At 40.7% G+C, this 55,180-nt stretch carries 66 protein-coding genes and 1 pseudogene (1 of these 67 running past the window's edge); 36 read left to right on the plus strand and 31 right to left on the minus strand.

The window, feature by feature from the left end:
- Positions 1-25: 25 nt before the first annotated feature.
- Positions 26-1,618, minus strand: a complete 1,593-nt coding sequence (locus WA1_RS39310) for a photosystem II high light acclimation radical SAM protein (RefSeq protein ID WP_017746090.1) — start codon at positions 1,616-1,618, stop codon at positions 26-28.
- Positions 1,619-2,492: 874 nt separating this feature from the next.
- Here WA1_RS39310 and WA1_RS39315 point away from each other — a divergent pair.
- The 4 genes from WA1_RS39315 to WA1_RS39330 all read left to right on the plus strand — a co-directional run bounded on the left by WA1_RS39315 (position 2,493) and on the right by WA1_RS39330 (position 5,064).
- The gene (locus WA1_RS39315) at positions 2,493-2,888 is read left to right on the plus strand and encodes a DUF1830 domain-containing protein (RefSeq protein WP_017746091.1); all 396 of its coding nucleotides are present in this window, start codon (positions 2,493-2,495) and stop codon (positions 2,886-2,888) included.
- A gap of 186 nt (positions 2,889-3,074) precedes the next feature.
- Positions 3,075-3,536 (plus strand): DUF4079 domain-containing protein, encoded by a 462-nt coding sequence (locus WA1_RS39320; protein ID WP_026134961.1) that lies wholly within the window; start codon positions 3,075-3,077, stop codon positions 3,534-3,536.
- Between the two features lie 109 nt (positions 3,537-3,645).
- The gene (locus WA1_RS39325; RefSeq protein ID WP_017746093.1) at positions 3,646-4,194 is read left to right on the plus strand and encodes a hypothetical protein; all 549 of its coding nucleotides are present in this window, start codon (positions 3,646-3,648) and stop codon (positions 4,192-4,194) included.
- 90 nt (positions 4,195-4,284) lie between these two features.
- Entirely contained in the window at positions 4,285-5,064 is a 780-nt protein-coding gene (locus WA1_RS39330) for an ABC transporter ATP-binding protein (protein ID WP_017746094.1), read from the plus strand.
- A gap of 54 nt (positions 5,065-5,118) precedes the next feature.
- Here the strand turns inward: WA1_RS39330 and WA1_RS39335 are convergent, their stop codons facing one another.
- Positions 5,119-5,880: a response regulator transcription factor gene (locus tag WA1_RS39335; protein ID WP_017746095.1), complete on the minus strand. Its 762-nt coding sequence runs from the start codon at positions 5,878-5,880 to the stop codon at positions 5,119-5,121.
- A 553-nt stretch (positions 5,881-6,433) separates the two neighbouring features.
- On the opposite strand from WA1_RS39335, the gene WA1_RS39340 reads away from it, so the two are divergent.
- Positions 6,434-6,682: a DUF6761 family protein gene (locus tag WA1_RS39340; protein WP_017746096.1), complete on the plus strand. Its 249-nt coding sequence runs from the start codon at positions 6,434-6,436 to the stop codon at positions 6,680-6,682.
- A 347-nt stretch (positions 6,683-7,029) separates the two neighbouring features.
- Here the strand turns inward: WA1_RS39340 and WA1_RS58385 are convergent, their stop codons facing one another.
- The gene (locus tag WA1_RS58385; RefSeq protein ID WP_017746097.1) at positions 7,030-7,182 is read right to left on the minus strand and encodes a hypothetical protein; all 153 of its coding nucleotides are present in this window, start codon (positions 7,180-7,182) and stop codon (positions 7,030-7,032) included.
- A gap of 58 nt (positions 7,183-7,240) precedes the next feature.
- On the opposite strand from WA1_RS58385, the gene WA1_RS39345 reads away from it, so the two are divergent.
- Positions 7,241-8,644, plus strand: coding sequence for an RNA-guided endonuclease InsQ/TnpB family protein (locus WA1_RS39345; RefSeq protein WP_026134962.1), 1,404 nt, complete (start codon positions 7,241-7,243; stop codon positions 8,642-8,644).
- A 28-nt stretch (positions 8,645-8,672) separates the two neighbouring features.
- On the opposite strand, the gene grxD is transcribed toward WA1_RS39345, so the two are convergent.
- The 7 genes from grxD to grxC all read right to left on the minus strand — a co-directional run bounded on the left by grxD (position 8,673) and on the right by grxC (position 12,764).
- Positions 8,673-8,996 (minus strand): Grx4 family monothiol glutaredoxin, encoded by a 324-nt coding sequence (grxD, locus tag WA1_RS39350; protein WP_017746099.1) that lies wholly within the window; start codon positions 8,994-8,996, stop codon positions 8,673-8,675.
- 110 nt (positions 8,997-9,106) lie between these two features.
- On the minus strand, positions 9,107-9,358 hold the full coding sequence (locus WA1_RS39355; RefSeq protein WP_017746100.1) for a BolA family protein: 252 nt from the start codon (positions 9,356-9,358) through the stop codon (positions 9,107-9,109).
- A 159-nt stretch (positions 9,359-9,517) separates the two neighbouring features.
- Positions 9,518-10,126 carry a hypothetical protein gene (locus tag WA1_RS39360; RefSeq protein ID WP_017746101.1) on the minus strand — a complete coding sequence of 203 codons (609 nt, stop codon included), beginning with the start codon at positions 10,124-10,126 and terminating at the stop codon, positions 9,518-9,520.
- Positions 10,127-10,304: 178 nt separating this feature from the next.
- Positions 10,305-11,135 carry a lysophospholipid acyltransferase family protein gene (locus tag WA1_RS39365; protein ID WP_017746102.1) on the minus strand — a complete coding sequence of 277 codons (831 nt, stop codon included), beginning with the start codon at positions 11,133-11,135 and terminating at the stop codon, positions 10,305-10,307.
- Between the two features lie 112 nt (positions 11,136-11,247).
- The gene (tadA, locus tag WA1_RS39370) at positions 11,248-11,733 is read right to left on the minus strand and encodes a tRNA adenosine(34) deaminase TadA (protein ID WP_017746103.1); all 486 of its coding nucleotides are present in this window, start codon (positions 11,731-11,733) and stop codon (positions 11,248-11,250) included.
- A 98-nt stretch (positions 11,734-11,831) separates the two neighbouring features.
- Complete coding sequence (locus tag WA1_RS39375) at positions 11,832-12,368, minus strand: hypothetical protein (RefSeq protein ID WP_017746104.1); 537 nt, start codon at positions 12,366-12,368, stop codon at positions 11,832-11,834.
- A gap of 78 nt (positions 12,369-12,446) precedes the next feature.
- Positions 12,447-12,764, minus strand: a complete 318-nt coding sequence (grxC, locus tag WA1_RS39380) for a glutaredoxin 3 (RefSeq protein ID WP_017746105.1) — start codon at positions 12,762-12,764, stop codon at positions 12,447-12,449.
- Positions 12,765-13,175: 411 nt separating this feature from the next.
- On the opposite strand from grxC, the gene glpX reads away from it, so the two are divergent.
- The 6 genes from glpX to WA1_RS39410 all read left to right on the plus strand — a co-directional run bounded on the left by glpX (position 13,176) and on the right by WA1_RS39410 (position 20,888).
- Positions 13,176-14,213, plus strand: a complete 1,038-nt coding sequence (gene glpX, locus WA1_RS39385; protein ID WP_017746106.1) for a class II fructose-bisphosphatase — start codon at positions 13,176-13,178, stop codon at positions 14,211-14,213.
- A 118-nt stretch (positions 14,214-14,331) separates the two neighbouring features.
- Positions 14,332-15,618 (plus strand): glutamyl-tRNA reductase, encoded by a 1,287-nt coding sequence (locus WA1_RS39390; protein WP_026134963.1) that lies wholly within the window; start codon positions 14,332-14,334, stop codon positions 15,616-15,618.
- Positions 15,619-15,735: 117 nt separating this feature from the next.
- Positions 15,736-18,645, plus strand: coding sequence for a UPF0182 family protein (locus WA1_RS39395; protein WP_017746108.1), 2,910 nt, complete (start codon positions 15,736-15,738; stop codon positions 18,643-18,645).
- A 202-nt stretch (positions 18,646-18,847) separates the two neighbouring features.
- On the plus strand, positions 18,848-19,414 hold the full coding sequence (locus WA1_RS39400; RefSeq protein WP_017746109.1) for a DUF2087 domain-containing protein: 567 nt from the start codon (positions 18,848-18,850) through the stop codon (positions 19,412-19,414).
- A 350-nt stretch (positions 19,415-19,764) separates the two neighbouring features.
- Entirely contained in the window at positions 19,765-20,394 is a 630-nt protein-coding gene (locus WA1_RS39405; protein WP_017746110.1) for a hypothetical protein, read from the plus strand.
- A gap of 281 nt (positions 20,395-20,675) precedes the next feature.
- Positions 20,676-20,888 (plus strand): hypothetical protein, encoded by a 213-nt coding sequence (locus WA1_RS39410; protein ID WP_017746111.1) that lies wholly within the window; start codon positions 20,676-20,678, stop codon positions 20,886-20,888.
- On the opposite strand, the gene WA1_RS39415 is transcribed toward WA1_RS39410, so the two are convergent.
- A complete protein-coding gene (locus WA1_RS39415; protein WP_017746112.1) occupies positions 20,879-21,505 on the minus strand; it encodes a hypothetical protein in 627 nt (208 codons plus the stop codon). The genes WA1_RS39410 and WA1_RS39415 overlap by 10 nt on opposite strands.
- Positions 21,506-21,750: 245 nt before the next feature.
- Here WA1_RS39415 and WA1_RS39420 point away from each other — a divergent pair, with 245 nt between their 5' ends.
- Positions 21,751-22,272 (plus strand): peptidoglycan-binding domain-containing protein, encoded by a 522-nt coding sequence (locus WA1_RS39420; protein ID WP_017746113.1) that lies wholly within the window; start codon positions 21,751-21,753, stop codon positions 22,270-22,272.
- Positions 22,273-22,395: 123 nt separating this feature from the next.
- On the opposite strand, the gene WA1_RS39425 is transcribed toward WA1_RS39420, so the two are convergent.
- From WA1_RS39425 to WA1_RS39440, 4 genes and pseudogenes are all read right to left on the minus strand, one after another.
- Entirely contained in the window at positions 22,396-23,181 is a 786-nt protein-coding gene (locus WA1_RS39425) for an ABC transporter ATP-binding protein (protein WP_017746114.1), read from the minus strand.
- A complete protein-coding gene (locus WA1_RS39430; RefSeq protein WP_017746115.1) occupies positions 23,171-24,301 on the minus strand; it encodes a branched-chain amino acid ABC transporter permease in 1,131 nt (376 codons plus the stop codon). Before WA1_RS39430 ends, WA1_RS39425 begins: the two co-directional genes overlap by 11 nt.
- Before the next feature lie 168 nt (positions 24,302-24,469).
- Positions 24,470-25,615: an RNA-guided endonuclease InsQ/TnpB family protein gene (locus WA1_RS39435; RefSeq protein ID WP_026134964.1), complete on the minus strand. Its 1,146-nt coding sequence runs from the start codon at positions 25,613-25,615 to the stop codon at positions 24,470-24,472.
- Positions 25,616-26,258: pseudogene (locus WA1_RS39440) on the minus strand (IS607 family transposase).
- Positions 26,259-26,444: 186 nt separating this feature from the next.
- On the opposite strand from WA1_RS39440, the gene WA1_RS39445 reads away from it, so the two are divergent.
- The 8 genes from WA1_RS39445 (at position 26,445) to WA1_RS39480 (ending at position 31,069) form a co-directional block, all read left to right on the plus strand.
- Positions 26,445-26,642, plus strand: coding sequence for a hypothetical protein (locus WA1_RS39445; RefSeq protein ID WP_017746116.1), 198 nt, complete (start codon positions 26,445-26,447; stop codon positions 26,640-26,642).
- Between the two features lie 103 nt (positions 26,643-26,745).
- Positions 26,746-26,997, plus strand: coding sequence for a hypothetical protein (locus WA1_RS39450; protein ID WP_017746117.1), 252 nt, complete (start codon positions 26,746-26,748; stop codon positions 26,995-26,997).
- A gap of 106 nt (positions 26,998-27,103) precedes the next feature.
- On the plus strand, positions 27,104-28,690 hold the full coding sequence (locus WA1_RS39455) for a glucose-6-phosphate isomerase (protein WP_017746118.1): 1,587 nt from the start codon (positions 27,104-27,106) through the stop codon (positions 28,688-28,690).
- A 200-nt stretch (positions 28,691-28,890) separates the two neighbouring features.
- Positions 28,891-29,343 (plus strand): cupin domain-containing protein, encoded by a 453-nt coding sequence (locus WA1_RS39460; protein WP_017746119.1) that lies wholly within the window; start codon positions 28,891-28,893, stop codon positions 29,341-29,343.
- 166 nt (positions 29,344-29,509) lie between these two features.
- Positions 29,510-29,830, plus strand: a complete 321-nt coding sequence (locus WA1_RS39465; protein WP_017746120.1) for a hypothetical protein — start codon at positions 29,510-29,512, stop codon at positions 29,828-29,830.
- Positions 29,827-30,189 (plus strand): hypothetical protein, encoded by a 363-nt coding sequence (locus WA1_RS39470; protein WP_017746121.1) that lies wholly within the window; start codon positions 29,827-29,829, stop codon positions 30,187-30,189. The genes WA1_RS39465 and WA1_RS39470 overlap by 4 nt, the downstream gene beginning before the upstream one ends.
- A gap of 200 nt (positions 30,190-30,389) precedes the next feature.
- Entirely contained in the window at positions 30,390-30,710 is a 321-nt protein-coding gene (locus WA1_RS39475; protein WP_017746122.1) for a hypothetical protein, read from the plus strand.
- On the plus strand, positions 30,707-31,069 hold the full coding sequence (locus WA1_RS39480; protein ID WP_026134965.1) for a hypothetical protein: 363 nt from the start codon (positions 30,707-30,709) through the stop codon (positions 31,067-31,069). Before WA1_RS39475 ends, WA1_RS39480 begins: the two co-directional genes overlap by 4 nt.
- 418 nt (positions 31,070-31,487) lie before the next feature.
- Here the strand turns inward: WA1_RS39480 and WA1_RS39485 are convergent, their stop codons facing one another.
- The 4 genes from WA1_RS39485 to WA1_RS58950 all read right to left on the minus strand — a co-directional run bounded on the left by WA1_RS39485 (position 31,488) and on the right by WA1_RS58950 (position 33,356).
- Positions 31,488-32,066, minus strand: coding sequence for a Uma2 family endonuclease (locus WA1_RS39485; protein ID WP_017746125.1), 579 nt, complete (start codon positions 32,064-32,066; stop codon positions 31,488-31,490).
- Between the two features lie 395 nt (positions 32,067-32,461).
- Complete coding sequence (locus WA1_RS39490; RefSeq protein WP_017746126.1) at positions 32,462-32,740, minus strand: hypothetical protein; 279 nt, start codon at positions 32,738-32,740, stop codon at positions 32,462-32,464.
- A 40-nt stretch (positions 32,741-32,780) separates the two neighbouring features.
- Entirely contained in the window at positions 32,781-33,194 is a 414-nt protein-coding gene (locus tag WA1_RS39495; protein WP_017746127.1) for a GNAT family N-acetyltransferase, read from the minus strand.
- Positions 33,195-33,197: 3 nt separating this feature from the next.
- Positions 33,198-33,356, minus strand: a complete 159-nt coding sequence (locus WA1_RS58950) for a hypothetical protein (RefSeq protein ID WP_201789153.1) — start codon at positions 33,354-33,356, stop codon at positions 33,198-33,200.
- A 127-nt stretch (positions 33,357-33,483) separates the two neighbouring features.
- Between WA1_RS58950 and dnaK the strand changes: the two genes are divergently transcribed.
- Both dnaK and WA1_RS39505 read left to right on the plus strand, forming a co-directional pair.
- Positions 33,484-35,004: a molecular chaperone DnaK gene (gene dnaK, locus WA1_RS39500; RefSeq protein ID WP_017746128.1), complete on the plus strand. Its 1,521-nt coding sequence runs from the start codon at positions 33,484-33,486 to the stop codon at positions 35,002-35,004.
- 90 nt (positions 35,005-35,094) lie between these two features.
- Positions 35,095-36,429 (plus strand): LeoA/HP0731 family dynamin-like GTPase, encoded by a 1,335-nt coding sequence (locus tag WA1_RS39505; RefSeq protein WP_148662866.1) that lies wholly within the window; start codon positions 35,095-35,097, stop codon positions 36,427-36,429.
- On the opposite strand, the gene WA1_RS57635 is transcribed toward WA1_RS39505, so the two are convergent.
- The 3 genes from WA1_RS57635 to WA1_RS39515 all read right to left on the minus strand — a co-directional run bounded on the left by WA1_RS57635 (position 36,426) and on the right by WA1_RS39515 (position 37,689).
- The gene (locus WA1_RS57635; RefSeq protein ID WP_017746130.1) at positions 36,426-36,590 is read right to left on the minus strand and encodes a hypothetical protein; all 165 of its coding nucleotides are present in this window, start codon (positions 36,588-36,590) and stop codon (positions 36,426-36,428) included. The two genes, WA1_RS39505 and WA1_RS57635, sit on opposite strands and share 4 nt — an antisense overlap.
- A complete protein-coding gene (locus tag WA1_RS39510; protein ID WP_017746131.1) occupies positions 36,590-36,880 on the minus strand; it encodes an antibiotic biosynthesis monooxygenase family protein in 291 nt (96 codons plus the stop codon). The genes WA1_RS57635 and WA1_RS39510 overlap by 1 nt, the downstream gene beginning before the upstream one ends.
- Before the next feature lie 77 nt (positions 36,881-36,957).
- Positions 36,958-37,689 (minus strand): SDR family oxidoreductase, encoded by a 732-nt coding sequence (locus WA1_RS39515; RefSeq protein WP_017746132.1) that lies wholly within the window; start codon positions 37,687-37,689, stop codon positions 36,958-36,960.
- Positions 37,690-37,806: 117 nt separating this feature from the next.
- Between WA1_RS39515 and WA1_RS39520 the strand changes: the two genes are divergently transcribed.
- Both WA1_RS39520 and WA1_RS39525 read left to right on the plus strand, forming a co-directional pair.
- Complete coding sequence (locus WA1_RS39520; protein ID WP_017746133.1) at positions 37,807-38,133, plus strand: winged helix-turn-helix transcriptional regulator; 327 nt, start codon at positions 37,807-37,809, stop codon at positions 38,131-38,133.
- A gap of 92 nt (positions 38,134-38,225) precedes the next feature.
- Positions 38,226-38,504: a ribbon-helix-helix domain-containing protein gene (locus WA1_RS39525; RefSeq protein WP_017746134.1), complete on the plus strand. Its 279-nt coding sequence runs from the start codon at positions 38,226-38,228 to the stop codon at positions 38,502-38,504.
- A gap of 121 nt (positions 38,505-38,625) precedes the next feature.
- On the opposite strand, the gene WA1_RS39530 is transcribed toward WA1_RS39525, so the two are convergent.
- The 3 genes from WA1_RS39530 to WA1_RS39540 all read right to left on the minus strand — a co-directional run bounded on the left by WA1_RS39530 (position 38,626) and on the right by WA1_RS39540 (position 42,713).
- Positions 38,626-40,083, minus strand: a complete 1,458-nt coding sequence (locus tag WA1_RS39530; protein WP_017746135.1) for a DUF1802 family protein — start codon at positions 40,081-40,083, stop codon at positions 38,626-38,628.
- Positions 40,080-41,999: a P-loop NTPase fold protein gene (locus tag WA1_RS39535; RefSeq protein ID WP_017746136.1), complete on the minus strand. Its 1,920-nt coding sequence runs from the start codon at positions 41,997-41,999 to the stop codon at positions 40,080-40,082. Before WA1_RS39535 ends, WA1_RS39530 begins: the two co-directional genes overlap by 4 nt.
- A gap of 63 nt (positions 42,000-42,062) precedes the next feature.
- Positions 42,063-42,713 (minus strand): hypothetical protein, encoded by a 651-nt coding sequence (locus WA1_RS39540; RefSeq protein WP_017746137.1) that lies wholly within the window; start codon positions 42,711-42,713, stop codon positions 42,063-42,065.
- Between the two features lie 147 nt (positions 42,714-42,860).
- Here WA1_RS39540 and WA1_RS60770 point away from each other — a divergent pair, with 147 nt between their 5' ends.
- The 3 genes from WA1_RS60770 (at position 42,861) to WA1_RS39550 (ending at position 44,397) form a co-directional block, all read left to right on the plus strand.
- Entirely contained in the window at positions 42,861-43,160 is a 300-nt protein-coding gene (locus WA1_RS60770) for a hypothetical protein (protein ID WP_158516756.1), read from the plus strand.
- Positions 43,072-43,563, plus strand: a complete 492-nt coding sequence (locus WA1_RS39545; protein WP_017746138.1) for a hypothetical protein — start codon at positions 43,072-43,074, stop codon at positions 43,561-43,563. Before WA1_RS60770 ends, WA1_RS39545 begins: the two co-directional genes overlap by 89 nt.
- 276 nt (positions 43,564-43,839) lie before the next feature.
- The gene (locus tag WA1_RS39550; RefSeq protein ID WP_017746139.1) at positions 43,840-44,397 is read left to right on the plus strand and encodes a hypothetical protein; all 558 of its coding nucleotides are present in this window, start codon (positions 43,840-43,842) and stop codon (positions 44,395-44,397) included.
- A gap of 183 nt (positions 44,398-44,580) precedes the next feature.
- Here WA1_RS39550 and WA1_RS60775 read toward each other — a convergent pair whose 3' ends face one another.
- Positions 44,581-44,823 carry a hypothetical protein gene (locus WA1_RS60775; RefSeq protein ID WP_272819324.1) on the minus strand — a complete coding sequence of 81 codons (243 nt, stop codon included), beginning with the start codon at positions 44,821-44,823 and terminating at the stop codon, positions 44,581-44,583.
- Between the two features lie 289 nt (positions 44,824-45,112).
- Here WA1_RS60775 and WA1_RS39555 point away from each other — a divergent pair, with 289 nt between their 5' ends.
- The 4 genes from WA1_RS39555 to WA1_RS39570 all read left to right on the plus strand — a co-directional run bounded on the left by WA1_RS39555 (position 45,113) and on the right by WA1_RS39570 (position 47,747).
- Positions 45,113-45,433, plus strand: a complete 321-nt coding sequence (locus WA1_RS39555; protein WP_017746140.1) for a hypothetical protein — start codon at positions 45,113-45,115, stop codon at positions 45,431-45,433.
- Positions 45,430-45,792, plus strand: a complete 363-nt coding sequence (locus WA1_RS39560; RefSeq protein WP_017746141.1) for a hypothetical protein — start codon at positions 45,430-45,432, stop codon at positions 45,790-45,792. Before WA1_RS39555 ends, WA1_RS39560 begins: the two co-directional genes overlap by 4 nt.
- Before the next feature lie 413 nt (positions 45,793-46,205).
- Positions 46,206-46,724, plus strand: coding sequence for a peptidoglycan-binding domain-containing protein (locus WA1_RS39565; RefSeq protein ID WP_017746142.1), 519 nt, complete (start codon positions 46,206-46,208; stop codon positions 46,722-46,724).
- A gap of 159 nt (positions 46,725-46,883) precedes the next feature.
- Entirely contained in the window at positions 46,884-47,747 is an 864-nt protein-coding gene (locus tag WA1_RS39570; RefSeq protein ID WP_017746143.1) for a hypothetical protein, read from the plus strand.
- 162 nt (positions 47,748-47,909) lie between these two features.
- Here WA1_RS39570 and WA1_RS39575 read toward each other — a convergent pair whose 3' ends face one another.
- Positions 47,910-48,563: an isochorismatase family protein gene (locus WA1_RS39575; RefSeq protein WP_017746144.1), complete on the minus strand. Its 654-nt coding sequence runs from the start codon at positions 48,561-48,563 to the stop codon at positions 47,910-47,912.
- Positions 48,564-48,821: 258 nt separating this feature from the next.
- The gene (locus WA1_RS39580; protein ID WP_017746145.1) at positions 48,822-49,721 is read right to left on the minus strand and encodes a helix-turn-helix domain-containing protein; all 900 of its coding nucleotides are present in this window, start codon (positions 49,719-49,721) and stop codon (positions 48,822-48,824) included.
- A 316-nt stretch (positions 49,722-50,037) separates the two neighbouring features.
- Between WA1_RS39580 and WA1_RS39585 the strand changes: the two genes are divergently transcribed.
- On the plus strand, positions 50,038-50,445 hold the full coding sequence (locus tag WA1_RS39585; protein ID WP_017746146.1) for a type II toxin-antitoxin system VapC family toxin: 408 nt from the start codon (positions 50,038-50,040) through the stop codon (positions 50,443-50,445).
- A gap of 157 nt (positions 50,446-50,602) precedes the next feature.
- Here the strand turns inward: WA1_RS39585 and WA1_RS39590 are convergent, their stop codons facing one another.
- Entirely contained in the window at positions 50,603-51,433 is an 831-nt protein-coding gene (locus tag WA1_RS39590; RefSeq protein ID WP_017746147.1) for an IS200/IS605 family accessory protein TnpB-related protein, read from the minus strand.
- A gap of 203 nt (positions 51,434-51,636) precedes the next feature.
- Between WA1_RS39590 and WA1_RS39595 the strand changes: the two genes are divergently transcribed.
- A complete protein-coding gene (locus WA1_RS39595) occupies positions 51,637-52,026 on the plus strand; it encodes a tetratricopeptide repeat protein (RefSeq protein ID WP_017746148.1) in 390 nt (129 codons plus the stop codon).
- Between the two features lie 198 nt (positions 52,027-52,224).
- Here the strand turns inward: WA1_RS39595 and WA1_RS39600 are convergent, their stop codons facing one another.
- On the minus strand, positions 52,225-52,992 hold the full coding sequence (locus WA1_RS39600) for a nucleotidyl transferase AbiEii/AbiGii toxin family protein (protein WP_017746149.1): 768 nt from the start codon (positions 52,990-52,992) through the stop codon (positions 52,225-52,227).
- Positions 52,989-53,225: a hypothetical protein gene (locus WA1_RS39605; protein WP_017746150.1), complete on the minus strand. Its 237-nt coding sequence runs from the start codon at positions 53,223-53,225 to the stop codon at positions 52,989-52,991. The genes WA1_RS39600 and WA1_RS39605 overlap by 4 nt, the downstream gene beginning before the upstream one ends.
- A 561-nt stretch (positions 53,226-53,786) precedes the next feature.
- On the opposite strand from WA1_RS39605, the gene WA1_RS39610 reads away from it, so the two are divergent.
- Together WA1_RS39610 and WA1_RS39615 are read left to right on the plus strand one after the other, a co-directional pair.
- The gene (locus WA1_RS39610) at positions 53,787-54,980 is read left to right on the plus strand and encodes a tyrosine-type recombinase/integrase (protein ID WP_017746151.1); all 1,194 of its coding nucleotides are present in this window, start codon (positions 53,787-53,789) and stop codon (positions 54,978-54,980) included.
- Positions 54,981-55,097: 117 nt separating this feature from the next.
- Positions 55,098-55,180, plus strand: partial view of a DNA primase family protein gene (locus WA1_RS39615; protein WP_272819325.1) — the 5' end (the start) only. The gene runs 889 nt beyond the window's last position; 83 of the gene's 972 nt are visible here — the first part of the coding sequence; its start codon is at positions 55,098-55,100; its stop codon lies beyond the right edge, outside the window.

Below are 55,180 nucleotides of genomic sequence, written 5' to 3' on the forward strand. Positions count from 1 at the left end.
CCATCTCCCCCTCCCCCCCTCTTCTTTAAGAGATACCAACAAGTTGTTTTTCTTTACTCTCAACGGGTGCGGAAAGTGCTTCTTCTAAATCGGCACAACCGAACCGTTCTTCTAAAATTTTCATGACTTCTCGTCCAAAATCATTTGGATTGCGTTGCCATGCTTCCAAACAAACCTTACCAAAGAAGGAACCAAGAGGTTCGGGATTCCACAGAACTTTTCGGAAATTCCATGGCATGAGACTCATGGGATTCCAGCCGTGTTTGATGATTCCCTCTTTAAAGCCATAGTCTTCTAGATGAGTGTGGGGTTGTAACCCAATGAAGAAGATAGCAGGTTCGACTTTATCAGCACCAAAAATTCTTTCCAGTTCCCGATGGTAAGCGATGGTTTGGCGAATTGTTTCCGGGCGTTCATCAATAACGTTAAAGGAGTAGTTGACGGAAACTAAGTCATTGAATCCTGCTGCTTTTAAGTCGCGGCAGTTTTGCAAGACTATTCGCAAGTTGTAACCCATCCGCATTTTGCGAACAAGTTCCTGAGATCCACTGGTAATACCAATTTCAAAGTAGTTCATTCCAGTTTTCACCATCAACTCAGACACTTTTGGTGTCAAGTTGTCAGCGCGGATGTATGCCGCCCAATGAATATCCGTCATGCCAGAATCAACGATTTTCTGTAGGAGTTCCTCAGCATCGTCTATAAATTTCCTAGCCGGGATAAATTGAGCATCTGTAAACCAGAAGTTACGTATACCGCGATTGTAAAGTTGGCGCATCTCAGCCACTACTTCAGTGGCTGGGTTAATGCGAACCTGTTTCCCTTCGACAACGGTGTAAACACAATAGCAGCAGTTGTGAGGACAACCGCGTTTGGTTTGTACGCCGATGTAAAAGTCAGCTTCTTGGAGATAGTAACTGAACTCTGGCCAAATACTTTCTATATAGTCGTAGTTACAAGCCGTTTTCTCCAATGGAGTGGGTTGTTCGTGGATCAGACGCGGGCGTGGTTGTGTCTCTCCCACCACATAACACCTTTCATCTTGAAAATCTCTGCCACTTAAAAGTTTTTCGAGCAGAGTTTCGCCCTCTCCTACAGAGACAATTGTTCCATTGGGCAGGCTTGTTCTCAGCTGTTCGTAAAATACACTGACTGCACCGCCGCCAACTATTAGGCGAGTGTCTTGATTGTAATGTCGAGCGCGGTTTAATCCACGCTTGATGAGATCTAAGTTACGCCACAGTTCCGTATAATAACTGACAAGCATCCGCAAGCTGCCTAATGCCCCATGCAATTTTAGTAAGGGGTTCTTTGAATAAAAGAATTCAAAGGAATACTGCAATGGGTTACCACCACGCCCACCGACAGGAGCATAAATTTGGATATCTCTCCAAGAAAATACGAGCAGCGTTGGTTTAAATTCGTCAATACAGCGATCTAGGGCAGTGGCATAATCTATGGGTGGCACTGTTCCTAAATCAAAAATTCTCTGCTCGACGCTGGGGAACAGCTTGTGGACGTGGTCTGAAAGATAGACAACCCCAATAGGAAATATAGGGTTACAAGGAAGGCGGACGTAAAGAATTCGATTTTTCATCACAGATGTCTTGACTGCCATTTTACCTTTGTTCGGGGAGACCGCACTAGTAATAACTGGTTTTATATGAGTTTTGTTATTTTTTGTATCTTCTCTCTAATTTTACTTGACATTTTCACTCTTCTTTTCAGATTTTTTCAAGGTTTTGCATTTAGAGGGGTTAGGGAAGAGTGATTCTCAGACTTTCTAGTGAAATTTTTTACTGGGACGACAGGAATCCTGTTTGATTTTTGAAATTTATGTATTACTTAGTAGTACGTAGGTAGGGCTAAAGCTCAGCACATCTCCTATTTGGTTGGCTTTACCCGGATTTTTCACAAAGATTTAAACGGCTTACCCAAAATGCTTATGGCACTTAGATTTGAGCTAAAATACCTCGTCAACATATTGAAATAATTCGTCGTACTGCGTCTAAAACCACAAACTCTATACAGGATAAGGGTTTTGGGAATAGCGACGCAACGCTTGTGAGAAATCCGGGTTTAGCCTTACCTACAGAACTAAAATTTTTTAGGAATGATTTAGGATTGCAATACCTCACAGATAGATGAAATGAAAAAACATTTTCGTATCTTTACAATAACATTTCATCTGATTAGAGAAATGAAAGAGCCACAAAGGTTGCTTGTAAAGTTCAGCTATAAAACCAACAATTAGAGGATTACTATATTTAGTTTTTAAGAGGTACGGAGATCGTATTTGCTTGCGTATAGTGTAGAATTGCATAAAAGGCATAAATTTTTACAAATTTTTCATATCTCCGACATACCTTAAGGTAGAAATCTTGTGTAAAAGTTCATATGGTAGTCGGAGTTACAGCTTATGGGGATCAATCAGTGTTAGCTTTATATGATGTAATATAAAATAGTGGCGTAAATAAAGCTCCTTAGCAGTTATGGCTCAAATACTAGATCCTCTACCATCCGAGCAATCGGCTATACTTTTCTGCTGCTACGTGAATGCCACAAGTAAAATACAAGTGGCACGCATATCAAACATTCCTAATTGGTATTTTGAAAGGGTTGTTTTTCCCGGACAACGGTTAGTGTTTGAAGCACCTAGAGAAGCTCAACTAGAGATTCATACGGGTATGATGGCTAGTGCAATTTTATCGGATAGAATGCCGTGCAATCGCCTTGTCATTAGTGAAGCTAGCAATTATGAGTTAGCAGCGAACTCTCAGTCAGAAATAGATCCTTTTCATAAAAAACCAATTGTTCAACCAATTCATACAAAAACCGGAGATTCTATAAAATCCTTAAACGTCGCTGGTTTAGTATCCGTTGATTAAGAAAACAAATTTGCTTAGTTTGAGGGTTGCTGTACTCAGCAGCCCTTTTATTTTAGGGAGTAGGGAGTGGGGAGTGGGGAGTAGGGAGAAAGAAGAAAAATTAAAAATTGCATTACACCTTTTACTTGTTCTTCTCCATTCTCCACTTTCTACTCCCCACTCCCCATTCCCCATTCCCCATTAAATATGGATCTACCTTCTTTTGTCTGGTTGTGGAAAATAGCGGCATGGTCCATGGGCTTGTCGTTGCTGGCGTATGTGCTGCTAGCATTTACGGGAGTTTGGATGTTTTTTAGCAGAACATCGGAACGTCTTCCTTTTATATTTCAGGGTTCTACAGACAATACGGATACACGTACTCTTCACTTGCTGATCGGCAGTTGTATGGTAAGTTTAGTACTGCTGCTGCTACTGATTGGCATTGTTGGGACTCTCGGTCACTTCGGTTCTTTGGGTCATTCTCCACATCTCTATGCTGGAGCGATCGTAGTTTTGCTTGTTTTACTTTCCGCAGGAAGCGCTTTGCTGATTAATACCAAACGTCCTTGGGCTAAGCGCGTCCATGTTGGAACCAACATCGTTCTATTCTTTGCTTTGATCTGGGTGTCGCTGACAGGATGGAATGTAGTACAAAAGTATTTGCCCTAGTGAATGTCGGTCTTGGGTTGCTTTATGGAAGCAGCAAGTACCCGATCGCGAAAGCAATCGTTTTTAGTTAGTGTGGGATCAGGAGTGTAATACTAACCCAAATCTAAAAATGGAATCATCCTCTACTTTTCGACTCTCGCCTTTAATTAGAATCACTCTTTTATCTTTATACGTAGCACTGACTACACCATTGCCGTTCTTAGCACAAGTCACAGATGCGCCTGTACCACCTGCACTGCTGTGGGTAGGCATTGCTATCGGGTTGATAGCCTTATATGCAGCATTAAGTGAACGTGTAATTGTGGATGACCAAGGAATTCAAGTTACTTATCCTAAATGGGTACCGCGTTTTTTTCGCACAGGATGGTCTCTACCTTGGTCAGAGGTTAAAAGCTTAAAACCCCGTACCACAGGACAAGGCGGGCTAGTTTACTATTTTCTCTCTCAGGATGGTAAAGCATACTTATTACCAATGCGGATTGTAGGATTTGCCCGTTTAGTTCAAATTGTCCAAGAAAAAACGGGGATAGACACATCAGATGTCTATCCTTTGGCTCAACCTTGGATGTATTTGATTTTATTAGGATTTACATTGCTGCTGCTATTAGTTGATGTCTGGACGATTACTACAGCTGTTGCTGGAGTGGGCATAAAATAAGCATCACGCAAAGACGCCAAGGTAAGCTTAGCGCCTTGGCGTAATATAATATACATAAGGTTAAAATTGGAAACTCAGCAAGACTCGCAAATGGGACAACATACTCCCAAAGCACTACTGCGCTTAGAACAAGTCAGCTTGTTTGCTAGTTTGAAAACTCAAAAGAAAGGCGAACAGTTAGGATACCCCATACTACAGGATATTTCTTTTGAGGTATTTGAGGGCGATCGCATAGCTATTACTGGACCTTCTGGTGCAGGCAAAACTTATTTGTTACGTGTGTTAAACCGTTTAAGCGAATATTCAAATGGCAACATCTATCTAGAGAACCAAGAGTATCGTCAAATTCCCATATTGCAGCTTCGTTCATCAGTCACATTGCTACCTCAAGAATCCAAACTCTTGGGGATGACAGTGAGAGAAGCTTTGGTGTATCCCTTAGTTTTACGAGGCTTACCCAAACAGACCATTCAACAACGTGTAACCCACTGGATAGAAAAGTTACACATTCCAGATGATTGGTTGGGACGGGCTGAGGTACAACTTTCCGCAGGACAAAAACAACTCGTAGCAATTGCCCGTGCTTTAGTTATTCAACCAAAAATCTTGTTACTAGACGAACCAACATCAGCCCTAGATGCTGCGACGGCAGAACAGTTAATGCAAGTTCTGTGCCAGCTTGCTCAAAACCAGCAAACAACAGTTCTCATGGTCAATCACCAACTAGATATATGCCAGAAGTTTTGTACTTGCTTGTTATATTTACAGCAAGGTCGCTTAATCAGCAATCAAAAAGAACCTCATATAAATTGGGCTGATGTCAAAGAGAATTTAACAAAAGCCAAAGCTCAAGATGAGTTTGAATTTTAGTCATTTGTCATTTGTCATTTGTCACTAATTCAACTAACAACTAACCACTAACAACTAACCACTAACCGTTGAACGTTGATTGCTAAATCTTTCTTTGGGTATTTTTGTTGTTGATTGTGGATTGTTAGCGTTAAGAACTTCCAGGTTAAATCTATAACCAACATTACGGATAGTTTGAATTAAACTTGGTTGGCGTGGATCTAATTCCACTTTTTTCCTCAAGGATAAAACGTGTGTATCAATAGTGCGGGGGTTATCGATAGCATCGGGCCAAGCACGACGTAAAAGTTCTGACCGACTTAAAGGCACTCCTCCAGCTTGCGCTAAAACATAAAGCAAACTAAATTCTTGTGGTGTTAGGTCAATGAACTCACCTTGGTAACGAACTCGACGCTGTACCAGGTCGATTTGCAAAGCACCATAATCGAGATAAGCAGGTGCAACAGGTGTGCGTTTTCGACGAATGAGCGCCTCCACTCTTGCTAAAAACTCCTGCATCCCAAAAGGTTTACTAAGATAATCATCTGCCCCTGCTTTTAACCCAGCAACTATGTCAGCCTCATTACTTCGAGCAGATAGCATGAGAATCAGAGGCTGCTGCTGACGGTGCAACCAACGACAAAATTCAATGCCATCGCCATCAGGTAAATCGGCATCAAGGATGACTAGTGTTGGCTGATTGCTTAAAAATACTTCCCTAGCTTGATATATACTTGCAGCTTGATGCACCCGATAGTCCAGTTGTTGCAAGTGCCAGCCTAGCAATGACCTCAGATGGGGATTTCCCTCAACGATTTCAATACAAACCGAACCCACGGTGGCAAGACCCCTTTGTATGTATGACCTTCAAGGTAACAAAGCAGATGTCCTAGGTTTTGTAACCCTTGTTACTTCAATCGCTATTAGCTTCAAATTTACCAATACTTATACGGGCAAGGTGTTTAATCAATGCTTGTCTTAAGCCAAATTAGTAATATTCTTAAATTTTTGTTAGACTTATCAAAACTACTTTTTGTTTAATAGCCTGCTATGGATAGAGTGCTGCTTACCGATCCTGCGATCGCGCCAAATAGCAAAAATTTACCTGTATTTTACGGTGGCAGCAACTTTAATGTACTGACAAATTAGTGTACTCTACCCCCTAACAAGAGTTATGGCATTGTTCCCTTGAATTATAACAATAACTTACCAGTCTACCCTATTCCCTGATTTATGGAATAGGATCTAAATAATTTCTAGCTAGCTCTTGGGGTTTCCCCAAAGAGGAAGATATCAACACCTATTCGCCCATGCAAAACTAGACGTGAGACTTCACATCTGGGCTTAGATCGACTACAATTTTTTTTCCAAACAGATTTCAACAGCCGTTATGCTCCAAGACACACAAACCATCCGCTATTACCAAAGACTAACCGACGCCTTCGTCGAGTTATGGAATCGCGGTTATCGCATGGATGATATGCGGATGTATTTGGATGGCTATCTAGCCGCGCTGCGTCACGGTAATGCCATTGAACCGTATCTGATTCATCGCTTAGAGGAGGAAGCCAGCCGCTACTTACACGATGTTTCAAACTTTACAATGACACAAACACAACCCCAACACGATTACCACTAATACATAGTGCAGGTATTAGTAGTAATATCAAATCACCGCAGATAATTATAGCATATTATCTGCTTTATTACCACGTCACAGTCAATAAAAATTTTGGAGATAATTTTTTAGATAAATCTATCCCCTCAGCAAACTTTGGTTTTGAAAATCGGCTGAGGGGATTTTAGATTTTGGATTGAGGATTAAGGAGATAAGTACATAATATATTCGATCTTCATCTCCCTTGTCCCCAATTGGTGGGCTTTAGCTCTACCTACGCCTAATCCCTATTCCCAACTACCAAAACAGAACGGGAGCGTAAGAGCCTCCCACTTTTAAGGGGAGGATGAAACGCGACTCGCAGGACTTTAGTCCGCAGTGTCTCTTCCCTGGGAAAGAACAAGACTATCAATCCACTCCTCAATCAAAGCAGTAACAGTCTTGTCTTTTTGAGCAGCATATAAAAGAAGTTTATGTTTTCGTCTGTCTGAGAGCCTAATTTGCAATGAATTATTTTTCATAAATGCAGATACAATGTCTTTGCATTTATGCTAGCTTATAATTAGGAGGTGATAAAAGTTGTACAAAACAATTCAAGTGAGATTAAACGTATCCGAGGAAGTCATGGCTTTCTTGGTTCATCAAGGTCATGCGGCAAACAGTTTAATAAACAGTGCTCACTATGAGATACGTCAGAGACATTATGCTGAATGCCCAAGAGTTGAGTTCTTCGACAAAGACGACTTTTATCGTACTAGTCTGAAAATCAAAACGGTAAAAGATGCAGGATACGCAACTCTTTGCGCTCTCATGAAAGATAATCCCCACTATCAACAACTAGGTGGACAGTGCGCTCAACAAACCTTAAAATCTGTTGCCGAACAATACGTAAGTTATAACGGACTGTTAAGTAGTTGGGCTAAGGGCGAAGTCAGTAAGCCATCAATGCCAACTTATCGGAAATCAGGAGGTCTTTCAGGGTTTACATATCCAGTGCAAGCTGTGACTTTGGATATTGAAACAGGGATGTGTCGCATACCAATTTCTAGGGAGTTAAATGCATTTGTTAAAGATGAATTGGGACTTAAGGAAATTTGGATTAACGGTGCAATTGGCTTTAATCCATCACAGTTAGTAGAAGTCCGAATACTGCCGAGAAATAATAATTGGTATGCAGAATACGTTTACCAGTCAGGAAATGATGGAGCAATTTGCAGTTTAGACTTAGATTGTAAAAGTGCAATTGGAATCGACCCCGGCACAGCTAGAAATTGGTTAACCTGTGTAACCACAGAAGGAAAAAGTTTTATTATTGATGTCCACAAGATCAAGGCAAGTAATCAGTGGTACAACAAACAAGTCGCAACTATTAAAGAGGGAAAACCTCAAGGTTTTTGGAATGACGAGTTAGCCCGGATAACAGAAAAACGTAACTGTCAAATGCGAGACGCTGTGAATAAGGCAGCCAGATTTATTATAAATTACTGCTTGAACTACAAAATAGGCAATGTTGTATTTGGTTGGAATACTAGACACAAAGATGGTTCTGACATGGGAAAACGCAACAACCAGAACCACGTTCAAATACCAACAGCTAAACTGAAAGAGCGAATTCAACAACTTTGTGAGGAGAATGGAATACAGTTCCATGAAACTGAGGAATCTTACACTTCTAAGAGTTCATTTTTGGATAATGACGTGCTGCCAAAGTATGGTGAAAAACCCAAGGAATGGAAGCCGTCGGGCATTAGAAATGGACGCATTTATAAAACGGCAAATGGCGCAATTGTCAATGCAGATGCTCAAGCAGCCGCCAATATTTTAAAAAAAGTAGCTATACAGCTAGGTTTCAGCCTAGTCAAGATAGTTAGGGAAGTTTTGACCCTTCCAAAGCGCTATGACTTGTTCAGGAATCTGAAAAACAGTTATAGAAAAAGAAGTTGCTATGGGAGACTTTTAGTCCCCGTAGCAACGACTGCTTAGAATCCCCCTTCTTCAGACGGGGGAGAGGTCAAGATGCCAATGCGACTTCTACCATTTGCTGCAACTCGCCTTTTTGGTAGAGTTCAAGTAAGATGTCCGAACCACCCACAAACTCACCATTAATATAAACCTGAGGAATTGTAGGCCAATTAGAGTATTCCTTAATACCTTGGCGAATATCGCCATCGTCAAGTACATTAATTGTTTCAAAAGGAACACCTAATGTATTCAGTATTTGAACAACATTGTTGGAGAAGCCACACATGGGCATGAGTTTGGTTCCTTTCATGAACACCAAAATTTTGTTCTGCTCTAATAAATTATCAAGTCGCTCTTTGAGTTCTGGAGTCATTGTCTTTGTACTTATCCTAAATATTGGGGTTAACTAATGGTGTTGTCCTTTGTCCTTCGTCATTTGTCCTTTGTCCCAAACACAAATGACAAATGACAAATGACAAATGACTAATGACTATTTTGCCAACTATCCGGAGTATAGGTTTTGAGTGCTAGGGCGTGGATAGCTTCAGTAGACATAGCCTGTCGTACTGCACTGTAAACTAACTGGTGTTGTTGCACCAGTCCCTTACCTGCAAACTGCGATGACACGACTGTGACTTGATAATGGTCACCGCCTCCAGTCAAGTCTTGCACTTGAACTACGGCATCTGGCAGTTCAGCCTTAATCATTTCCTCAACTTGCTGCGGACTAATCATCGCAATACCTGAGAACCTTACTTTATTTAGTATGATAAAACTTTAATCAAAATATAGTTTAATAAGCACGACAAACCGATATAACAGATAAGTTGTCCGGGATAGACCTTGAAGAACTTATCTGCTAGATCCGCTACAACATCCGTGGTGGGAATTCGATTATTTTTTGGCTGGGGAAGAGGTAGAAGAGGTTGCACCACCACCTTGCGCTGGAGTATCCACAAAACCCAACTCTAATAACTGTTGATAAGCTTTTTTGCCTAAATCTCGTGTGGGGTTTTGACTTTTAACGATTTGAATCAGTAACGGTACAGCTAACTCCGGTTTATTTTGTGCTCTATGTACGAGTGCAAGCTGGTAGGTTGCTTCATCTCGCATTTGAGCTGTTTCCAGTGCCTTTTTGCGCTGAGCGTCAGCAACTCTGTTGTCAATTCCTGAGAAGCTAGAGTTCAAATCCTGATAAAAATTGGATAGCTGATTAAAAACGATTCTGGCTTCTTGGAGTTTCTTCGCTGCTGCGTCGTAGTTTTGAGAAGAGACGGCATTACTTGCCTCCGTCATCAAACGCTTTCCTCCGTCAATGCTTAATAAGCTGTTATTTTGCCCTGTTGGACGAAGGTTATTGGGATCGTTGGGATCGATTGGCTGGACTTGGTTGGATCTCCCTGGAAGTTCTACTTGAGCAGCAACGGGTGATAGCAGGCAAAAAGCTAGCACCCCCGCTAGAGAAGTGAGGCGAATTAAAGGAACATTGAGAAAAAATTTCATGGGGTAAAGTGGAGTACTAACTCAATAAAATACTTATTGAAACTTCGGGTATCTTAACTCTGTTTTGTACTTTCACAAAGTAAAGCTATATCTTAAGTCTCTCTGATTTAGACTAAAAAACAATAAAATCAAGTTCCCCTCGTACCAGTACTACCATTTACCAGTCTTCTATCAGCCATTAGCCATTAGCAATTTCCGCAAATGCGTGTTGGGTAAGTTCTGCTTCATGATGGTTTAGTTTTTGAAGTGCCTTTGTTAAATCCGTTGTGAGGCGTTTGGCTTCTTGTTTGACTGATTCTTTCGTATAATTTGCTACTTCTATCGGACAACCAATGCGAACAGTCGCATCTGTACCCCAAGTTGGATAAGGTTGGCTATATTGGATGGTTATAGGTACAATTTTGACACCAAGACCGCGTTCGCTCTTAGCGCAAGCTGTACCCAGCTTATCGCCTTTGGCGCAAGCCGTACCCGGCTTATCGCTAGATTCAGCACTTAAAGCCAAACGAGAAATCCCTGGCTTTAGGGAGTGAACCTTCTCATCGCGGAAGATACCGCCTTCTGGAAAAATCACTAGAGCTTCTCCATCTCGAAGAAGCTCTACTCCATGACGTAGAGTAGAGATTGATGGACGTTGAGGATCGACAGGAAAACCGCCCATACGGCGAACAAACCAACCCTGGAGACCTTGGCACTCCGTAATGGTGACCATGAAGCGTAAATCTCGACCTGTGACGCAACGACCTGCGACATAAGGTATAAGTAGAGCATCCCACCGCGCCCGATGGGTAGGAGCAAGGATAACAGGACCTGTTTTAGGAAGATTTTCTTGTCCGGTAATTTTAATCCGTCCAAAGAAAAGTGGGATGAGAAAATGCCGTCCTAGTAAATACATGAGTGGGCTTAGCCAATGACAAACCCGAGAGGTAGTAGAATGAGCCACATTAGGGTTTGCTGGCATAGTAGCTATATTACGGGATGAATCGCAGGAAGACTGTTGCTCAATCATGACGGTGGCTGCTAACTGTTAGGTAAAATGCGCTCAAAACTCTTATTAGATACACCGTAGATTTTCTTTCGTGACTTTAGTAGTACCAATTGGACAGTTTCGCCTCTGTCCTTTAGTTAGAAACTTGTCGCCGATTAGCAAACCAAGCTTGCAATTGTTGACGACAACTAGATTCTAGAACACCTCCAATAACGCGCAGTCGGTGATTGGAAGCAGCACTATCGGGTATGTTACTAACAGTACGAATTGCCCCAGTTTTTGGATCGTCAACTCCGTAAACTAAAAGACCCACACGCGCCTGCACGATCGCACCGGCACACATAGGACAAGGTTCTAAAGTCACGTACAGAGTACATTGGTTAAGACGCCAAGTTTGTAACTTTTGGGATGCTTCCCTAATAGCAACAATTTCTGCATGAGCTGTCGGGTCTTTGTCACGCTCCTTTCTGTTCTCACCTTCTGCAATTAAATTTCCTGATGAATTAATAATAACAGCACCTACTGGGATTTCATCTGCATCACCTGCTACCTGTGCAAGGTCTAGAGCGCGACTCATCCATTTTTGATGTGCCAGATAATCTAAATGTTTAATTAACATTTTGGTTAGGAGTTAGTGGATAGTGAATAGTAGTTAGTGAGTGGTTAATTGTTCTACTAACTACTCACTGGTCACTGGTCACTGGTCACTGGTCACTGCTAACCATTAACCAAATTAAACTCAAACTTTCCTACTTGGCGATTATTGACAAAAACTTCTATAGTGTGCTTTCCAGGAGGATCGCCCGGTGACACAGTCCACGTATTTCCAATAACACCGTCTTTTGTATAGACGGTACGTTGTGTTGTTGCTTGTGTTTTGTCTTCTGATACTGAAAATTCAGATCTTGCAGGAGTCCCCCCCCAAGTTTGTGCTGCTTTTGGCAATCGATAAACCTCACGCCACGTCACTTGACCTTCATAGCCCTTCAGTTGAATGCGCCATCCATAAGCAGTTTCATTTTTTAATGGCACTTTGTTAGTAGGCGTGAAAGAAACTTTGTAATCCTGCGGGTTGACCTTGACAACGCCAAATTCTGCTTTAGCAACAGCCAACTTGGAAGTGGAATTAGATTGGGTGTCTTGTTTAATTGCCTGCTGTGTTCCAGTGAAAATTTGAGAAGGATCTTCAGCACAGGCTGGTATCAAAAGCGCTGCTGCGACGAAGACTGCAATTTTTAAGACTTTTACTTGCATAATTTTTCTTCTCTGGTACTCACCTGTATACACGTCTGTAATTATACGTATATCATAGATTATCAAAATTTCTTTGTCTTATGATGTCACCGATTGAGCGAGCAGAATATCCAATTGTCCCCTAGTATCCAATTCATGAACGTCATCACAACCACCAACGTGTTGGTTGTTAATAAAAATTTGTGGTACTGTGCGGCGTCCGTTAGAACGTTCTGCCATTTTTGCTCTAGCGGTTTCATCTCCATCAATTTTGTATTCGCTGAAGTTTACACCTTTCCACCACAAAAGCAATTTGGCACGGATACAATACGGACAGGTTTGCCAGGTATATATTTCTACATTGGCTTTAATGGATTCTGGATGGCGACCTAAGAGAGAATTAATAAAATTTACCATTTTCGTTATTTAACTGTTTTTTATGTATGGTACCACCAGTGACCAGTGACCAGTGACCAGTGACCAGTGAACAGCGAACAGTGAACAGTTAAAAATATTACATTAACTATAAAAGATTTAGCTTTAATATAATGCATGGATTGGCTTCAATTGCACTACATAATATCAGTTTATAACTGATGATAAATCTTAAGGTTACTAAATAATAGTACTTAGAAAATTTAAGAATTTAACATATAAAAAATACAACTAACCACTAACCACTAACCACTAACTCTTCCTTAGACGCAAAACTTAACATAGACGTAAGTTGATACTATTTTCCACAGGTATCCGCCGTTTGGTAGACTTGAAATCTGAAATAGGTTTCACAGAACAACGTAATACCAAGCAATTGAGAGGGCAGAGTTTGTGGAAAATACACTTGGGTTAGAAATTATTGAGGTTGTTGAGCAAGCCGCCATTGCCTCCTCCCGTTGGATGGGGAAAGGTGAGAAGAACACTGCTGACCAAGTGGCTGTAGAAGCTATGCGGGAACGGATGAATAAGATTTATATGCGCGGTCGCATCGTGATTGGTGAAGGCGAACGCGATGAAGCTCCCATGCTTTACATTGGTGAAGAAGTTGGTATCTGTACTCGTGAGGATGCTAAAGATTTTTGCAACCCCGATGAATTAATTGAAATTGACATTGCTGTTGACCCCTGCGAAGGCACTAACCTAGTTGCTTACGGTCAAAACGGCTCAATGGCAGTGTTGGCAATTTCTGAAAAAGGCGGTTTATTTGCTGCACCTGACTTCTATATGAAGAAGTTAGCAGCGCCACCTCAAGCTCGCGGTCATGTTGATATTAACAAGTCTGCCACTCAGAACCTCAAAATTCTATCCGAGTGCCTAGAGCGTTCCATAGAGGAATTGGTAGTGGTAGTGATGGATCGTCCCCGCCACAAGGAACTCATTGAAGAAATCCGTCAAGCAGGGTCTAGAGTAAGGCTAATTAGCGATGGGGACGTTTCTGCAGCCATTTCCTGCGCCTTCGCTGGTACTAACATTCATGCACTCATGGGTATTGGTGCTGCGCCTGAAGGTGTTATTTCCGCAGCTGCGTTACGTTGTTTGGGTGGGCATTTCCAAGGACAACTGATTTACGATCCAGAAGTCGTAAAAACTGGTTTGATTGGAGAAAGCAGAGAAGGTAACATTGCACGACTCAAGGAAATGGGTATTACAGACCCAGATCGCTCTTACAATGCTGATGAATTGGCTTCTGGTCAAACCGTGCTGTTTGCTGCTTGCGGTATTACCCCAGGAACCCTCATGGATGGTGTTCGCTTCTTCCACGGTGGCGCTAGAACTCAAAGCTTGGTTATTTCCAGCCAGTCCCGCACCGCCCGGTTTGTCGATACAATCCATTTGTTTGACGAGCCAAAAACTTTGCAATTGAGATAGTTATTAGCTAATGGTTAGTCGTTAGTGGTTAGTGGTTAGTAGAAAATTCTATTAACTACTAACCACTAACCACTAACCACTATCAAACATAACAAAAAGCACATAAAAAATGACAACTATGCATATAGCAGTAGTGGGGTTAAGCCATAAAACAGCCCCTGTTGAAGTTCGGGAAAAGTTGAGTATTCCAGAACCACAAATTGAAAGCGCAACCGGGCAGTTGCTAAACTATCCCCATATTGAAGAAGTCGCAATACTAAGCACTTGTAATCGTCTGGAAATCTATATCGTTACCCAAGAAACAGAACAGGGTATTCGTGAGGTGACTCAATTTCTCTCCGAACATAGCAAATTGCTGGTACCTTCTTTGCGTCAACATTTGTTTGTCTTGCTGCATCAAGATGCTGTGATGCATATACTGCGTGTTGCGGCTGGATTGGATAGCCTCGTTCTTGGAGAAGGTCAAATTCTGGCTCAGGTGAAGAATACTCACAAACTAGGACAGCAATATCAGAGTATTAAAACAATTTTGAATCGATTATTCAAACAAGCCCTTACCGCAGGTAAGCGAGTTCGTAGCGAAACGAGTATTGGTACGGGCGCAGTTTCAATTAGTTCGGCTGCTGTTGAATTGGCACAAATGAAGTTGGACAACTTAGCAGCTTGTCAAGTGGCAATTCTTGGCGCTGGTAAAATGTCACGGTTGCTGGTACAACACTTAATATCTAAAGGGACTGATAGAATTTGTATTTTAAATCGCTCTCTCGGACGTGCTGAGGAATTGGCAAAGCAGTTCCCTGAAGAATCTATCAGAACTTGCTTGCTTACGGAAATGACTGCAGTCATTTCCGAATGCGATTTGGTGTTTACAAGTACATCAGCAACGGAACCCATTCTTGACCGTGCTAAGTTAGAAATGGTTTTAGAACCTAATCGTTGTTTGATGCTGATTGATATTTCTGTACCTCGCAATGTCCATGCAAATGTCAATGAAATGACAAACGTACAGGCGTTTAATGTGGATGATTTAAAGGCAGTTGTAGCACAAAACCAAGAAAGTCGCCGCAGAATGGCTCAAGAAGCGGAGGGATTGTTGGAACAAGAAGCAGAAGCTTTTGATGTTTGGTGGCGATCACTCGAAACAGTAACAACTATCAGTTGTTTGCGTGATAAAATAGAGACTATTCGCGAACAAGAGTTAGAGAAAGCTTTATCGAGATTGGGTTCAGAATTCGCTGAGAAACATCAAGAGGTGATTGAAGCTTTAACGCGAGGTATTGTTAACAAAATTTTACACGATCCAATGGTACAGTTACGAGCACAACAAGATGTTGAGGCAAGACGACGCTGTATGCAAACTTTGCAAATGCTGTTTAATTTGGATGTAGAAGAATTGTTTAGCTAAAAGTTGTTAGTTGATAGTTGATAGTGGTTAGTTGATAGTTGATAGTTGATAGTTGTGATAATGATCGTAAAACCGCTAACTACTAACCACTAACCACTAACCACTAACCAAAATCATATGAATCATATTTTTAAACCGATTGTTTTTCTGTTGGGATTGTGGCTGTGTTTTGATTTAGTATGCCATTTAACAGCAGAAATTTTGTGGTTTGGTGAGGTTAGATATTTCAGAGAATTTTGGGTGCGTTTGGCAACTCAACTCGGTTTGTGGGCGATCGCTTTCTTCTCTTCAATTAGTTTTTTACTTGGCAATTTAACCGTAGCCTCTCGTCTAAAATATTCTCATGAAAAACCGGGAGTCATTGTAAAAACTTTCTCCTCTTCCTCCCCTCCCCCTCTCTCCCCCGCTTCCACTCTCCCCCTACGCTTTTTATTGCCACTGGTTATAATCTTGAGCGTGGTAGTAGGGTCGATACTGATTTTTTACAGTCAAAGGGTTTTGGATTTTTGGCAACCACATATTAAATTGCCCAGTACTCCCCTGCAATTGTCACCTTGGTTAAAGCAGATAGCACAGCAATTTAGTATCCAGCAATTATCTGTTCCACCTATACAATTGGGATTGCTGCTCGTTTTAACAATTGCAGTTCTATGGCATAACGAGTTTTGGTTAAGAGCAATTGCTGTACTTATAAGTTTATTATTAGGGTTCCTTTTATCGGGACAGTGGGATAAGGTTTTACTGTCTTTTCATCTCGTCCGTTTTAACCGTGTCGAACCGTTATTTCAGCAGGATATTAGTTTTTATGTATTCTCGCTTCCTATTTGGGAACTGTTAGTCTTTTGGCTTTTGGGATTGTTTCTTTTTAGCTTAGCTGCAGTTGCTTTAACTTACCTTTGTTCGGGAAATAGCCTCAGTGAAGGTCAGTTTCGTGGGTTTTCTGTATCGCAACGACTCCATTTAAATGCTTTAAGTAGCTTGTTTATGTTCGGGATTGCTTTATATTACTGGTTGGAGCGGTACAAGCTTTTGTATTCGACTCGTGGTGTCAACTACGGGGCAAGCTACACTGATGTTAAGGTACTGTTGCCGATAAATACGGGGTTAAGTCTTTTGGCAGTTGCGATCGCAGTTTATTTTATGATACGAGCGATCGTTTTGTCAAAGACAACAAAAGCGCATTTCAATCCTATTCCCTACCCGATTCATCTCATCTACGCGTTAGGATTGTATGTTCTTGTGGTAGCAATTTCTGGAGAAATTTTGCCATCAGCCATACAACGGTTGGCAGTTCAACCAAATGAGCTAATCCGCGAACGTCCCTATATTGAGCGTACTATAGCCCTGACGCGAGAAGGATTTAATTTAAACACTGTAGAAGCAAAAACTTTCGATCCGCGAGGTCAACTCACAACGACTGATTTGCAAGAAAACAATCTCACAATTCGCAATATTCGTCTTTGGGATACGCGTCCTCTTTTAGAGAGTAACCGCCAGTTGCAACAAATCCGACCTTACTACAAGTTTCCTGGTGCTGATATTGACCGCTACACTCTCAAGCGAGATACGACAACTGAAAAGCAACAGACAATCATAGCAGCGAGGGAACTAGATTATAGCAATGTTCCCCAACAAGCACAAACCTGGGTAAACAAACATCTCATCTACACTCATGGCTATGGTTTTACACTCAGTCCTGTGAATCTTGTCAGTGCAGGTGGATTGCCTTATTACTACGTCAAAGATATTGGGGTTGATGAAACAGGGAACCAAGGTTCGTTACAGATATCGAGTGAATCAATTCGGGCTAGCCTTCCGGTCGGACAACCGCGCATTTATTATGGTGAAATTACTGACACTTATGTGATGACTGGGACAAGAACTCAAGAGTTAGACTATCCCAGTGGTAATGATAATGTGTACAACGTTTATGATGGACGTGGAGGTATTGGAATCAGTCAAATGTGGCAACGCTTGCTATTTGCCGAATATTTGAAAGATTGGCAGATGCTGCTGACGAATAATTTTACCCCGCAAACAAAGCTATTGTTTCGCCGTAACATCAAAAAACGCGTACAAGCCATTGCTCCTTTTTTACGTTATGACAGAGACCCTTATCTAGTTGCGGCTGATGGGGGAGGAACAACTAGCAAAGGCAAAGAAACCGATCTGTACTGGATTTTGGATGCTTATACAATAAGCGATCGCTACCCTTATTCCGATCCGGGGAAAAATCAATTTAATTACATTCGCAATTCGGTCAAAGTCGTTATTGATGCCTACAACGGTTCTGTTAACTTTTTTGTGGCCGATCCAACAGACCCAATTATCAACGCTTTCAAAGCCATCTTCCCTGGCTTATTAAAACCGTTAGATGCAATGCCGATAACCCTTCGCAATCACATCCGCTATCCTGTTGACCTTTTCAACACTCAATCAGAACGATTGCTAACTTATCACATGACCGATCCCCAAGTATTCTACAATCGAGAAGACCTGTGGCAAATTCCCAACGAAATTTACGGTAGCAAACCGCAACAGGTAGAACCTTACTATCTCATTACAGCACTGCCGCAAGCAGAATCAGAAGAATTTATCTTACTGCTACCCTTCAAACCCACACAAAGGGCAAATCTGATTGCTTGGTTGGCGGCGCGTTCAGATGGGAAGGAATATGGCAAGTTATTGCTTTACGAATTTCCCAAGCAGCAGTTAGTTTACGGAATCGAACAAATTGAAGCTTTGATCAATCAAGACCCCGTCATTTCTCAGCAAATTTCCCTATGGAACCGTGAGGGTTCAAGGGCAATTCAAGGAAATTTATTGGTGATTCCCATTGAGCAATCTTTGCTTTACGTTGAGCCTCTATATTTAGAGGCAGAACAAAATAGTTTGCCAACGTTTGTTAGAGTGATTGTCGCTTATAACAACCGAATAGTGATGGCAGAAACTTTAGAACAAGCACTTGCTGCTATCTTTAAGCCAGATCGACCCACAACACCTGCGATTGTGCGTCCTGTACAGTGACCAACGACCAGTGACCGCTCGATAATTCGTGGCGAAATGTAAAGAACTACTTAAGAAAACTAAATATTCTTAGTAATTCGTAACAGAATTAACTTAACTCAAAAATCCTTAAGACAAGCTTTGTGCTGAGTCAAAGGAAAACAGCACCTTTACTTTGATGAAAAACTAATTAGATTTGCGTCTAATAACAGTATAACAAAAGATGAACAATGAGCAGTTTCAAATTCTGCTGCGCTTTTTGAAGGCGTTGGCAGATGAAAGCCGACTCAAAATTTTGGGTATCCTCGCGAATCAAGAGTGTAGTGTTGAAGAATTGGCGGTGCTCCTACAACTGAAGGAGCCAACCGTGTCACATCATCTTGCAAAACTGAAAGAGCTCAACTTAGTGACAATGCGTCCGGAGGGAAATGCTCATTTGTATCAGTTGAACAATCAAGCCTTGCAAAATATTGGCAAGGAGATTGCTAAGCCAGAGACAATAGCCTCTCTTGTTGAAGATGTGGATACCGAAGCATGGGAAAGCAAAGTTCTTAGCATATATATAGAAGGCGATCGCCTCAAAGAAATTCCCACAAGTCGTAAAAAACGCTTAGTCATTTTAAAGTGGTTGGCAAGCAAATTTGAGATAGGAGTGAATTACTCCGAAAAGACTATGAATCAAATTCTTCAGCACTACCATCCTGACTGCGCCACTTTACGCAGGGAATTAGTTGGTCACCAGTTAATGCAAAGAGAGAATGAAGTTTACCGCCGTTTTGTAGAAGAATAATAAAGTAGACCCTTCCATACTTACGTATGGAACAATACGGTTCAGATAAGACCAAAACCCTTATCAGAATTATCTGAATGACAATGTAGAGACGCGCCATGGCGCGTCTTTACACATCACTCTATAAAAATTTACAAATTCTTTGTGTAATTCATCAAAAATACACAAACAGATTGTCACTTAAATTGACAAACTATGGATTGAGAAGCTCAGTAGAAACCACATATCAATGTATTTGCTGCATTCAAAAAATTCTAGTTTTTAAGTGCAGCAGAAGGTTAAAGTTTTTAAAGGGTGCAGTTGTTCGGTGACCTAAGTAGTAGTCAAACAGGATACCAGCAGGTTTTTCTATGCTCAAAAAAATCATACTGCCTACCATTGTCATATCTGGTACGCTCTTTGCGTCATTTTTGTTGCTTTTAGCTATACAAGGGTCAAAACCAGTCAAAATCCAAGTAGAGGGTCAAGAAATTTACTATGGTGAACTGAAGGATGTTGTTTCTCCTGGAGTAGGAGCAGCATTTAGTTTAGGGTTGGGACTCGCGGGTGCATTAATGGTGGGATTGCAACACTCAGTACGTCAATCTTCCGAGTTGGAGAAAACGGTGGTCAACCTCCAACATCTGATAACAGAGAAAGATTCTCAAATTAAAGCTCTTCAACTTTCACCAGCTAATCCAATGCTTTCTAGATTGGGTTGGTTTCTAGATGAAGAAAGCCAGACTCCAACAAAAGCGCCTAGTGAAGCGACCACAGTCATCTATGACAGACAAGCTGCATCACCCGTTGCTCCTGAAAGTAAAGAGGGAGTGACTGCTACACGGGAAAGGACTCAACCATTAGTGATTACTCATTCAACTCATGAGACTCAGCCTGTAACAGTGAATCAGTTATCAGTCCAAACGGCTATTTCTGCATTTCCTTCAGCTCAATCGGCTTTGGGGTTAATACACAAAGGTAATAAGGCGTCTGTCAGTTGAGGTTTCATGACCCTCACCGCTTCTAAAAACCTACGCATATCTAGGAATAAATCCGTAAATATGGGCAAGTCCAACTCCACGGTATAAGTTTGCTCAATTAGAAGCGCATTAGAGCTTGGTTCCCTTGCCCCGTGGCTCAGGTTCCTTGACCACTAATTCCCAGTTAGAGATACCGTTAAAGTAGGTACGAGACTTAAAGTGTATATTGATTTGTTTTGAGTGGTTCACAAGCCCCAGAACGAGCTTTTTAACCTTCATGGTTAACTAGGCGTTACTGTCGGATGTGTTTAGCCACCACGAATACAGTATCACAGAATATCTCAGCAATTCTACAGGATTTGCCCAGATATGCAGAGTTTTTAGTGAACAGCAGTCAACCCCCAACCCCCTCTCCCACTGGGCGAGGGGGCTTTTTAGTTGCTGACCGATCGCTGGTCACTGATCGCTGGTTACTGGTCACTGCTCACTGGTTACTGGTCACTGCTCACTGGTAGCAATAACCAATTTGGTCTTGATTCTCTATCCATCCCGTCTCTCCTTCAGGAAAATCATATCTTGCTGGCATTGGAGTTTTGTAAAGGTCAATTTCTATCCAGATTAAATCTCTATTCCTATAAGAACTAACACTGCCATCTTGTCTTAATCTCACCATTACCATTTGTCCGCTTCTAACAGTTGCAATTGGTGTATAGTTCTTATCAGGTTCAGGATAAACTTCATATTGTTCGTTTTCTATCCCTCTGATTCTCCTGCAAGATATGGCAATAGGTTGCTTCCTATTACCAGGGTCTTTGGATGAATCACAAAAATCCAGTACTTTTGTTTGGATATATCCGTATTTTTCTGATTCTGGTTCCAAGACTGCAATAAGTTGAAGACCTTTTCGAGGGGATTCTTGTAGCAAGACTCGACCGCCTTTATAAACGGTGCCAATTTGCTGTGATGTTGTTGTGCGCTGTGTAAACAGAGGAGTATCTGTTGTTGTAGAACGACACCCAAATTCAGGAGGTGAATCTATCTGTTTGGGGCTAGCTTCTACCTGAGTCAATGAAGTGGAACTCCAAAGGATGGAAACAATGAGAATAATTTTTGAAGCTTTATGAGAAATCATAACCTGTGAATTTGGTAGTGCCTCGAAAATTTTGGATAATCTTAGTTAAATTTTCTTTCAATGGCAATGTCAATAGGTAACATTTTTGTCATTGGTCACTGGTCACTGGTCACTGGTTAGCACGACTGAACCTGAAAAAAATCACCCTCGAAGGTACTCTTTTCTATCTGTGTTGCTTGTAGGGAACTCTGAAGTCTGTTTTATAAGTCTTAAAAAATCTCCTTCACATAAAAAACCTTCTACTTATGCCTGCTATCATTCAGTACCCTACTCAGCAACCCACTTTACAGTTTGGTGCCTTCGGTCAAATTGTTAAAAAAATGCAGAAAGCTTTGAACCAAAGACTCGTTCCATTGGACACTGTATCAGCTTATCCCATGTCAGTTTCCACAACAGGCTACTTTGACCGACAAACTCAAAATGCTGTGAAGTATTTGCAGTGTCTTGCTTTTTTAACTGTGGATGGAATTGTAGGAGAACAAACGTGGAATTATCTGTATAAAGGAGCTGATAGCTTACCAGAACTCAATGTCGGCAGTCATGGACGTATAGTGAAAGCAGTTCAAGAAGCACTCAAAGCAGGTGGCTATTATTATGGAACTGTCGATGGTGTTTTTGAGGTGAAAACTGAGAACGCAGTTCGGGCATTTCAAGCAGAGCATTATTTGGTTAGTAATGGCATAATTGAATCACGAACTTGGCGCGTGTTGAGTAAGCTTGAAGTTCATGCTTGTCGCTGTAACATTAATGCGTTTAGCAGTCAATAGCACAAATATTGTAGAGACTGAGCATAACTAGTCTCTACAAAGAAATCAGGTTTTTGGAATTGCAATTTTGCTGGTCTTCCAATCCAAAATCCAAAATCCAAAATCCAAAATCCAAAATTTCTTTTAAGCCGATTTGCCCAAGTAAGCTTCTAAAACTTTTGAATTGTTTTGAATTTCCTCTGGTGTGCCATCAGCGAGATTTTTCCCTTCTGCAAGCACCCAAACCCGATCGCACAAGGACATGATGACATCCATGTTATGCTCAATAATGAGAAATGTCATGCCCGCCTCGTTCCAAGAATGGATGCGATCGCAAATTTCATCAATCAATCTAGGATTGACTCCGGCGGCTGGTTCATCTAGCAAAATTAACTTGGGATTGGTCATCAGTGCTCTTCCCATTTCTAGCAGCTTGCGCTGTCCTCCAGACAAACTCCCTGCGTAGTTCTGTGCTTTTTGTGCCAACCCCACAGATTCTAAAAGAAGCATAGCTCTTTCTTTGAGAACATTTTGTTCTTGAGCAATTTTGTGTTGTTGGAATTGCACTTGCCAGAAATTTTCGCCCGTTTGTTTTTGCGCTGCTAATAGCATATTTTCCAGCACTGACAATCGCGACAGTGTTCTGGCTACCTGAAAAGTTCGTACCATACCAGCACAGGCAATTTGATATGGCTGCAAGTGGTGAATGGGTTCTCCATCAAAAATCACCCGTCCTTTATCTGGGCGGATAAAGTTTGAGAGTAAGTTAAATAAAGTTGTTTTGCCAGCACCGTTAGGACCAATTAAGCCAGTGATACCACCAGTGGCTACGTGAATTTCCGCATTATCGACTGCTCGAATACCGCCAAAACTTTTACAAAGCCCAGTGGCTGATAGTAATGAAATTTGGGATGGCTCTTTATTTACCAAGGGTAAGTTCCTCCTTTTTCCCTAAGATACCTTGAGGACGCCAAATCATCAGTACCATCAAAAGTAGACCGATAATCATGATACGAAGCGCACTCAATTGGTCTGAATTTAGGGGGATAATTCTATCTAAATTGCGCGTACCTTCATAGTAAATAAAGTAAATGACCGCGCCAAGGATGGTGCCAAGATTATTACCAGAACCGCCAAGAATAACCATAATCCACGCGTTAAAAGTTTCTTGCGGTTCAAAATTATTGGGGTAAATTGCAGCAAGTTGCCATGCAATAAAAGCACCGGAAATTCCTGCGATCGCACCTCCTAACATGAGGGATTGGACTTTATACCAGAAAACGTTTTTTCCCAGTGCTTTGGGAATCTCTTCATCTTCGCGGATGGCTTTGAGGATGCGACCCCAAGGCGATCGCACTAAAATTTCCAACCGCCAGAATACAACAGCTAAAACTATAAGTGATAGCAGCATCAGACCTGCTTTTGGGTCGTAATCATACAATTTTATAACACCAGAAATATAAATGGATACTATTAACAGTAATAAGAAAATTCCTATGATGAGACGCGAGATGAATTCTGGTTTTTTAACTGTTCTTTGATTTGAATCGGGATGTGTAATTTGAGAAGCGCGAATCCAGCGCCATAACTGCCATAAACTGATAGCAGCGAGCAGGGTTAACAGCGCAATCATCAAAAGTTTGATAAATAGGTTGGGTGCAAGAGTTGCTAGAGGAATGGGATAACTTTGTACGCCAAAAGCACCCGGTCTCCATTGGTCGCCCACAGGTAAATCCTGGTTATTGACCACCAATCGAATCAGTTCGCCAACACCAATAGTCACAATTGCCAGGTAATCTTCCCGCAACCGCAGCGTTGAGAAACCGATGATTAATCCCAACAGCGCAGCCACAAAAGATCCAATCAGCGCTGAGAGGATAATGGGGATACCCTTAAGGGTTAACAGTATAGTGGTGTAAGCGCCTAGTGTCATAAAGGCGACATGACCAAAGTTAATCAAACCTGTAATACCCCACTGTAAGTTCAGTCCCAAACTGAACAAAGCAAATATTGACGTGGAAATTGTCAGAAAAATTAGGTATTCTGCCATAGGAAGTGATTGAAGATTGGGGATTGATTATTTTACCGTTATAAAAGACTTACCCAAAGTTACCCAAGGCTAGACATTTTTCGTCATTGGTCTAGCTGAACTTTGATGCTTAATTCCTGCTTCACTCTGGCGGTGTCGGCACGCAACCAGTCCACAGGCTCACACTGCCTAACTAGCAGCAACGGACGAATAGTTTCTCAGGTTGATGGCGGCGTTTAAATCTCGATTCAAACTAACACCACATTCACAGTTGAATACTCTGTCTTTCAAGGAAAGTTCTTTTTTAACTGTTCCACAATTGGAGCACGTCTTAGAACTAGGAAACCATCTATCAGCAATTACAAGTTTAGAACCATATAGCTCGCACTTGTAAGTTAACTGTCTACGAAACTCAAAGAATCCCATGTCTTGAATACTTGCTGCTAGTTTGTGGTTAGCCATCATGCCAGACACATTTAAGTCCTCAATAACTATTACGCCGTGGTTTTTAGCTAATAGTGTAGTCAACTTGTGTAATGTATCTTTTCGGATGTTGGCAATTTGGGAATGCAGTCTAGCTACTTGCACATTCGCTTTTTTCCAGTTAGCTGAACCTTTAACTTTATGGCGCTTCAACCATTGCATTCGGGATAACTTGTCTTTGTATTGCTTGTAGGATTTGGCTCCTTCAATAATCTCTCCTGTAGACAATGTTGCCAAGTTCAAAACACCAAGGTCAACGCCTACAATACTGTCTGAAGTCGATTCTTCTTGTTCCACGTCAAATCTGAATGATATAAACCATTTGTCAGCTTCACGACTGATTGTCACCGACTTTGGTTGAAATTGAGGTGAAGGAACTTTATTGGGAGACTTTTTCTTTTTTCGAGGACAATGCGTTGGCAGACACTCGTAAGTTTTTAGGACTCCAAGTTTAGGAACTTGAATTTTATGGCTTCCAAGTATCTTGACAGCGCCTTCCAAAGTAAAATTATCGTGCTGTCCCTTCTTTTTGAACTGTGGAACTCCTTTCTTTTTTTCAAAACAATACTTCCAGGCAATTCTCAACGCTCTCAGAGCTTCTTGCGGTGTAGACTTAGAACATTCGTAATACCAAAGGCATTCAGGTTTTACTAATGCGACTAACCATTTATGTAAGTCAATGGCAGTCGGAAACTTGATTTTCTCTGTGGGATTTGCTTTGTTCCAATCAAGGATTTGCTTGGTTAATCCTAATCCCCAGTTCCATGCATGACGTGCCACACCACAATGTTTTAGTAACTCTGTTCGCTGTTGGTTATTTAATTTCAATTCTGTCTTAAAACCTAACAGCATTTACTTCACTCCATTTACAACTTGAGTCATACCATCAATTAATTTCTGGTTTTTCTTGCTACGTGAACCATCAAGACGTGCTGAAAATACAGTAATAAGTTCAATCATGTCTTGGACTAACTCTTGCTCAAATGTGACTTCTTCATTGGTTTTATTAATCATGACCACTTCAGTCTCAAACTCTTCACACATAGCAAATACAAGCTCAGCACCAAATCTTAACAACCTATCTTTGTGAGTCAGTACTAATCTGGCTACATCTCCTTGCACCCCGGCGTTTGAGAAGTCTTTGAAGACCTTTTTTTTGGTAGTTCAGACCGCTTCCTAAGTCTTGAATGGTTTCAAACTGCCAACCATTAGCACTGCTGAAAGCTTCTAAAACTTGCGCTTGACGAACTAAATCTTCTTTCTGGTCATGGCTTGAAACACGAGCATAGTTAATGGTTATACGTTCATCTAGTTGCTTTAAATCTCTAGGCGTAATGCGCTTAATATCAGCCAGAAAAAACCTTCTTTGACCTGTAGGCGAACGTTCACTCTTTATCTTTCCTGAGTCAGCCCAACGTCTCAAGGTCTTTGTGGAGACGCCTAATTCTTTTGATGCATCTCCAATACTAATCGTCACTTCTGATGTACTCTCCATATCGATTCCACTGATATAGACTACCCCTCTATAGTTCCCCATTCCGGAAAGAATGTCAATGGTTGTCCAAAGATTTGGTTACAGTTCGTCCCCCTATTCCCCACTCCCTACTCCCTACTCCCCAATTTGTTAAGCATTGCCATTGTTATGGGAACACTATAATGGACTGTGGTTGGGGTGAAACATATGAATTTACTGCGGATTAGGATACATCATTTAATTGAGCAGTTAGCTGATGAGGATTTGGAGAGCTTTTGGAGTTCGGTTCACGCAATGCATTGTGACTTTTATATGTTTAAAGCTATACAAGAAGTCAAGCGATCGCAGCAACCTTGGGATACTCTAACCCATGAAGAAGCGTTGCGACTGTTGATTTTTTCATAAAATGTCATGACCAGTGACCAGTGACCAGTGACCAGTGACCAGTGACCAATGACCAATGACCAATGACCAATGACAAATGACAAGTGAGTAATGATTTGTGAGAATGGAAGTGCGCTATGCGAGGTCTTTTTTAAAAGATCTTAAGAGTTTAGAACCTGCGGCGTACCAGCGGGTCTATGATTTTGTTTTTATTGAATTTGCTACAAAAGGGATGCTGCACTGTTTGCCAGAGATGCGACAGATTGACGGCGAGGGGATTTTTTACCGTTTTACTGTAGATGATTATTTGATAGGATTAGAGGTTAAAGGGGAAATTGTCAAGTTCCTAAGGGTCATACCTATGCCAGATGTTTAAGCCTATAAAGTTGAGCCAACACTTAAAACTGTATAAGAGAGACCGAGGAACGAGAGCACCTTGGCTTAAACTTGTTTGTGAAAATCACTTTACTTGAGATTTCTCTATGGACGCTACGGCACTTTGGCAGCGATACCAGCAATGGTTGTATTTCCATGAAGGATTAGGCTTGTACTTAGATGTTAGCCGGATGCGCTTTGACGATGCCTTCATCGAGAAGTTACAGCCGAAGTTTGAAAAAGCTTTTGCGGATATGGCGGAACTTGAGAAGGGTGCGATCGCCAATCCAGATGAAGACCGGATGGTTGGGCATTATTGGCTGAGAAATCCGGATTTAGCCCCTTATCCAGAGCTAACCCAAGAAATTGTAGATACAATCGAGCAAATCGAGGATTTTGCTGAGAAAATCCACACAGGTGGAATTCATCCCCCAAAAGCTCCCCGCTTCACCGATATTATCTCTATTGGCATAGGTGGTTCTGCCTTAGGTCCTGAATTCGTTGCAGAAGCCTTAGCCCCAGACTTCCCACCACTGGCAATTCACTTTATTGATAATGCCGATCCAGCAGGAATTGACCGCATCTTAACTCAAGTCAGAAATCGTCTAGCTAGTACATTGGTGCTAGTAATTTCCAAATCTGGGGGAACTCCAGAACCCCGCAACGGCATGCTCGAAGTCAAAAAAGCTTACGCCGGACAAAATTTGGACTTTACCCAGTATGCGATCGCCATCACCATGCCAGGGAGTAAGCTAGACGAACAAGCAAAATCCGAAAACTGGCTGGCTAGATTCCCCATGTTTGACTGGGTAGGAGGACGAACTTCTGAAATGTCGGCGGTAGGGCTTGTACCAGCAGCATTGCAAGGAATTGATATTCAAACAATGCTAGAGGGTGCAAAAGAGATGGACGATGCTACCCGAGTTCCCGATTTGAAAAAGAATCCAGCTGCATTGTTAGCATTGTCTTGGTACGTTGCTGGCAATGGACGCGGAGAAAAAGACATGGTTGTTCTACCTTATAAGGACAGCTTGCTTTTATTCAGTCGCTACTTGCAACAGCTAGTGATGGAATCCTTGGGTAAAGAAAAGGACTTGGAAGGAAATATCGTCCACCAAGGTATAGCAGTTTATGGTAACAAAGGTTCCACCGACCAACACGCCTATGTTCAACAGTTGCGTGACGGTGTACCAAACTTCTTTGTTACGTTTATTGAAGTTTTGGAAGACCGCAAAGGTTCATCTCCAGAATTAGAACCCGGAATCACAGCAGGCGATTACTTATCTGGTTTCCTCCAAGGAACTCGCCAAGCACTGCATGAAAACCAGAGGGATTCGATTACAATCACCATTCCTCAAGTTAATGCGCGTACAGTGGGTGCGTTGATTGCGTTATACGATCGCGCTGTTGGTTATTATGCTAGCTTAGTTGGCATTAACGCCTATCATCAACCAGGGGTAGAAGCTGGTAAAAAAGCAGCTGCTACAATTCTTGAATTGCAAAAACGAGTTGTGGAAGTCCTGCAAAACGAAAAAGCAGCCCTTTCTGTAGAAGAAATAGCACGATTAGCAGGTGCATCCGACCAAGTTGAAGCCATTTACAAGATTTTGCGGCATTTACACATGAACCAGCGTGGTGTAGTGCTAGAAGGTAACCTTGGTGAACCTAGTAGTTTAAAAGTTTCTCTCGCCTAGTACTTGACTACATTAATTGCGCTCGGTTACTAGAACCCTGACTTCTTGAAGAAGTCGGGGTTCTAAACTATCATTCACTGACATTGGAAGCATTACATATCACATCTTGTGCATTTTTTGTTGCCAAAGTCACATTTTTTTAATGTAGAGCATCTAAGATTGAAGGTAAAGTTTCAATCTTAGATGCTCTTTTAGGATATATGAGTAAATACCGGGGGATAGAAATCCGCAAACTGGAATCCAGCAAAGGCGGAATGGTGGAGTTTTTTACAGCACAAGCCAGTGATGAAACTATGCTGGTACAGGTTCCACCCAATACAATAGATGATTTATTTGTTCATAAAACACATACTGACCAGCTACTAGTAGTAAAAGGGAAGTTTGTCATTGTCAGTTTGCTTAACAAGCAGTATCAGTATATTCCTTTAAGTGAAGACCATCCTGTTATAGTTGTCATTCCACCAGGTGTTTTACATGGAGCAATAAATTTAAGTTCGGAACCTGTTGTTTTGGTGAATGCTTTATTGCGTCACAAGCCACCTATTGAACGAGATTATGTTCCGCAAAAGCGACCCTTTTCTTATGATTTGGAAGCAGCAAAAGCAGCGTTGAGAAACTTAGAGGAGAGGAAACAAGTAGGTAGTTTGGTGTAAATTGCCCTCACCCCCAACCCCCTCTCCCATTGGGAGAGGGGGCTTTTTAAGCTTTCTTCGTAGTAAGGCGGGCGAGGACGCCAACCCCACTTATAGTTTGGTTATTGGTAGGTTTGCAAGTTTTTAAAGTAGTATTAGAATACTACTCTAAAATGAATTTAACACTATGAGTGAAACAACATCACAAAAACCTGCACGTCGTCGAGGAAGAATATTTCCTGAAATTACCATACTACCAGAGGAACTAGCTAAGCGGAAGGCAGAAGATGAAGTATTTTATCAACGGTGCTGGTCAATTTTTGAGCGAGTACGTTCCGAACTCATAGAGCACTACTCTGGCTGGTACATAGCTGTTGAGCCAGATAGCGGTGATTATTTCATTGATGAAGATAAAGAAACTGCTACCAAGAAAGCTCGTCAGAAGCATCCAAACTCTGTTCATTTTATGTTCTGCCTAAATGAAACTGGAGCTACAGGCAGAATATGATTCAAGGTATGTTTGGTGAACAAGGACAACTATTTTTTGAAATTGAATTGCTTACTACAGATGGTTTGAATTTGCCTGTGGATGTCATGTTGGACACTGGTTTCACAGGCTTTCTAGCAATTAACAAACAAGATTTGGATAGCCTTGATTGGTCTTTTCTACGTAAAGAAAAAATGCAACCTGCAAAGGGAGAATCAAGGTTTGATATTTACGTAGGCAAAGTACTATTAGATGGACAAGAATATGAAGTTCCTGTTTGTGCAGGTGAAGAACTGACAGAAGTTTTATTGGGTTCAGAGTGGCTAAAGATTCTACCGTTAACGGCTAATTATCAAGCAGGAATACTGACTTTGGGATAAAGAAAGGTAATGCATCTACTTGTTCGTTAACAGTAAGATAGATTTTGTTAACTCTGCGATCGCAGGAATGAACCACAGTAGATGCAGAGGTAAAAAGAATGATAACTAGGGTTAGGGTTAAACCGCTCCGAGCAGTATTGGAAGTCTTGTTGATTTTTTAAGTTACTATTAGAATGGTACTCTAAAATCAATTTAACATTATGAGTGAACCAACATCACAACAACCCGCACGTCGTCGAGGAAGATTATTCCCAGAACGGACTTTATCTCCAGAAGAACTAGCCAGACAGAAAGCGGAACGAGAAGTATTTCATAAACGTTGTCGGGCAATTTTTGAAAGAGTACGTCCCGAACTGATTGATAAATACTATGACTGGTACATAGCTGTTGAACCAGATAGTGGAGATTATTTTATAGATCGAGATAAAGAAGTAGCAAGCCTGAAAGCACGCCAAAAGTACCCAAATGCTATCCACTGTATGTTTTGCTTAAATGAAGTTGGAGCTACTGGCAGAATATGATGCAGGGGACATTTGGTAACAAAGGAGAGCTATTTTTTGAAATTGAATTAATTACTGCTGATGGATTAAATTTGCCTGTGGATGTTATGTTAGATACTGGTTTCACTGGCTTTATTGCTATTAACAAACAGGATATAGACGCTCTTGAATGGGGTTTTATTCGTGAGGAAGAAATGCGAACAGCACAGGGAGAAACCCTTTTTGACATTTATTTTGGTAAAGTGCTGTTAGATGGACAAGAGTATGAAATACCTGTTTTTGTAGGTGAAAAACTGACAGAAGTTTTGTTGGGTTCAGAGTGGCTAAAGATTCTACCGTTAACGGCTAATTATCAAGCGGGAATACTGACGTTGGGATAAAGAAAGGCAATGCATCTACTTGTTCGCTAACAGTCAGAGAAATTTTGTTAATGCGATCGTAGGAATAGATATTTTTACTATAAATATACTTTGCCAAAGCGCGATCGTGTAATATGCAATTTATTATTATGATAGTAAATTGGGCTAAGAAACAAAATCCAACTATTTTTAGGTTTGGTTAAGTTTCGCTATCGCTCTACCCAACCTACGGGACTTTTTGTATCAACCCTAACTCAACAGATCAGCTGTGTCGAGAAATTTTTGAGCAAGTACGTTCTAAATTGATTGAGCAACACTATGGTTGGTATATTGCAATTGAGCCAAAGAGTGGTGACTATTTTATTGATTTCAATAAAATGCGAGCACATCAAAAAGCACTTCACAAATACCCCAATGGCGACCACTTTGTATAATGTATCTACGCTTGAAATTCCACCTTGTTGTAAACATCTGCTAAGGAAATCTCAAACGGAATTGAAGTGAAACTTATACTTTCATCTTCTTCGTCATATTCACAAAGCGACCATCGTTTCTTTGCGGTTTTAGAATATTGTTCAATATAAATTCGAGTTTGGTCAACTAAAATATATTCAACAAATGAAGGAATAGTCCTATAAGCTTCAAATTTTCCTTTTTGATCGTAACCTTTTGTTGAATCAGATAAAACTTCAATAATTACTGAAGGGTTAGTTACTGTATCGGTGCGCTGATTAAAATATTCCGGTGCATCTGCTATTACCATCACATCTGGGTAAGTGTAAATTCTCTTTTGCTGTATCCACAAGCGCACATCACCCATGAAAATTCGATAATTCTCTCTCTTAAAAGCAAAATTTAATCCAGTACTGAAGTTCAGTGCTATTTGATTGTGATTAGTTGTTCCACCCGCCATAGGAATGATTAAACCGTCAATATACTCACTCTTGTACTCGGCAGTTTCTTCTCGTTGTAAATATTCTTCGGGCGAGTAGTATCGCTGTTCTTGGTAGGTTTGCATAGCTTTTCAAGACATTTTTACTATAAGAGTATTTTGCCAAAGCGCGATCGCGTCATATGCAATTTATTATTATGATAGTAAATTGGGCTAAGAAACAAAACCCAACTGGGTTTAAATTTGGTTGAGTTTCGCTATCGATCTACCCAACCTACGAAATTTTTTGTGTTAACCCTAACTCCACAGCATTGTAATATGACTGAAACAACATCGCAAAAACCTGCACGTCGTCGAGTCAGAATATTTCCCAATATTACCTTCTCCTCTCTTTAGCCTTGACAAAAAATATATCTTTTATCAATTGTTTTATGAGACTAGCTCTCTAGATCGTTCAATCTTACCTATTTCTTCCACGAATTAAGGATTCGTAGCTTGAATTTAACATATTTAATAAGCTTCTAAGCAGATTGAGGAGGCTGATATTTTTTTACTACCCGCTCTCTCAATTGCTCTTGGAAACTACGGGCAGTTTCTTCGATTTCTTCTTGTGATAGCACATCTTCAAGTCGTTCGGACAAAAGTTCTAACAATTTCCTATGATCGATATAACAATTTGTGCTGGCAAGAAACTCTCCTAAATTTGCACCCCAATCAAAACCCGCGCCAATGTCGCAGTTTGCCTCTTCTTCAATTTGTGCCATTGCTCTTGCGTGTTCTTCACTAATCTTAAATTCCATAACCTCTCTCCTATTATGTCATTAATTATACTATTGCTACTTAAAAATCTACTTCATCTAACAAGGATGGACGACGACTATACCACTCAAAATAAGTCAAATTCTCCTTTGCCTCATCTCTACCACAATCATTCATATTCATCTTTCGATAAAAAGGGTCTGCATCCGGTAATGCATGAAGTCCCACTAATCCACCATATCCCAGTTCTTCACTGCGAAATCGAGCAAATTGCAGTAGCGTACTTCCAATTGATCGATACTTAACCGGCTTTTGTAGTGTAGGGCGATTCCACGGAGCCGTCGCTAATGAGTGAACATAGACAATTTGCCGATTTTCGTCAAACCAAGAGCGATGTCCACAAGTTTCAATCAGCATTAAGCCTTGAGTCATTTGTTCATACTCAATGACAAATCCTTCATATCTGACACTAGATAAATACACTCGGTTCTTCATTTCTCAGTCCCAAAACCGAGCCTCTGCGGTTGAAGCCCGCAATCGTTCTTTCCAAAAAGTTCCAAAATCATCCAAGTGCTTTTGCGTTAAGGTTACGAGCAGTGCTGAAACTACTCGCTCCTCTCGTACACAGATAATCGGGACTTCATATCGAACAGACACTCCTCACCTCATCAAGACACATCTCTTAAGCAACCCTACGTAGCAGTGTTGAAATTCATTGCTACTCGGACTATAAGGTAGTTGCGATTATCGGTACGTCTCGCAAAAGTAAAAGCGATCGCAACGCTTGTTAGAACCATCTTGGATTATAGTAGCTTACACTTACGGAGGTGCTTGCCTTGTCGGACAAGCTGCAAAGCGGCAAGCCATCACAAACCCTCAAAACACCTTTGACTCGGTTATGCGCTTTATTGGTCGAAAGTATGATGAAGTTACCGAGCAGGCTAAAGAAGTCTCCTATAAGGTTTTGCGGGATACTCAGGGCAAGGTAAAGATTAACTGTCCAGTTTTAGGTCAGCAATTTACACCGGAAGAAATCTTAGCTCAGATTTTGCGTAAGTTAGCAGATGATGCTACCCAATATCTAGATGCACAAGTTACCCAAATTGTACTTACAGTTCCAGCTTACTTTAATGAGATACAACGTCACGCTGTCAAAGAAGCTAGTCGTTTTGCTGGGTTGGAGGTGTTACGGATTATCCCTAACCCCACAGCAGCAGCAATGGCTTATGGTCGAGACAAAGAAAATGATGAAACTATTGTAGTTTTTGACCTAGGCGGCGGTCACCTGAGTGTTTCAATTTTAGAAATTGGGAGTGGAGTCTTTGAAGTTTTGTCCTATTCCGGAGATACTCAACTGGGGGGAAATGACTTTGACCAAAAAATCATTGACTGGGTTGCTCAAGAATTTAAACACCTTGATGGTAAAGCTCTTCGTTATTACAAACAAGCTTGGCAGAGATTAAGAGAAGCAGCAGAAAAAGCAAAAATTGAACTTTCCAGTACCACACAAACGACTATTGATTTGCCTTGGATGACGAATACAACATCTGCTTTCAGAAATATACATCTAAAGGTAACGTTGACCCGACAAAAGTTTGAGCAGTTTTGCGCTGATTTAGTTAACCGCTGCCGTGTAAGCGTGGAAAATGCTCTTAGAGATTCCCACCTAGACAAAAGTGACATTGATAAAGTGATTTTAGTAGGAGGGTCTACCCGTATTCCTGCTGTTCAACAATTCTTGCAGCAGTTTTTTGCTAAAGAACCTAAGCAGGGATTAAATATTGATGAATTGGTAGCTCTTGGAGCATCTGTAGAAGCTGGAGTTTTAGCTGGAAATATTACAGGTATTCTCTTACTTGATGCGACACCACTATCTTTGGGAATTGAAATTAAGGGTGGTGTAATGTGCAAAATTCTTCCCCGCAACACCACTACTCCTACTAAAAAATCAGAAGTTTTTTCGACTGCTACTGATGGGCAAACCTCTGTAGAGATCCATGTGCTTCAAGGAGAAGCAGAACTAGCTAGCAATAACAATAGCTTAGGTATTTTACGCTTGGATGGTATTTCCCCATCTCTTCAGGGAGTAGCGCAAATTGAGGTGATTTTTGACATTGATGCAAATGGAGTACTAACTGTCATTGCTAAGGACAAAAACACTGGAAAAGAACAATCTATAACCATTGCTGAAGCTTTTGCTTCATCTCAAGAGCATCAAAAGTATAAGGGAAGCCTAGCTTTAGGGATGCTTGACGTTGTTAGTATGGTTAGTACAATTGCAAATGTATGTAATCCCTTCTCATAATTGCCTACAGTATGAATACCAACTCATAACGTTTTCGCAGTTTATCTGATAGAAATTGAAAAGTTAGCCTACGAACTGGGCTATTGCTGGATGATGATGCTTGTCGTCAATAAGATGTCTGATGGTGCAGGAGAAGAAGAGGAATTAATTACTAACTATCGCCATAGTATAGCATCAGCACTTGAGCCTTACAGTCTTGATGAATTTTCACTTTGTTTTATCGATGCCAAAGATTACTGTGAGGGAGTAGACGAGAAAGATGAATTTTTAACTGAAATTAGTCGCTTCCAAACTTTAATCGACTCACTCAACTCTTTTGTACAGCGTCGTGATTTCTTTGCTCGTTTCGATACACTAGTCCGAATTGCCGTAAGTTATGTTGATGAAGCTCAATTGAGCTTGACACGGGACTCTAACAAAGACTCCGCTTTCTTTGAATTACTTAACCGTCTCTCGCGTACAGTACGGCAAGAACGCGATCGCCTCCGAACAAAAGTTCGAGGAATTGCGCTACGGTTATCAGCAGCCATCGCAAATGAGGGCATAGTTCTAGCCAGGGCAGTAGGAAGTAATGTAGATATTGAAGCTTTGGCGAAACAAGCTGAAAGTAATGTGCAAAATTTCTGTGAAAAAGTAAAAGTAGAAATGGAAGAGGCTGTTAAGGAAGCCGTAGAATTGCTTCAAGAAGAAGTTAAAAAGGTGCTTAACAGTGATTTAGCTCAAGCTTTTGTTGCTCGTTTGGAACTAAACCAAACAGTCTCTGCTCAAAATGTAGATTCTAGCGTAGAAGTAAACCAAACAGTCTCTGCCCGAAATGTAGAGTCGGACGTAGATGTGGAACGATTAAGGGAGCAAGTAAAGATGCTCCAAGATATTGGTGAGCAAGTAGGGGTTGGGATAACTAAATTAGCGACAAAAACAGGAGCAAAATCTACAGAGCAAGTGTTTTTACGTGCAACTAACGCAGCAGGAAGTGTTATGCATAAGGGTGTTTATACTGTTGGAAAGTTTTTAGGCTTTAACTTCAAGCCTTGGCAGGCAGTAAATATTGCTAAAGGCATAGGTAACGTTGCCAAGTTTCTTGGTCCTATTCTGTCGGTAGGTATGTTAGCAATGGACGTGTATGCCAAGGAACAAGAAGAAGAACAAGATAAGAAATTGGCTGATGCACGACGCGAAATTACGAGCCAGTTTATCGCAGTAGCAAAAGACATTGAAAGTCAGATTGAAGTGCAACTTAGAGAAGTTGAAGCACAAATTTATAGAGAAATTGAAAAGCGAATTACCTCAGCGCGTCAAAACGAAGAAGAAGCGATCGCCTCTTCAAACCAATGGGTAGGAGAAATTGCGGCACTCCGTAAAGAATTTTCTCAAATGCTGTGTGAAATAAATAACTCAAGCGATGTAAGCAAGCTACTTGACTAAGCACCTTCTCCACCAATAACATAATGCAGTCGAATGCCGTTGACCTGCACTCTAGCATGACAAAAGGTTTTGAAGAACATTGCAGCATCAAAGGACGCGTGGGGATCGATCGCCAATGGTGCGATCAATGCCGGAGTACGAACTTGTTGCTCAGCCTTCATTAGTATGTTACCTCAACGGTGTAAAGTGCTGGGTTAGCTTCGATTGGTAGGTGTTTCTCGCCCGGTTCGTGCTGTGCTAATGCTGCATGATAGGCTTCTGGGCTTTCCCAATGGGCGATATTAATGAACTGAAATTTTCCATTCGGATCAAGACAACGATGTAGCTTGGTATCAATAAAGCCTGGTGCTTGTTGCATATATACAGCCGTTTCGTGCCAGGTTTTAAGAAATGTTTCTTCCATATCCTTGGATACGACAAAAGCATTAATGAGGACAACTGGTGATGTCATTAGGAGATCTCCTTGGGTTCAGCTTTGATAAGTTTATAGGTGATGAAATCTTTATCTGTAAAGGTTTACTTTATCCTTCAAACAATGCCGCCATTTGCCCGAATATGCTGTCCCGTTATCCAGCGTGCGTCCTCTGAAACCAGCATAGCGACTACATCAGCAATATCAGCTGGCTGTCCAAGCCGCGCAAGTGGTGTTTGTGCAATCAACTGCTCGACCTGTGCTTGCTCCAAGACCAAACCGTCGGTGCCTGTTACTCCCGGAGACACAGTATTCACAGTAATTCCACGAACACCCAGTTCTTTTGCTAGTCCTGCACTAAATTGCTCGATCGCTGCCTTACTACCCGCATAGGCACCTCCTGCTGGAATCGCCATTACTGTACCACTAGTAGAAATACTGATAATCCGACCTCCATCTGCCATATGCTTTGCTGCTTCTTGGAGAGCAAAGTAAACGCCTCTGGTGATATCAAACATACTATTATATTCTTCTTCGGTCATCTCAGCAGTGGGTTTGAAAATATTTGTGCCAGCAGCATTGTTTACCAGTATGTCTAACTTGCCGAAACGATCTAGTGTTTTTTGGAAGAGGCTGCGAACGTCTTCAATTTCTCTAACGTTGACTTGTACAGCAATCGCCTCTGAACCACTTGCCTTGATAGCTGAAACAACTTCCTCCGCCTTATCCTGACGTCCAGCGTAGGTGACGACCACTTTTGCTCCATCGCGTCCTAAACGTTCAGCGATCGCTCTTCCAATCCCGCGTGATGAACCCGTGACAATAGCAACTTTTCCTTGCAGTAACATAGCATTTGCTGCCCAATAGCAGATGATGGTTAAACAATTTCCAAGATATACTGCTACTGATTTTTTTGGAAGTACTTACTTTTTTGTAAGCACTCATGAATCCTTAAGGAGGCACAGATGCCAGAACAGACCGAAGGCACCGTGTTTGTGCAAACCACGCTTAAAGTTTTGGGTGGTAAGTGGAAGATTTTAATTTTGTGGCACTTGAAAGATCAACCAAGACGTTTCAGTGAACTCAAGCGTTTGATGCCTGAAATCACAGAGAAAATGCTAATACAACAACTTCGCGAACTGGAAAAAGATGAGATTGTGAATCGAAACGTTTATTCAGATGTGCCTCCTAAAGTTGAGTATTCGTTCACTGATTACGGTAGAAGTCTCGAATCGGTTTTAAGCGCACTCTGCAACTGGGGTGAGGAACATTTCAAACGGCTTAATCGGTAGTTACTGTAAACACCTTACGTCTTCGTCATCGCACACAAAAACATAATGAAGAGCAATATAGTAAAATGCAGAAAAAACAAAGGTACTAGCCAATGAATATTTCTCTAAATCCTGAACAGGAGGAATTCATAAAAACCCAACTTGAAAAAGGTAATTATACCAATGCTTCTGAGGTGATTAGTGCGGCTTTTAAACTATTAGAAGAAAATGTTCGACACCAAGAAAAGTTGCATCATAAAAATAATGAAAATCATATGGTACTAAATGATTTGGATGATACTATCATACAATATTTTCTGAAAATCAGTGAATTTGCGCTGAATGGATATTGGCTTGATAAAGAGGAAGACGAAGCTTGGAAAAACCTATAGAACACTTAACCAAGGGAGATGTAATTGTAATTAATTATCCTTTTTTGGATGGTTAAAATAGCACAAAAAGACCTGCTTTAATTGTCTCTAAGTGTGGTAGCAATTTTAGCATCGGTTAGAGTTAAGCTATTGGTAAATCTCGCAGGAAGTAAAAGCGATCGCTTTTCCAATCACTGCCTTTTATTCTTCCTAAGTACCCTGTTAATGGTGAGGAAAGTTCAAGCAAAATTTCGTGCATTTCTTCACGGCTTAAGCTTTGAGGTGGGCTGGAGTAACCATAAGCTCCAAAGAGAGTTGCAACCTCAACATTGTTATCACCCGTGTTTTCTTGGTGTTTTTTGACAAGTTGTACGAGATGCAATCGCAATTGAATCTGTTTTTGAACTTTTTGAATATACTCGTCTATTTTATAGTCAATTTGTCCGGAATCTAAATATTTCTTTAATTCAAATAAGTCAATAGCACCAGGATATTTTGCCTTTAACTCTACTAGCTTTTGTAATGTCATAGCATTAATAATACTTACTTTCCATTCCTGAGAAGCTTTTAAGGTATCTTTAGAAGGATTGCCTGGACCAATGATTAATTTAGCCGAGTCAAGAAATACGTGTCTTCCTAAATGCATCCCACCTAGCTTGATTAATTCTTCAACAGTACGACTGGGAATTAACCTACCCGCCTTACACTCGCATACAAGAGGATAGGGGTGTGAACAAAATAGATCTAAACCTCCTGCACCTCCCTTGTATTCATTTTCAACTTGAAAACCTAAGAATGTAAGACTACGGCGTGCTACGTTTTCAAAATCTGTACCAGCTTGGTAATTAGTTTTTTTCTCCTCTTGCTCTATACTGCGATCGCCTAATGCAGCAATGTCGTTTATCCAAGTTAAATCTGGATTCTTTTGTTGAGTATCCTCTTCACTAGCCCAACCTAACAATACTCTGACTTCTTTGTCTAACTGTTTAGCAGCTGGGTTAGTAAGAGCAAGGGAGGCTAACGCACCCTGCAATTCCTCTAATTCAGGATGTTGCGGTGGTTGAAGTTTCTCTAGTTGCTGTTTGCGGAGGGCAAAGATGCGATCGCTCAATACAGGTAAGGTATCAGAAACCTTTAAGGAATATGGTAAACCTATGAACTGACTACCTTGAGGATGTACAGGTATTTCAACTGATTGATGCAACAAATAAACCCGTAAATGAGCAAGAAATATATGTTTGTGTTGCAGCAACATTTGCTCCAATACCTTTGCAGTCCAGACAGTTAACTGTGACAAAGCCTCTAAGGACTCAAAATTATTCAGGATTTGACAAAATTCACATTTAGCCCATGCTTTAATTCCCACTTTTTCAGAATCTAGCTGAGCTATACTGGTTTGAGCAATTCGCAAGAAAGTTGAGCGGTAGCGCTGTTCTTGAGGTAACGAATTGACTGAGGTAATAGATGGACACAGAGCAAACGATCGCCCTGGATGAATAAATGTCCGAGGCATGGCTATAATCATTCGCCCTTGCAGTAAAGCCTCAATATCTGGAGCAGCTAGAAGTAGGGCTGTATCAATCAAAATAGAATTACTCATAGCCCTAGTTTCATGAATAAATTATCGACCATAATGTTTACATCTTGAGTTTGCTCTGTAATATTTATGTTTTGTTGAATTTTCCCTGTAATACAGTCTTCCTCAACTAAACCACTAGGAATTTTTCCCGATGGAACGCTCAAAATTTCCTTGATTATATAGTTATTAGCAACTATTTTAGTCTGATGTATAAATTGGGTAATTTCTTGTTCATTTACTTCATAATCTTTCCTAGATTTCCAAAGAAATAATATTGCCAGTAAAGGCTTAATATCCTCAATTGTTAATTTTACAAATTCTCCACCTAGCTCTTTAGAAAGAAGTTGATCCAAATAAGTTTTTCCTTGTGTTTTTGGATTAATTTCCTTAGAACGGATTAGGCAACCACGGGTCATATCAAATTTTTTGTAATCAATTAATCTTTTTAATCCTGCGCTCACAAATCTTGCACTAGAATCTTGAATGACTGACACTACTATTTTGACTATCTTTCCATTTTCTTTACCATAAATTTTGAAATGTAGATAAGGTTGATCTGTAGTTTTCAGTTTTAGCTCTTCAATGTCTTCAATTTTTATTTTTTCTATAGTTTCACCCTTAATTGCTATTAATCCAAAATATATAGCATCAGCAATAAGACTGCTATCATCAAAATAATTGTCTATTGTCTGCTCAAGAATTTTTAGTTCTTTATTAAAAGCTATTTCAACCTCATGTAGTGGTTTTTTAGGTAATTTCGGTGGGTCATTACCTGGTATTTTCCAGTTTTCAGCACACCATTGTAAAACTCGTCTTACTATAGGTTTTTCTTTGCCTATTTCTCGCAGTTCACCTTCATAAAAGGGATATACCTGATGAATTGGAGTCAGACCTTTGTTATCATAAAAATCTTTCAACCAGTAGGAAACGAGAGTGATTACATCATCGCTATTAAGATGTTTTAAATCAAATGTTTTCTCCCCAATTCTGTCAATAACTGCCTCTGCATGCGGTACAACTTTAACTTGATGTGTCCAAGTTTCAGCGTACATATTCAGGATTAACACGCCACGTTTAATTTTGCTATAGAGGTCTTTGGCTAAAAGAGCAACAACCTGTGCTCTCGTAAAACCTTGCTCGTTACAATTTAAACTTTCTAATTCATCAAAACTGATAACGATAGTTCTATAATCACCAATTAAGTCTAGTATTTGACATACACTCTGGAAAGCTTCAGTTTCTTTATCTTCTTGGCTACTATTTGGCAAACCCATGGCATCAGCTTGTGACTGAGCTAAATCTCTTCCAGCAAGCCAATTAATTGCAAATGAAACTTTATCTGAACAAAGTGTCCACAGAATAGCTTGGAGCAAATAAGGATTTTCAATATTTGATTTCAATTTTAGTAGCTTAGCAGTTAACTCATCAACTATCTTGGGTTTTTGAGCCAAAACTACAGGAAAACGCTTAATTAAATCTTGTGGTGTATGGTTTGAGTTGTATACTTCATTAAGTAAAGCAGTTGCCAGTTCTTGCCACTGCATCACACCTTGAGTCCCAGTCTGTTTCAAACTGGATGTCAAAGTATTTAGAAATTTAGAATTAATTTTGTTCAAATCACCATAGTCTACCTCGCTCATATAAACGAAGAAACACTCGCCTTCTGATTGAAGCTGATGCCGAATCCGACCAATTAAGTGGCTTTTTCCCAGCCCTTTCTCAGCTTTGATGGTGATTCCAATAACCGAGCGCTTTCCTGCACGAATTTGCTTGATTGCTTGAAAAATGGAATCAGAAGCATGAGCGTTAATCGAAGGAACATCAGGAAAGCTTTGATTCCAAATATCATGGTTTCTGACTACTAACGATCTATCAAAGGGATTGTAATTATCAATAGCCTTATTAAGGTCTGTAATTGAAGAGTGAGAACTAGTCATGATTGTTTATTTATGTCAAAAATGTAAGTAAAGAAAAGAAAGAAATTTAAAAACACTAGCTAACTAAGTGTGTAGTGTTAGACGTTTAGCGTAGCAACGTAATCCATTAACTTTAGTTGTGATTGAATCTTCTATCTTGTCTGGAGCACTGTCTTCTACACTTCCGCCTTGTAACTGCAAAATATCATTAGCTTGCATTTCCAATATCCACTCGTTAAAATGCTCGCGACTGATACAATCGCCTATCTCTCTCCTTATCCTGTAAATTGGAACTAAATCATCTAGGTTGTAATCTCTGTTCAATTGCTCGTAAACTTTTAGTGTTACTAGCTTAAACTCGTCGTAAGATGCGATCGCTTCGCCAACATTAGTCAATGCAGCTTGAGAACTAACCACACTATTGGTTTGACTTATCCACTTCAGTAGTGCATTCGCTGTCCAAGTTCCGACAATAGTTCCTTCAAATTTGAAATTCGGGCTTTTTAGACTTTCACCCAAAACCTCTAAACCTTTGGGAGATACTAAAGTGAAGCCTGATTTCGAGATAGCGATCGCACCCTGTTGTTGCAATTCGTTAAACACACCCTGATAATCTGCTACTTTCTTCTTTTTTGATACAATACGCTTTGTAAGGTTGCGTGTCTTCACTTCTTGCTTTGCTCCACCTAAATCCCACAATGCGAGAAGGAGACGAGTAGTTGCTTGAGTTTCCATAAGTTGTAAGCTTTTTGACTCTAAATCAATGATTATCTTCGCCAGACCCAGTATAGTTTTGACTTAAAGCTTTTCACTGTTGGGGAAATACTGAAAAATCTCAAGTAATTTCTTACCTATTACCTGAAGTTACTTACGTACAATTCTATGTATCTCCTGTGGACTAATGCAGCTTCTTTCAAAGGCAAGATGAATCTCTTAAGAAATTACATCATCATTGCACTCATACTGTTTACCTGTGCTGTTGTAGATGGAGCGGCAATTGTTCTTTCACTATGCCATTGGAAGCAGCAGGAATTCAACACTGTTGTTGCAACAGCAGGGCATCTAGCAAATGCAGGACAATTGAAAAAACACTATGAACATAAATTTCTCAGGGCGCAAACTCACTTCTTTTCCAGTTGCTGTTTTTCTTTCGGCATTGTTAACAGTCCCAGTTCTCAGTAGCTGCGGTGGTGGAAGCCCTCAAAGTAGTGCGCCACCTGTTGATGATACCGTTAACGGTAGAAATGTGAATTATCCGGGTTCAGCAAACCCACCACAAGAAGCAAGAAGAGGATTATCAACGGGACAGAAAGTAGCAATTCTGGCGGGTGCAGCTGCTCTTTACTACCTCTACAACCAGCGCAAGAATGCACAGGGAACAGGACCCCAAGGCAAGTACTATCTATCTAAAAACGGGCGTGTTTACTACCGTGATGCTCAAAATCGCGCTCATTGGGTAACACCTCCATCTGAAGGAATTCGAGTTCCGGCGTCTGAGGCAGAACGTTATCAGGATTTTCAAGGTTACAACGGACGCAGTACGGGTCGCACTTTAACTGACGTAGTTCCACAGGAAGTTTATTAGGAAATTTTCAACAAGTAAATTCTTCTTCTTGTGGGGTGGGCGTCCTCGCCCGCCTGGTTTATAGGATGGGCTAGAAGTCTGTACCACAAGACAATAACTAGTTGATAAGACGGGCTGGAAGCCCGTACCACAAGACAATAACTAGTTATAAGACGGGCGAGGACGCCCGTACCACAAGACAATAACTAGTTTATAAGACGGGCGAGGACGCCCATACCACAAGACAAAAAGATCAAAGCAAAATAAACCACAGAAAAGAAAAGGAGATAAGTCATCATGGTAGAAGACTTTTTACGAAGAGCAAAGGATTTGTTTGTTGGATCGGATGAAGATAACCGTCAAGTACGTCCTGCTAATGAAGACCCATACGGCGATCCTGCTGACCAAGAATATTATGGAAATAGTCCAGTAAATCAAGACCCCTACGAGCAATATGGCAACGCTATCCCAGCAAGCCAAGACCCTTACGGTGACCCGGCTGACCAAGAGTATTACGGCAACGCTATCCCAGCAAGTCAAGACCCATATGGCGATCCGGCTGATGTCTACGGGCAGTATGGCAACGCTATCCCAGCAAGTCAAGATCCTTACGGTGACCCGGCTGATGTTTACGGGCAGTATGGTAATGTGATTCCAGCAAGCCAAGACCCTTACGGTGACCCGGCTGACCAAGAGTATTACGGCAGTCCTATCCCAGCTAGTCAAGATCCTTATGGCGATCCGGCTGATGTTTACGGGCAGTATGGTAATGTCATTCCAGCTAGTCAAGACCCTTATGGCGACCCTGCGGATCAAGAATATTATGGCGACCAACGGGATCGGAACTCCCGTTAATTATTAACACACAAGTGAAGAGAGGTTATTAAAAAGCCTCCTCTCCCAACGGAAGATGGGGTTGGGAGTGAGGGTTTTCTCATCCTCAGTAGTAAAATTTTTTCCTTAGGGGCTGCCAAATCCCCGACTTCTTGAAGAAGTCGGGGATCTAGTTAATCTAGAAATTACCCTTGTGGGTACTTATCAGGAATACGGATTTCTCAACAGACTCCTTGAAGTATTGATTAAGCATTCTTCAAGGAGGTTGATGAATTTAGCAGGTATTATTAGCCATATTGATTTGTAAGTATCACAGTATGGAAGTGACAAATATTGCTGATTCTCCTTATACTCACTCTTGTACTCGGCAATTTCTTCTCGTTGTAAATATTCTTCGGGCGAGTAGTATCGCTGTTCTTGGTAGGTTTGCATAGCTTGTAAAGACATTTTTACCGAAAATAAGGAAGGAGGAAGAAGAAAGGACCGAAGTTGGAAAGAATTTTCCGTCTGCTCTTTCTCTCTTCCTCCTTCCTAAGGTAGAAGCCCCTCAATTTATTGATGGAAAAGTAAGATTTTGTTCTTGCCATTTCAAATCCCCTCAATTTATTGATGGGGATACAACTTCGGTCTTCCCTCTTCCTTCTTACGAGCGTTAATATAAAAGTATTTTGCTCTAGCGCGATCGCGTCATCTGCAATTTATTATATAGTAAGTAATTCTAAATGCATTGAACACTATGAGTGAACCAACATCACAAAAACCTGCACGTCGTCGAGGAAGAATATTTCCAGAAATTACTATATCTCCAGAAGAACTTGCCAGACATAAAGCTGAAGGAGAAGCATTTAGTCAACGCTGTTGGGGAATTTTTGAGAGACTCAAGCCAAAAATAATCGATAAATACTATGGCTGGTACATTGCTATCGAACCAGATAGTGGAGATTATTTTATTGATGTAGATAAAGAAGTGGTGCTCCTCAAAGCACGTCAGAAGCATCCGAATGCTATTCACCACATTTTTGGTATTAATGAAACAGGAGTTTCTGGCAGAATATGATTCATGGTCAGTTTGGCGTTAAGGGTGAGTTATTTTTTGAGATAGATTTGATTACAGCTAATGGATTAAATCTTCCCGTAGATGCCATGCTGGATACTGGGTTTACAGAGTTTCTAGCAATTAATAAACAAGATTTAGATGGTCTTGATTGGGTCTATGTAAGCCGGGATAAATTGCAAACCGCACAAGGAGAGGAATATTTTGATATCTATTTAGGTAAAGTATTATTAGATGACCAAGAGTACGAGATTCCTGTTTTTGTAGGGAATGAAATAACAGAAGTGCTGCTAGGTTCAGAGTGGTTAAAGATACTACCGTTAGTAGCAAATTATCAAGCAGAGGTGCTGACGATGGGATAATCTATAGTAGAAATGATAGATTATGTGATTGTTTATCACTTAGTCTCTCTGGCTGACCAATTCTTCCTCTACAATAAGCTTCTAAGCAGATTGAGGAGGCTGATATTTTTTGCTCGCCCGCTCTCTCAATTACTCCTGGAAACTACGGGTAGTTTCTTCGATTTCTTCTTGTGATAGCACATCTTCAAGTTGTTCGTACAAAAGTTCTAACAATTTCCTATGTATGATTTTCCTTTTCATTACAACATTTTCTGTGATTTTAGATACTAGGGTGCTTTAAATATATCAAGTTGTACAAGTATAAAAAAGCGAAAATTAAAAAATTACTCCTTGGGGTACTGATAAGAATGCGGATTTCCTCGCAGTTTTCTTGAAGTTTTTATTAATTAAGCATTCTTCAAGGAGGCTTTACATTGCAAACCTCAACTTATATTAACCGACCTATCTTAAAACGAGGTTCTACTGGTTCAGCAGTGGAAGAATTACAAGAACTTCTGAAAAAAAGAGTACCTATTCTTGATTGTATTGATTACTTAGAGGTTAACGGTATCTTTTGCAAAACGACTGAAGTTGCTGTAAAAGTTTTCCAGTTTCGTGTTTTTCTAGAAGATGATGGTATTGTCGGTTTAAAAACCTGGAAAGCTCTTGACCTGGGTCAACGCTTAAACTTACCACTATTGCGTTACGGTAGCCCTGGGAACGATGTTGCTAGGGTTCAAAATTTGCTGAAATTTAGTCCCATCGTTCAAGATTATATGGGTTTTCACGGTTATTACTTCGGGGCTATTGATGGCGAATTTGGTTTAAAAACTGAACAAGCAGTAAAAGTATTCCAAGAAGAAAAAGAACTGTTGGTAGATGGGGTGATTGGTGCTAAGACTTGGAAAGGGTTGATGAATTTAGCAGGTATTATTAGCCATATTGATTTGTAAGTATCACAGTAAGGAAGTGACAAATATTGCTGATTATCCTTATCTTAAAATAGTCTTACGTTACAAATAGAACTTTACGTAGTAGTCTAAAATTACTCTGTAGCAATGTTTGCTAGTTGAGCACGAGAATTTAGAATTTACAACTCCCGAAAAAATAATATGACGACAAACAATCCCATACGGAAAAATCCTCTTCCACTACCAACAACTCTGGCACGTCGCAACAAGTCCGATGTAGATTTAGGTGCGATCGCTAGAAGTGTATCAGTTCAGACGACCTTACTCGCTAAGATTGCCAGACCTGGACCTCGCGAACCAAAAATTGTTTCCACCGCTCACGGTCCACTCAAGCATATTCTTTTTTGTTATCCTGCTTATGCTACTGGAGAGTTCAGCTACAAACAGGTTTACGAAGATTTATTCCGTAAGTTGCCTAAAACAACTCAATTTACTATCCTCACTCATCCAAGCGTCACTAACGATTTACTAGCAGCCCTTGATTCCACTGATGCTGAGGAGATATATACAGGAACTGGAGAGAAACAGCCAATATTTCACATCGATATGTTTATTTCGCTAGCTGGACGCAGCCCTTCTGGCAAATACCGATTGTTGGTAGGCTCGCCCACTTATGCCGATCAAATTTTGTTGGGACAAGAGCCTGTAGACCACGCGCTAGGGGAAATTTTTGATGATATTGCCAATACTCTACAAGATGTGGGCTTTGAAGTGATTCGCAATCCTATGCCGCTCACTTATGTAGATATACCTGAGATTAAAGTTCGTACCTGGTATTTTGCTACCGCTAATAACTGCTTGATAGAGATAGATCCAAATAGTGGTAACTCTGTATGGCTACCAACCTATGGTCATGGTGATTGGGCTGATTTAGCTCCTATTGATGCGGAAAACAAACGCATATGGGAAGAACTCGGTTTTAAGGTTTACGAATTAACCGACTTTCACCCTTTTGCACAAAACCTCGGTTCGGTTCACTGTATTAAAAAATATCTAGAGAGATAAAGCCTCACTCATCATCGACTTCGCTAGGATACCAATACAGAAAGATAATATTAGCCGCAAATACCTTCTTGCGACCTGTAATCGCGGTACGTATAAATTCTGTAAAGACGCGACAGGGCGCATCTCTACATTTTTGTATTTTTTTAGTAAGGTGAATTTTTATCAGTTGGCTGCGCTAGGTTGCTGATTTTGCGTTGATTTCCAACTAGATTGAGTCATTTCTAACATACCCCACTGAGGTAGGTGTTGTTGATAGATTGCTAGTAATCCCTTTGCTGTGTGTTCAATTGCCCAATCTTGTTGCAATTCACAGGCAACACTCAGCCAGTTCGTCACCTTGACACCATGCTGTGTTAAGTTGGCGATCGAAGAGTGCAAAACGATGTTGGAATAGTTACCTGATGCATCAATAACCAAACGCACATCGTAACCCTCACTTGCCATCGACTTAGCTGGGATGCCAATACAAAAATCTGCAGTAATACCAGCCGCTATCACCTTCTTACGACCTGTGGCTTCGATCGCTCCCCGAATCCGTTCATCATGCCAGGAATTAATTTTAGTGCGGTAAATGGGTTGCACATCTGGGAACAGTTCTCGAATTTCTGGAATAATTGGACCTAAGGGACCAGCCGGACCCATTGCTGCTGCTGTAAGAACAACGGGAATGTTGTGTAGCTTGAGTACCTTAGCAAGAGCGATTGAGTTATTGCGTAAATGAACAGGATCGATGTCCCCTGCAAAGAGCATTAGCCCTGCCTGGTGGTCGATGAGCAAAGCACAGGCATTATTGTCGTCCAACATCTCATAAGTCATGCCATGTCTCCCATTGATGCAATTTTCTTGTCTATAGTCCAACTATTGCTTATTCAGCTTTTACTGACTGGGCAAGTTGCGTTGTGCCTGTTAGTTTGACTGATACTGAAAGTTACTGACTACACCAACTCATAGTAGCGATCGCGGCTTACTTTGTCTTTCTCAAATCTTGCTAAAATTTCTTCTATCTTGCTACCTGAACCGTTTATCTACAAAAACTCTCTAGGGATAGATTTATTATTATCCTCAAGATAGAACTTAGAGTGATTGTCGATAGACAAAGGGTGCTATGCCCATATGTTTGCGAAAGAATGTTGTCAATTGTTGTTGATTGGTAAAGCCCAAGCGATCGCTAATCTCGGCGATGGATAACTCCTGCTTTGCAAGTAATTGCTTTGCTATTTCAAGGCGACGCTGAGAGACGTATTGCCAGGGTGTCTGCCCAGTAGATTGCTTGAATAGCCGGGAGAAGTGATACTTGCTCATTCCAATTTGGTTTGCCATTGCCTGCAACGAGAGATCGTCTGTCAAGTGTTCGTTAATGTATTCAATAATTTGTTGTAATTTAGTTTTGGGAAGCCCCTTGTTGTGTTTCCAAGTCGTTGGTTTTTGAGTTGAATATCGTTGTAGTAGATGAACTGCTAGCAAGTTGGCTGCCGACTCAATGTAAAGGCGATTACGCATTTCATTAGAAGCAAGTTCTGACAATAACGCCAGCCCAAGGCTGTGAATTAGAGAGTCGGATATTTGATGTTGAGGTACAAGTTCAATACATTCTCTACTAGTTGATTCTTCAGCAATACGAGTCATCAGTTCAGGTTTGAGGGAGAGAAAAGCATACTCAGCTTCTCCATATATCCACACCCTATGATGAACTTGAGCCGGAAGCAAAAAAGCTTCACCACAGGTCATATGGGAACAATGAAATTTGCCGTCTACCTTCCGTTCTACTTTCAGTTGGTTGCACTGAGTTATAACTACCAAAATATGCTGTGTATGAAAGTGTTCGGGAGTTTCGTGAGTCGGCTGGGAATGATGCTCAATATTAATTTCATTCCACCCTTTCCCATAACTAGAAAGGATGGCTTGATGAGGAAGAATTTTTGAAAGTGAATTTTCAACGGTTGAATCAATAGCTAAAAGTTCATCTTTTGACATTACTTCTTTTGGTCTCCATGTAACCTTTGACATTACTTCTTTTGGTCTTCATGTAACCTTTGAGTATCTAAATCTATATGCTGTGTTTATATGATACCCAAATAGTTTGCTTTCTAAGCATATTACAGATCAAAGACACTTGTTTACAATACTTGATAAAGCCCGTGATGGGGATTGAACTCACTTTCACCGGACAGTACACTTCCATCCCCTCCCCAAACCGTTATCGAAACACTGGACAGTTCACACAAAAATATTTAGACTAGTCTAAAACCAGAGGTCTTTCAGTACGAGATATGATTAATGAGGGCAGACAATGAACTTTGTTCTTGACTGCTCAATAGCAATGGCGTGGGGAATTGAGGATGAAGCAACAGAATTTACTGACTCATTACTAGAGGAACTTGCAGGAGGAAGTGCAAAAGTACCCTCCATCTGGTTTCTTGAGGTTGCAAACGTTCTTGCAATAAGTGAACGAAGGGGGCGAAGCAATCAAGCACAGATTTCTCAATTTCTCGGACTCTTAGGTAGCCTTCCCATTACCGTTGATACAAAAACTGAAGAGAAAGCATTTACTGACATCCTTAATCTTGCGCGAACTCATAAACTGACCTCCTACGATGCAGCATATTTAGAACTTGCGCTCCGTGAAGGATTACCTCTTGCAACACTTGATGAAGGACTGAAACAAGTTGCGTCCAAACTTGGTGTAACCACGCTGTGATTGAATCTTGAGTTTCAGTTTATATCGAATCCGTTTGCACGAAATCATTTTGTTCGCTAACTGTAAGAGAAATGTTGTTAACTCTGCGATCGCAGGAATAAATATTTTTACTATAAATATATTTTGCCAAAGCGCGCTGCGAAAAACCTTCCCACACTTATCCATAAGTCGTTAAGTAGGGAGGTGAACCAACAGCGCTAGTTTTTAATTTAATATGAGGAGTGCGTAGCACTTGCACAGTATTCCTTCGCCATTTTGGTCGAGGTGTTTGCCGTAGCTTGCCATGCATCCGACAGTTAGTCGGAACCTGTTTGTGACTAGGAAAATAAAATTTATGACGATTAAAACCACCACAAATATTTATTTTTCTGCCAACCCGACTCCATACATTCGACTTTAAGCAGTCCTCTGGCTTTTTAAAGTAAATTGCATTTTGTTTGGGAAGCTTTTCAGTTCTACCTTGACCACGACGCGCTATGACTATGGCAGCAGAACAACCAGAGTTTAGCCCATACATAGCCATGTATTTCGTGACTCCGATGATTGAGGTATAAGCAGCGTTAACTTTAATTAAGCTAAGACCTTGCCTGATGCAGCGTGTTTCAATCATCTGGGTAAATTTGGAATAAGCAAAATTAGACAGCATTCTTGCAGATTTTGGAGAGCGTTCTTTAAGGGCTGCTTTTTTTTGCGTAAAATCTAAATCTTCTATTGCTATTGGCACTTGATTAACTTTTGCTTCATTGACAATTTGTACAATAGCTTTGCCTAAAATATCCTGTGTTTGGTGAGTTGATTTATCCTGAATATTAACTTGAAGAGAACCATGTCGTTTCAAATTTCCGTGGGGATCAACAATTGACCAGTCAATACTACTGGGATTAAAGTCTATTCCTAAAACACCATTTTCCCTAGATGTGATAACTTCCCCAACGGGCTGGTCAATGATTGCATTAACATACCAGATTCCATTCTCTTTTCTGGACAAGTTTAACCGATATTGGACAACTTTAGAAAAGAAAAGACTTATCTAGTTATATCCGATCGCACGATGGGAGAAGTTTCGGTTTAATCCCCTGCCGTCTCGCTAGCAGTTGGAGGCATTAGCTAAGGTTATGGGGGTTGATGTTGACAGGTTAGCGCAGATCAAGCACCTGTTGGGGTGGGGATGAAAATGGAGCCAATTCGATTATGTGCTGCTCGTTATGCCGAGTCGCTTTGCCCCAAGATTGGGCGGCGACGCAAAATAATCTGGCGGGTGCTTACTGGGACAGAATATTGGGCGACAAAGCACAGAATTTAGAAATGGCGATCGCATCTCACTCTACTGCTTTGGAAGTAACAACCCGCGACGCCTTTCCCCAACAATGGGCGATGACGCAAAATAATCTGGGGAATGCTCACCGTAACAGAATATTGGGGGACAAATCACAGAATATAGAAATGGCGATCGCATCTTACACGAATGCTTTGTCAGTTTACACCCGCGACGCCTTCCCGCAAAACCACGCTCTGACATTATCCAACCTGGGTCTTGAAAAGAATAATCTACGCATCAGACAGAAACTGAAACAAATTTAGATTATTACTTCTTTGCAAAATGAGTGGTTCAGCGAACACGAACGAATAACAGGGAACGCGATCGCCGTTTATCATATTCTCTCGACTGCCGTGAAATCTCTATCTAGTACTGAGTGTAAAAAGATATCAGTTTTTATTGATGCAATATGTCAGCTATCAGTCGCTAGAACGCGGTTAGGAGTGATTGTACCTGCCTGCTTAAGAATCTTCTTGTTTTTCTAAATCAGTAAATATATCATGCTGTTCTCGAAAAACCCTTTGAGTTTGAGATAAACCTAAATCCATAGAAAGCAAATCAACACCATCAATAATTTTAGGTATCTGAGATTCATCAACTTGTAGACCCTCAAAACACGTTTGTCTGTAATCTGGTCTTTGCTGAAAGCGTTCGAGCGCTTTTTTTAAAGGCCTTATGACTTCGTAAGCCTCTTCAGCTTTATCAATTGATGGTTGAGGTATTGGAGATTGTAACCTGAGAACCGCTAAATCGATTAAATCTCTGGATTCTACACCATCATCCATGTATCGGTCAGAATTTGCCAGTAGTTTAGAGGTGAAACAATCATTTAAACTTAAGCACGGAACAGGCGACCATTTGGGGTATCTCGGAGGGTCTAGTTGAAAACGACTTTCAGCAATAATTTCTATCTTAATAAAGACATCGTCTACACAAACTGTCATGCGTATCCCATACTGATCGGTTGTACTGCGTCCAATTTGAATTTTACTTAAATCACGAAATAATGCTTCATGTCCATCATCAAATACTACTGTACGTAGATATTTGTATCCTTCTGTACCAACAGAAGCAATAAAATCAACGTCATTACTCCATCGGTATTCTTCAAAATCTAGAGCAAGAAGGGTTCCACCACCAAAGTAAGCAGAACCCTTCCTAAGTATCTCACAATCTAAAGATTCAAGAATTGCAAGAATTTTATTATGGTGGTCTAATCTAAAGGTCATAACTCAACTAACAACCAGGATTTATAACGTCTGGTAAGTTCTTTAAGGAAATTAATTTCTTCACCCTCTAGATTGTTGTATATGTCACGATATCGCCAACCACGCTCATAGCGGCTAAGCATTTCTTCTGGTGAGAAGCGATACACATCAGCAGTCTGCCAGCAAATTGATTCCAAAAAGGGTAGTCTTTTTGGGACAGTGAGAGAATTAATTGTTGGTGTTGCGGTTGCCATACTTTTTTAATCAACCACTTATGTTTACTTTTTTCTAGAATTAGTTTATTCTAAAATTAAATTTTATTCAAATAACTTCACCAGAGAATTTGGTGATATCGTAAAAGCCTTAGTAATTGCCGATAAGAGTGCAGAACGCCTAAGGTTTAGGTAAAGCAGCAAGACTTGGGGGCGCGATCGCACGATGGGAGAAGTTTCGGTTTAATCCCCCGCCGTGACTATACGGAACTAAAATATCAATAATTGGGTATCAATTCATGTACTCTACTAGCATGATACTCATTTGATCCCCAAATGGCAAAAAAATAGCCAAAAAATATCCAACCGATAGACCAAAGTTAGCCTAAAAAAATTATTTATTGTAGTTTCTAAAAAATTTAAAAGCGGCAAATCCTTACTAATCAAGAGTTTCCCTGCTTTCAGCTTGTATTATTATGAAAAGCCCGTGATGGGGATTGAACTCATGACCTCACCCTTACCAAGGGTGTGCAAAATGACCAATTACCAAGGCTTTGAGCGAGTTGCATAGTTGGATTATGCAAGAACTATGCAACTTAGAGAATGTACGAGACTGGGAAGCCTTCATCTAGAGTACCTAAGATTACCCCACGTAACAATAATGGCGGAATCATAATCAGGTTTCAATACCAAGGGAAGCAATACTCTATCTCTCCAGGTGGAAAATATAGCGATAAGCTGGCAATTGCAAATGCTAATAAGATCGCTAGCCAAATTAAAACAGACATTCTTGCTGGTTACTTTGACCCCACACTAGAGAAGTATCAGCCAAAAGTGAAACAACCTGATAACGTTGTTTCAATCAATAAGGATGTAGCACTGAGCCTAAAAGAATTGTGGGAACAGTACAAATTAGCGAAACGAGCGAGTGTGGCTGAGACAACTCAAAAAGAAAAATGGTCACAGATTGATAGATGCTTAACTAAAGTCTCACCTGAGATACTCAATCCAGAGAATGCTCGGTTGTTGATACCAGAATTACTCAAAGCCTATTCTAGTACTACACTGGAGAGAATCATTAACGATATACACGCTTGTAGCCATTGGGCTTTCGAGACTGGGTTAATCAGCATTAACCCTTGGAGGAGATTGAAACAGCAGTTACCAGATAAACCTCAAAGCAGTAGAACAAAAAAAGCATACTCAAGGGATGAAGTCAACGCTATTATTCAAGCGTTTAGAGGTGATTGGTACTGCAACTCCAAGTCAGCTTTCAAGGATAGCTGGTATGCTGACTTTATCGAGTTTTTGTTTCTTACTGGTTGTCGTCCTGAAGATGCGATCGCGTTAACTTGGGAACAGGTCAAGGAACGAGTTATCGTGTTTGATAAAGCTTACTCTTGCGGCGTTTTGAAAAGTACGAAAAACAATAAGGCTCGAATGTTTCCCATAACGCCACAAATCAGAGAGTTACTAGATCGGCGCTTAACCTCTGTTTCTACCATTCCTACCAAACTGGTATTTCCCGCACAAAACGGTAATTACATCAACCTCAGAAACTTCACACAACGGTACACCAAGAGGATTATAGAAAATTTAGTGAGTGAAGGTAAAGTGAAACAATACTTACCTACTTACAATCTCAGAAACACAAGTATCACTCATTATCTCCGTCAAGGTGTAGACATAGCTACTGTGGCGGCGCTAATGGAAACGAGTGAAGAAATGATTAATCAGCACTACTGGAGTCCAGATGATGACATCATCAACAACAATGTTCAATTACCGGAAATTTAGAACCATAGCAATAACACAGGTAAAAGTAACAGAGTTATAACTGCATTCATCATACTGGCACTAACAACACTCATCTAACATACAGTTGCAAGGGATAGAAACATACAATACTATCCCTTGTTCTTATGCAATGAAGTCACGAACAAGAATCAGTCAATCAAAGAAATTCTATTATGCTATTTGGCTGCAATTCTAAAAGG

This window comes from Scytonema hofmannii PCC 7110 (genome assembly GCF_000346485.2).
Classification (GTDB): Bacteria; Cyanobacteriota; Cyanobacteriia; order Cyanobacteriales; family Nostocaceae; genus Scytonema; species Scytonema hofmannii.

What these genes read in the sequence shown, in the direction of transcription:
- WA1_RS39545 (WP_017746138.1), top strand. Translation starts at nt 43,072, where the DNA reads ATGAACATAAATTTCTCAGGGCGCAAACTCACTTCTTTTCCAGTTGCT.
- WA1_RS57635 (WP_017746130.1), bottom strand. Translation starts at nt 36,590, where the DNA reads ATGAAGGCTGAGCAACAAGTTCGTACTCCGGCATTGATCGCACCATTG.
- WA1_RS39605 (WP_017746150.1), bottom strand. Translation starts at nt 53,225, where the DNA reads ATGGCAACCGCAACACCAACAATTAATTCTCTCACTGTCCCAAAAAGA.
- WA1_RS60770 (WP_158516756.1), top strand. Translation starts at nt 42,861, where the DNA reads ATGTATCTCCTGTGGACTAATGCAGCTTCTTTCAAAGGCAAGATGAAT.
- WA1_RS39395 (WP_017746108.1), top strand. Translation starts at nt 15,736, where the DNA reads ATGAATCATATTTTTAAACCGATTGTTTTTCTGTTGGGATTGTGGCTG.
- WA1_RS39365 (WP_017746102.1), bottom strand. Translation starts at nt 11,135, where the DNA reads ATGATTGAGCAACAGTCTTCCTGCGATTCATCCCGTAATATAGCTACT.
- WA1_RS39555 (WP_017746140.1), top strand. Translation starts at nt 45,113, where the DNA reads ATGAGTGAACCAACATCACAAAAACCTGCACGTCGTCGAGGAAGAATA.
- WA1_RS60775 (WP_272819324.1), bottom strand. Translation starts at nt 44,823, where the DNA reads ATGTCTTTACAAGCTATGCAAACCTACCAAGAACAGCGATACTACTCG.
- WA1_RS39445 (WP_017746116.1), top strand. Translation starts at nt 26,445, where the DNA reads ATGAATTTACTGCGGATTAGGATACATCATTTAATTGAGCAGTTAGCT.
- WA1_RS39410 (WP_017746111.1), top strand. Translation starts at nt 20,676, where the DNA reads ATGTGTTTAGCCACCACGAATACAGTATCACAGAATATCTCAGCAATT.
- WA1_RS39450 (WP_017746117.1), top strand. Translation starts at nt 26,746, where the DNA reads ATGGAAGTGCGCTATGCGAGGTCTTTTTTAAAAGATCTTAAGAGTTTA.
- WA1_RS39550 (WP_017746139.1), top strand. Translation starts at nt 43,840, where the DNA reads ATGGTAGAAGACTTTTTACGAAGAGCAAAGGATTTGTTTGTTGGATCG.
- WA1_RS39525 (WP_017746134.1), top strand. Translation starts at nt 38,226, where the DNA reads ATGAATATTTCTCTAAATCCTGAACAGGAGGAATTCATAAAAACCCAA.
- WA1_RS39435 (WP_026134964.1), bottom strand. Translation starts at nt 25,615, where the DNA reads ATGCTGTTAGGTTTTAAGACAGAATTGAAATTAAATAACCAACAGCGA.
- WA1_RS39455 (WP_017746118.1), top strand. Translation starts at nt 27,104, where the DNA reads ATGGACGCTACGGCACTTTGGCAGCGATACCAGCAATGGTTGTATTTC.
- WA1_RS39415 (WP_017746112.1), bottom strand. Translation starts at nt 21,505, where the DNA reads ATGATTTCTCATAAAGCTTCAAAAATTATTCTCATTGTTTCCATCCTT.
- tadA (WP_017746103.1), bottom strand. Translation starts at nt 11,733, where the DNA reads ATGTTAATTAAACATTTAGATTATCTGGCACATCAAAAATGGATGAGT.
- WA1_RS39560 (WP_017746141.1), top strand. Translation starts at nt 45,430, where the DNA reads ATGATTCATGGTCAGTTTGGCGTTAAGGGTGAGTTATTTTTTGAGATA.
- grxC (WP_017746105.1), bottom strand. Translation starts at nt 12,764, where the DNA reads ATGGTAAATTTTATTAATTCTCTCTTAGGTCGCCATCCAGAATCCATT.
- WA1_RS39320 (WP_026134961.1), top strand. Translation starts at nt 3,075, where the DNA reads ATGGATCTACCTTCTTTTGTCTGGTTGTGGAAAATAGCGGCATGGTCC.
- WA1_RS39330 (WP_017746094.1), top strand. Translation starts at nt 4,285, where the DNA reads ATGGGACAACATACTCCCAAAGCACTACTGCGCTTAGAACAAGTCAGC.
- WA1_RS39310 (WP_017746090.1), bottom strand. Translation starts at nt 1,618, where the DNA reads ATGGCAGTCAAGACATCTGTGATGAAAAATCGAATTCTTTACGTCCGC.
- WA1_RS39375 (WP_017746104.1), bottom strand. Translation starts at nt 12,368, where the DNA reads ATGCAAGTAAAAGTCTTAAAAATTGCAGTCTTCGTCGCAGCAGCGCTT.
- WA1_RS39515 (WP_017746132.1), bottom strand. Translation starts at nt 37,689, where the DNA reads ATGTTACTGCAAGGAAAAGTTGCTATTGTCACGGGTTCATCACGCGGG.
- WA1_RS39480 (WP_026134965.1), top strand. Translation starts at nt 30,707, where the DNA reads ATGATGCAGGGGACATTTGGTAACAAAGGAGAGCTATTTTTTGAAATT.
- WA1_RS39460 (WP_017746119.1), top strand. Translation starts at nt 28,891, where the DNA reads ATGAGTAAATACCGGGGGATAGAAATCCGCAAACTGGAATCCAGCAAA.
- WA1_RS39390 (WP_026134963.1), top strand. Translation starts at nt 14,332, where the DNA reads ATGCATATAGCAGTAGTGGGGTTAAGCCATAAAACAGCCCCTGTTGAA.
- WA1_RS39585 (WP_017746146.1), top strand. Translation starts at nt 50,038, where the DNA reads ATGAACTTTGTTCTTGACTGCTCAATAGCAATGGCGTGGGGAATTGAG.
- WA1_RS39475 (WP_017746122.1), top strand. Translation starts at nt 30,390, where the DNA reads ATGAGTGAACCAACATCACAACAACCCGCACGTCGTCGAGGAAGATTA.
- WA1_RS58385 (WP_017746097.1), bottom strand. Translation starts at nt 7,182, where the DNA reads ATGAAAAATAATTCATTGCAAATTAGGCTCTCAGACAGACGAAAACAT.
- grxD (WP_017746099.1), bottom strand. Translation starts at nt 8,996, where the DNA reads ATGACTCCAGAACTCAAAGAGCGACTTGATAATTTATTAGAGCAGAAC.
- WA1_RS39470 (WP_017746121.1), top strand. Translation starts at nt 29,827, where the DNA reads ATGATTCAAGGTATGTTTGGTGAACAAGGACAACTATTTTTTGAAATT.
- WA1_RS39540 (WP_017746137.1), bottom strand. Translation starts at nt 42,713, where the DNA reads ATGGAAACTCAAGCAACTACTCGTCTCCTTCTCGCATTGTGGGATTTA.
- WA1_RS39495 (WP_017746127.1), bottom strand. Translation starts at nt 33,194, where the DNA reads ATGAAGAACCGAGTGTATTTATCTAGTGTCAGATATGAAGGATTTGTC.
- WA1_RS39510 (WP_017746131.1), bottom strand. Translation starts at nt 36,880, where the DNA reads ATGACATCACCAGTTGTCCTCATTAATGCTTTTGTCGTATCCAAGGAT.
- WA1_RS39530 (WP_017746135.1), bottom strand. Translation starts at nt 40,083, where the DNA reads ATGAGTAATTCTATTTTGATTGATACAGCCCTACTTCTAGCTGCTCCA.
- WA1_RS39505 (WP_148662866.1), top strand. Translation starts at nt 35,095, where the DNA reads ATGATGATGCTTGTCGTCAATAAGATGTCTGATGGTGCAGGAGAAGAA.
- WA1_RS39600 (WP_017746149.1), bottom strand. Translation starts at nt 52,992, where the DNA reads ATGACCTTTAGATTAGACCACCATAATAAAATTCTTGCAATTCTTGAA.
- WA1_RS39405 (WP_017746110.1), top strand. Translation starts at nt 19,765, where the DNA reads ATGCTCAAAAAAATCATACTGCCTACCATTGTCATATCTGGTACGCTC.
- WA1_RS39575 (WP_017746144.1), bottom strand. Translation starts at nt 48,563, where the DNA reads ATGACTTATGAGATGTTGGACGACAATAATGCCTGTGCTTTGCTCATC.
- WA1_RS39315 (WP_017746091.1), top strand. Translation starts at nt 2,493, where the DNA reads ATGGCTCAAATACTAGATCCTCTACCATCCGAGCAATCGGCTATACTT.
- WA1_RS39610 (WP_017746151.1), top strand. Translation starts at nt 53,787, where the DNA reads ATGTACGAGACTGGGAAGCCTTCATCTAGAGTACCTAAGATTACCCCA.
- WA1_RS39570 (WP_017746143.1), top strand. Translation starts at nt 46,884, where the DNA reads ATGACGACAAACAATCCCATACGGAAAAATCCTCTTCCACTACCAACA.
- WA1_RS39535 (WP_017746136.1), bottom strand. Translation starts at nt 41,999, where the DNA reads ATGACTAGTTCTCACTCTTCAATTACAGACCTTAATAAGGCTATTGAT.
- WA1_RS39485 (WP_017746125.1), bottom strand. Translation starts at nt 32,066, where the DNA reads ATGCAAACCTACCAAGAACAGCGATACTACTCGCCCGAAGAATATTTA.
- WA1_RS39360 (WP_017746101.1), bottom strand. Translation starts at nt 10,126, where the DNA reads ATGAAATTTTTTCTCAATGTTCCTTTAATTCGCCTCACTTCTCTAGCG.
- WA1_RS39580 (WP_017746145.1), bottom strand. Translation starts at nt 49,721, where the DNA reads ATGTCAAAAGATGAACTTTTAGCTATTGATTCAACCGTTGAAAATTCA.
- WA1_RS39340 (WP_017746096.1), top strand. Translation starts at nt 6,434, where the DNA reads ATGCTCCAAGACACACAAACCATCCGCTATTACCAAAGACTAACCGAC.
- WA1_RS39465 (WP_017746120.1), top strand. Translation starts at nt 29,510, where the DNA reads ATGAGTGAAACAACATCACAAAAACCTGCACGTCGTCGAGGAAGAATA.
- WA1_RS39400 (WP_017746109.1), top strand. Translation starts at nt 18,848, where the DNA reads ATGAACAATGAGCAGTTTCAAATTCTGCTGCGCTTTTTGAAGGCGTTG.
- WA1_RS39520 (WP_017746133.1), top strand. Translation starts at nt 37,807, where the DNA reads ATGCCAGAACAGACCGAAGGCACCGTGTTTGTGCAAACCACGCTTAAA.
- WA1_RS39355 (WP_017746100.1), bottom strand. Translation starts at nt 9,358, where the DNA reads ATGATTAGTCCGCAGCAAGTTGAGGAAATGATTAAGGCTGAACTGCCA.
- WA1_RS39430 (WP_017746115.1), bottom strand. Translation starts at nt 24,301, where the DNA reads ATGGCAGAATACCTAATTTTTCTGACAATTTCCACGTCAATATTTGCT.
- WA1_RS39420 (WP_017746113.1), top strand. Translation starts at nt 21,751, where the DNA reads ATGCCTGCTATCATTCAGTACCCTACTCAGCAACCCACTTTACAGTTT.
- WA1_RS39490 (WP_017746126.1), bottom strand. Translation starts at nt 32,740, where the DNA reads ATGGAATTTAAGATTAGTGAAGAACACGCAAGAGCAATGGCACAAATT.
- WA1_RS39325 (WP_017746093.1), top strand. Translation starts at nt 3,646, where the DNA reads ATGGAATCATCCTCTACTTTTCGACTCTCGCCTTTAATTAGAATCACT.
- WA1_RS39595 (WP_017746148.1), top strand. Translation starts at nt 51,637, where the DNA reads ATGTGCTGCTCGTTATGCCGAGTCGCTTTGCCCCAAGATTGGGCGGCG.